52 protein-coding genes and 3 tRNA genes (2 of these 55 cut by a window edge) are annotated in these 57671 nt (G+C 37.2%); 35 read left to right on the forward strand and 20 right to left on the reverse strand.

Annotation, left to right across the window (positions count from 1 at the left end):
* The 4 genes in view from E0Y80_RS05220 to E0Y80_RS05235 are tightly spaced (at most 32 nt apart) and all read right to left on the reverse strand, a layout consistent with a single transcriptional unit that may run on beyond the window.
* Positions 1-318, reverse strand: partial view of a ribonuclease Z gene (locus E0Y80_RS05220; protein ID WP_156306610.1) — the start only. 594 nt of this gene lie to the left of the window's left edge; only the first 318 of its 912 coding nucleotides appear in the window; it begins with the start codon at positions 316-318; its stop codon lies off the left edge, out of view.
* A 4-nt stretch (positions 319-322) separates the two neighbouring features.
* Complete coding sequence (locus E0Y80_RS05225; RefSeq protein WP_156306362.1) at positions 323-700, reverse strand: STAS domain-containing protein; 378 nt, start codon at positions 698-700, stop codon at positions 323-325.
* A gap of 23 nt (positions 701-723) precedes the next feature.
* On the reverse strand, positions 724-1668 hold the full coding sequence (locus tag E0Y80_RS05230; protein ID WP_156306364.1) for a phosphoribosylaminoimidazolesuccinocarboxamide synthase: 945 nt from the start codon (positions 1666-1668) through the stop codon (positions 724-726).
* A gap of 32 nt (positions 1669-1700) precedes the next feature.
* Positions 1701-2672 (reverse strand): PhoH family protein, encoded by a 972-nt coding sequence (locus E0Y80_RS05235; RefSeq protein WP_156306366.1) that lies wholly within the window; start codon positions 2670-2672, stop codon positions 1701-1703.
* A 254-nt stretch (positions 2673-2926) separates the two neighbouring features.
* Here E0Y80_RS05235 and E0Y80_RS05240 point away from each other — a divergent pair, with 254 nt between their 5' ends.
* On the forward strand, positions 2927-3715 hold the full coding sequence (locus E0Y80_RS05240; protein WP_156306368.1) for an SAM hydrolase/SAM-dependent halogenase family protein: 789 nt from the start codon (positions 2927-2929) through the stop codon (positions 3713-3715).
* A 409-nt stretch (positions 3716-4124) separates the two neighbouring features.
* On the opposite strand, the gene E0Y80_RS05245 is transcribed toward E0Y80_RS05240, so the two are convergent.
* Positions 4125-4757, reverse strand: a complete 633-nt coding sequence (locus E0Y80_RS05245) for a hypothetical protein (protein ID WP_156306369.1) — start codon at positions 4755-4757, stop codon at positions 4125-4127.
* 6 nt (positions 4758-4763) lie between these two features.
* On the reverse strand, positions 4764-6077 hold the full coding sequence (locus E0Y80_RS05250; protein WP_156306372.1) for an LVIVD repeat-containing protein: 1314 nt from the start codon (positions 6075-6077) through the stop codon (positions 4764-4766).
* Between the two features lie 206 nt (positions 6078-6283).
* Here E0Y80_RS05250 and E0Y80_RS05255 point away from each other — a divergent pair, with 206 nt between their 5' ends.
* From E0Y80_RS05255 to E0Y80_RS05335, 17 genes are all read left to right on the forward strand, one after another.
* Entirely contained in the window at positions 6284-6835 is a 552-nt protein-coding gene (locus tag E0Y80_RS05255) for a hypothetical protein (protein ID WP_156306374.1), read from the forward strand.
* Positions 6836-6893: 58 nt separating this feature from the next.
* The gene (locus E0Y80_RS05260; RefSeq protein ID WP_156306376.1) at positions 6894-8729 is read left to right on the forward strand and encodes an ABC transporter ATP-binding protein; all 1836 of its coding nucleotides are present in this window, start codon (positions 6894-6896) and stop codon (positions 8727-8729) included.
* A 97-nt stretch (positions 8730-8826) separates the two neighbouring features.
* On the forward strand, positions 8827-9204 hold the full coding sequence (locus tag E0Y80_RS05265) for a YtxH domain-containing protein (RefSeq protein WP_156306378.1): 378 nt from the start codon (positions 8827-8829) through the stop codon (positions 9202-9204).
* 50 nt (positions 9205-9254) lie between these two features.
* Entirely contained in the window at positions 9255-9914 is a 660-nt protein-coding gene (locus E0Y80_RS05270; RefSeq protein ID WP_156306380.1) for a heme exporter protein CcmB, read from the forward strand.
* Positions 9871-10590 (forward strand): cytochrome c biogenesis protein, encoded by a 720-nt coding sequence (ccsA, locus tag E0Y80_RS05275; RefSeq protein WP_231595932.1) that lies wholly within the window; start codon positions 9871-9873, stop codon positions 10588-10590. The genes E0Y80_RS05270 and ccsA overlap by 44 nt, the downstream gene beginning before the upstream one ends.
* Position 10591: 1 nt before the next feature.
* The gene (locus E0Y80_RS05280) at positions 10592-10795 is read left to right on the forward strand and encodes a CcmD family protein (protein ID WP_156306384.1); all 204 of its coding nucleotides are present in this window, start codon (positions 10592-10594) and stop codon (positions 10793-10795) included.
* Between the two features lie 13 nt (positions 10796-10808).
* On the forward strand, positions 10809-11792 hold the full coding sequence (locus E0Y80_RS05285; protein ID WP_156306386.1) for a DUF6427 family protein: 984 nt from the start codon (positions 10809-10811) through the stop codon (positions 11790-11792).
* Between the two features lie 175 nt (positions 11793-11967).
* Positions 11968-13311 carry a BamG family beta-barrel-assembly machinery protein gene (locus E0Y80_RS05290; protein ID WP_156306388.1) on the forward strand — a complete coding sequence of 448 codons (1344 nt, stop codon included), beginning with the start codon at positions 11968-11970 and terminating at the stop codon, positions 13309-13311.
* A 3-nt stretch (positions 13312-13314) separates the two neighbouring features.
* On the forward strand, positions 13315-13914 hold the full coding sequence (gene lptC, locus E0Y80_RS05295) for an LPS export ABC transporter periplasmic protein LptC (RefSeq protein WP_156306390.1): 600 nt from the start codon (positions 13315-13317) through the stop codon (positions 13912-13914).
* A gap of 150 nt (positions 13915-14064) precedes the next feature.
* On the forward strand, positions 14065-16164 hold the full coding sequence (locus E0Y80_RS05300) for a peptidylprolyl isomerase (RefSeq protein ID WP_156306391.1): 2100 nt from the start codon (positions 14065-14067) through the stop codon (positions 16162-16164).
* 65 nt (positions 16165-16229) lie between these two features.
* Positions 16230-16745: a DUF2480 family protein gene (locus tag E0Y80_RS05305; protein WP_156306393.1), complete on the forward strand. Its 516-nt coding sequence runs from the start codon at positions 16230-16232 to the stop codon at positions 16743-16745.
* Between the two features lie 30 nt (positions 16746-16775).
* Positions 16776-17567: a DUF3108 domain-containing protein gene (locus tag E0Y80_RS05310; RefSeq protein WP_156306395.1), complete on the forward strand. Its 792-nt coding sequence runs from the start codon at positions 16776-16778 to the stop codon at positions 17565-17567.
* 1 nt (position 17568) lies between these two features.
* Positions 17569-18135, forward strand: a complete 567-nt coding sequence (locus E0Y80_RS05315; protein WP_156306397.1) for a DUF3109 family protein — start codon at positions 17569-17571, stop codon at positions 18133-18135.
* Positions 18136-18188: 53 nt separating this feature from the next.
* Positions 18189-19163 (forward strand): polyprenyl synthetase family protein, encoded by a 975-nt coding sequence (locus E0Y80_RS05320; protein ID WP_156306399.1) that lies wholly within the window; start codon positions 18189-18191, stop codon positions 19161-19163.
* A gap of 3 nt (positions 19164-19166) precedes the next feature.
* Entirely contained in the window at positions 19167-20222 is a 1056-nt protein-coding gene (locus E0Y80_RS05325) for a TerC family protein (protein WP_156306401.1), read from the forward strand.
* Positions 20223-20360: 138 nt separating this feature from the next.
* On the forward strand, positions 20361-21542 hold the full coding sequence (locus tag E0Y80_RS05330) for a C1 family peptidase (protein ID WP_156306403.1): 1182 nt from the start codon (positions 20361-20363) through the stop codon (positions 21540-21542).
* A 104-nt stretch (positions 21543-21646) separates the two neighbouring features.
* Positions 21647-22885: a thioredoxin family protein gene (locus E0Y80_RS05335; protein WP_231595934.1), complete on the forward strand. Its 1239-nt coding sequence runs from the start codon at positions 21647-21649 to the stop codon at positions 22883-22885.
* A 64-nt stretch (positions 22886-22949) separates the two neighbouring features.
* On the opposite strand, the gene E0Y80_RS05340 is transcribed toward E0Y80_RS05335, so the two are convergent.
* A complete protein-coding gene (locus E0Y80_RS05340; RefSeq protein ID WP_156306406.1) occupies positions 22950-25091 on the reverse strand; it encodes a prolyl oligopeptidase family serine peptidase in 2142 nt (713 codons plus the stop codon).
* Between the two features lie 284 nt (positions 25092-25375).
* On the opposite strand from E0Y80_RS05340, the gene E0Y80_RS05345 reads away from it, so the two are divergent.
* Genes E0Y80_RS05345 through E0Y80_RS05360 form a run of 4 tightly spaced genes read left to right on the forward strand, consistent with a single transcriptional unit; the run spans position 25376 to position 31852 of the window.
* Positions 25376-28510 (forward strand): SusC/RagA family TonB-linked outer membrane protein, encoded by a 3135-nt coding sequence (locus E0Y80_RS05345; RefSeq protein WP_156306408.1) that lies wholly within the window; start codon positions 25376-25378, stop codon positions 28508-28510.
* Positions 28511-28520: 10 nt separating this feature from the next.
* A complete protein-coding gene (locus E0Y80_RS05350) occupies positions 28521-30134 on the forward strand; it encodes a RagB/SusD family nutrient uptake outer membrane protein (RefSeq protein ID WP_156306409.1) in 1614 nt (537 codons plus the stop codon).
* A 28-nt stretch (positions 30135-30162) separates the two neighbouring features.
* Entirely contained in the window at positions 30163-30843 is a 681-nt protein-coding gene (locus E0Y80_RS05355; RefSeq protein WP_156306411.1) for a hypothetical protein, read from the forward strand.
* Positions 30844-30862: 19 nt separating this feature from the next.
* Positions 30863-31852, forward strand: a complete 990-nt coding sequence (locus E0Y80_RS05360) for a DUF5007 domain-containing protein (protein WP_156306412.1) — start codon at positions 30863-30865, stop codon at positions 31850-31852.
* Between the two features lie 58 nt (positions 31853-31910).
* Here the strand turns inward: E0Y80_RS05360 and E0Y80_RS05365 are convergent, their stop codons facing one another.
* Positions 31911-33284, reverse strand: a complete 1374-nt coding sequence (locus tag E0Y80_RS05365) for a DUF6055 domain-containing protein (RefSeq protein ID WP_156306414.1) — start codon at positions 33282-33284, stop codon at positions 31911-31913.
* A 133-nt stretch (positions 33285-33417) separates the two neighbouring features.
* On the opposite strand from E0Y80_RS05365, the gene E0Y80_RS05370 reads away from it, so the two are divergent.
* From E0Y80_RS05370 to E0Y80_RS05400, 7 genes are all read left to right on the forward strand, one after another.
* A complete protein-coding gene (locus E0Y80_RS05370; protein ID WP_156306416.1) occupies positions 33418-34176 on the forward strand; it encodes a UDP-2,3-diacylglucosamine diphosphatase in 759 nt (252 codons plus the stop codon).
* Positions 34155-34718, forward strand: a complete 564-nt coding sequence (locus tag E0Y80_RS05375; protein ID WP_156306418.1) for a Crp/Fnr family transcriptional regulator — start codon at positions 34155-34157, stop codon at positions 34716-34718. Before E0Y80_RS05370 ends, E0Y80_RS05375 begins: the two co-directional genes overlap by 22 nt.
* A gap of 65 nt (positions 34719-34783) precedes the next feature.
* Positions 34784-35113 carry a DMT family transporter gene (locus E0Y80_RS05380; RefSeq protein ID WP_156306420.1) on the forward strand — a complete coding sequence of 110 codons (330 nt, stop codon included), beginning with the start codon at positions 34784-34786 and terminating at the stop codon, positions 35111-35113.
* 87 nt (positions 35114-35200) lie between these two features.
* Entirely contained in the window at positions 35201-36274 is a 1074-nt protein-coding gene (gene prfA, locus E0Y80_RS05385; protein WP_156306422.1) for a peptide chain release factor 1, read from the forward strand.
* 72 nt (positions 36275-36346) lie between these two features.
* Positions 36347-36420, forward strand: a tRNA-Asp gene (locus E0Y80_RS05390).
* A 56-nt stretch (positions 36421-36476) separates the two neighbouring features.
* Positions 36477-36550: transfer RNA gene (locus E0Y80_RS05395), tRNA-Asp, on the forward strand.
* 54 nt (positions 36551-36604) lie between these two features.
* Positions 36605-36681, forward strand: a tRNA-Asp gene (locus tag E0Y80_RS05400).
* Positions 36682-36741: 60 nt separating this feature from the next.
* On the opposite strand, the gene E0Y80_RS05405 is transcribed toward E0Y80_RS05400, so the two are convergent.
* A complete protein-coding gene (locus E0Y80_RS05405) occupies positions 36742-36969 on the reverse strand; it encodes a (4Fe-4S)-binding protein (protein ID WP_156306424.1) in 228 nt (75 codons plus the stop codon).
* A 183-nt stretch (positions 36970-37152) separates the two neighbouring features.
* Here E0Y80_RS05405 and E0Y80_RS05410 point away from each other — a divergent pair, with 183 nt between their 5' ends.
* The 3 genes from E0Y80_RS05410 to E0Y80_RS05420 all read left to right on the forward strand — a co-directional run bounded on the left by E0Y80_RS05410 (position 37153) and on the right by E0Y80_RS05420 (position 39372).
* The gene (locus E0Y80_RS05410; RefSeq protein WP_156306426.1) at positions 37153-37512 is read left to right on the forward strand and encodes a DUF4870 domain-containing protein; all 360 of its coding nucleotides are present in this window, start codon (positions 37153-37155) and stop codon (positions 37510-37512) included.
* 190 nt (positions 37513-37702) lie between these two features.
* Positions 37703-38293, forward strand: coding sequence for an RNA polymerase sigma factor (locus E0Y80_RS05415; RefSeq protein WP_156306427.1), 591 nt, complete (start codon positions 37703-37705; stop codon positions 38291-38293).
* A 5-nt stretch (positions 38294-38298) separates the two neighbouring features.
* On the forward strand, positions 38299-39372 hold the full coding sequence (locus tag E0Y80_RS05420; RefSeq protein ID WP_231595936.1) for a S1C family serine protease: 1074 nt from the start codon (positions 38299-38301) through the stop codon (positions 39370-39372).
* Positions 39373-39763: 391 nt separating this feature from the next.
* Here E0Y80_RS05420 and E0Y80_RS05425 read toward each other — a convergent pair whose 3' ends face one another.
* Positions 39764-40399: a peroxiredoxin gene (locus E0Y80_RS05425; RefSeq protein WP_156306431.1), complete on the reverse strand. Its 636-nt coding sequence runs from the start codon at positions 40397-40399 to the stop codon at positions 39764-39766.
* A 261-nt stretch (positions 40400-40660) separates the two neighbouring features.
* Here E0Y80_RS05425 and E0Y80_RS05430 point away from each other — a divergent pair, with 261 nt between their 5' ends.
* A complete protein-coding gene (locus E0Y80_RS05430) occupies positions 40661-41797 on the forward strand; it encodes an acyl-CoA dehydrogenase (protein WP_156306433.1) in 1137 nt (378 codons plus the stop codon).
* Between the two features lie 82 nt (positions 41798-41879).
* Here E0Y80_RS05430 and E0Y80_RS05435 read toward each other — a convergent pair whose 3' ends face one another.
* The 10 genes from E0Y80_RS05435 to E0Y80_RS05480 form a co-directional block, all read right to left on the reverse strand.
* Complete coding sequence (locus E0Y80_RS05435; RefSeq protein WP_156306435.1) at positions 41880-43325, reverse strand: RagB/SusD family nutrient uptake outer membrane protein; 1446 nt, start codon at positions 43323-43325, stop codon at positions 41880-41882.
* A gap of 13 nt (positions 43326-43338) precedes the next feature.
* Entirely contained in the window at positions 43339-46461 is a 3123-nt protein-coding gene (locus tag E0Y80_RS05440; protein ID WP_156306437.1) for a SusC/RagA family TonB-linked outer membrane protein, read from the reverse strand.
* A gap of 351 nt (positions 46462-46812) precedes the next feature.
* Positions 46813-47196 (reverse strand): hypothetical protein, encoded by a 384-nt coding sequence (locus tag E0Y80_RS05445; protein WP_156306439.1) that lies wholly within the window; start codon positions 47194-47196, stop codon positions 46813-46815.
* Positions 47197-47198: 2 nt separating this feature from the next.
* Positions 47199-48449 (reverse strand): glutamate-5-semialdehyde dehydrogenase, encoded by a 1251-nt coding sequence (locus E0Y80_RS05450; protein ID WP_156306441.1) that lies wholly within the window; start codon positions 48447-48449, stop codon positions 47199-47201.
* A 10-nt stretch (positions 48450-48459) separates the two neighbouring features.
* A complete protein-coding gene (gene proB / locus E0Y80_RS05455; RefSeq protein WP_156306444.1) occupies positions 48460-49491 on the reverse strand; it encodes a glutamate 5-kinase in 1032 nt (343 codons plus the stop codon).
* A gap of 381 nt (positions 49492-49872) precedes the next feature.
* Entirely contained in the window at positions 49873-50637 is a 765-nt protein-coding gene (locus tag E0Y80_RS05460) for an exodeoxyribonuclease III (RefSeq protein ID WP_156306446.1), read from the reverse strand.
* Position 50638: 1 nt separating this feature from the next.
* Positions 50639-51400, reverse strand: a complete 762-nt coding sequence (locus E0Y80_RS05465; protein WP_156306448.1) for a peptidylprolyl isomerase — start codon at positions 51398-51400, stop codon at positions 50639-50641.
* 3 nt (positions 51401-51403) lie between these two features.
* Positions 51404-51751: a hypothetical protein gene (locus E0Y80_RS05470; RefSeq protein WP_156306450.1), complete on the reverse strand. Its 348-nt coding sequence runs from the start codon at positions 51749-51751 to the stop codon at positions 51404-51406.
* 6 nt (positions 51752-51757) lie between these two features.
* Complete coding sequence (locus E0Y80_RS05475) at positions 51758-52198, reverse strand: low molecular weight protein-tyrosine-phosphatase (RefSeq protein WP_156306452.1); 441 nt, start codon at positions 52196-52198, stop codon at positions 51758-51760.
* A 122-nt stretch (positions 52199-52320) separates the two neighbouring features.
* Positions 52321-53865: a Do family serine endopeptidase gene (locus E0Y80_RS05480; RefSeq protein WP_156306454.1), complete on the reverse strand. Its 1545-nt coding sequence runs from the start codon at positions 53863-53865 to the stop codon at positions 52321-52323.
* 192 nt (positions 53866-54057) lie between these two features.
* On the opposite strand from E0Y80_RS05480, the gene dapF reads away from it, so the two are divergent.
* Together dapF and E0Y80_RS05490 are read left to right on the forward strand one after the other, a co-directional pair.
* A complete protein-coding gene (gene dapF, locus E0Y80_RS05485) occupies positions 54058-54846 on the forward strand; it encodes a diaminopimelate epimerase (RefSeq protein ID WP_156306456.1) in 789 nt (262 codons plus the stop codon).
* A 77-nt stretch (positions 54847-54923) separates the two neighbouring features.
* On the forward strand, positions 54924-57671 hold the 5' portion of the coding sequence (locus E0Y80_RS05490; RefSeq protein ID WP_156306458.1) for a DEAD/DEAH box helicase. Its footprint extends 135 nt past the window's final position; the window shows 2748 of its 2883 coding nt (coding positions 1-2748); the start codon lies at positions 54924-54926; its stop codon lies beyond the right edge, outside the window.

Below are 57671 nucleotides of genomic sequence, written 5' to 3' on the forward strand. Positions count from 1 at the left end.
TGAATATTTAAAATGTAGTTCTAAAATTTCCTTTAATGGTTCTGGACCGTAAATATGCAGATCCGCCTTTCTACCGACCAGATGCATGGAAGATACCAGTCCTACTAATCCCAAGTAATGATCCCCATGCAAATGACTGATAAAAATATGGTCTATACGATTACTTTTGATCCCGTATTTGGAAAGTTGCATTTGAGTCCCTTCCCCACAATCGATCAAAAATAATTGTTCATTATAATTCACTACTTGAGATGTGGGATGCCGTTCGAACATTGGAGTGGCCGAACTATTCCCCAGAATTAATACCTCAAACCGCAACATATTACTGCTGTTCTTCCTTAAGATCCAAACGAATCTCATTGCCAAAAATCAAATCTTTGGCCTTTTCGATATTTGGAGTAATAATAAAGTATTTATCTAAGCCTAATGAATTAATAAAATTTAAAACATCTTCATTTAGATTAGTTAAAATGAATAAGCCTCCTGAAGATTTACAAAGACGACGTGCCAATAAACCTGTACGGATACCGGCTTCATCTGTAGCTATCACATTATTCAAATCCAAGACTATATTACGTTGTCCACCAGTATTGCGGAGCATAAATTCGCCTTTCAAACTTGCGGCAGTCTCTCCGTCCAATCTCTCCCGAAGAGGTTCTATCACTACATATCTATCGTACTTATCTACCGTAAATTTCATAATTTAAATGTGTGTTAATTGTTTTATAGATTATCTAAAGCTTTTTCAACATTCTGCTCAACCCTTGCTAGCACATCACCCCCCTCAGCATACAAAAACTTCTCTCCAGTGATATGCTCAAAAAGTTCAATATAACGTTCAGAAATCGATTTTACAATTTCATCAGTCATTTCAGGTACTTTTTGGCCATCTTTACCCTGAAATCCATTCTCAATTAGCCATTGTCTCACGAATTCCTTCGACAATTGTTTTTGAGGCTCTCCATTTGCTTGACGTTCAGCATATCCCTCCGCGTAAAAATAACGGGATGAATCAGGTGTATGGATCTCATCTATCAAGTAGATCACTCCATCTTTCTTTCCAAACTCATATTTTGTATCTACCAGAATCAACCCTCTTTCTGCTGCGATCTCCGTTCCTCTCTGATACAATGCATGGGCATATTTTTCCAATTGTGAATAATCTTCCTCAGATACGATTCCTCTTGCGATAATGTCAGCCCTAGAAATATCTTCATCATGTCCAACATCTGCTTTCGTAGAAGGGGTGATAATCGGCACCGGCAATTTATCATTTTCTTTTAATCCTTCAGGCAATTCAACTCCGCACAATTCACGACCACCATCCCGATAGGTTCTCCATAGATGTCCTGAAACATATCCACGGATGACCATCTCAACCTTGAAGGGTTCACATTTTTTACCAATTGTAACATTTGGGTCCGGCACGGATGCCACCCAATTCGGAAGAATATCAGCTGTAGCCTTAAGAAATTTGGATGCAATCTGGTTTAAAACCTGTCCTTTGTAAGGAATCGCCTTAGGCAATACCACATCAAACGCTGAGATGCGATCGGATGCAACCATCACCAAATAGTCTTCACCAATACTATATACATCTCTTACTTTTCCTCTATAGAATGCTGTCTGTCCTTTGAAATTAAAATTTGTTTCTTTTATTGTATTCATTGTGTGTGCGTCTAAACGCGTTAATTTTCTTTTTAAATATCGCCGTAAGCTTCTAAAATACGTTTTACCAATTTATGGCGAACCACATCAGAACCGCTTAAGTAAATCATATCGATGCCTTCGATGCCATCCAATATTTTCACAGCATTGACTAATCCTGACTGGGTCTTTTTTGGTAAATCGACCTGGGTCATATCGCCCGTAACGATAAATTTTGCTGTAGGCCCCATACGCGTTAAAAACATTTTCAACTGCATATCAGTCGCATTTTGAGCTTCATCCAAAATAACAAAACAGTTATCAAGTGTTCTACCACGCATAAATGCCAATGGTGCAACTTCTATTGTTCGGTTTTCAAGATATCCTTTCAGTTTCTCCGCTGGAATCATATCGTCCAACGCATCGTAGAGTGGACGTAAATATGGATCAACTTTTTCTTTTAAATCCCCAGGAAGGAAACCTAAATTCTCGCCCGCTTCAACGGCTGGCCTGGTCAGTATAATTCGCTTGATTTCTTTATTTCTCAATGCTCGAACCGCTAAGGCAACCGCGGTATAGGTTTTACCGGTACCAGCGGGACCAATTGCAAACAAGATATCATTTTTATTAATGCTGTCGACCATCCGTCTTTGATTAGGCGTACGTGCTCGAACAATAATCCCATTTGGCCCATATACTATTGGTTCGCCCTTAAAGGCTCCAGTCTTCTGTTCAGAATCATCTTTCTCTGCCAGTACTGATTTCACTGTCGTAACAGCACCTAACAAACTCTCTAATTCCAATAAGGATAGTGTCTGAAATTGATTGATGTGTGCAAGAATATCATCAAAAACCTGTTGAAATCTTGTTCTTTCACCTTCTTCACCCAAAACTTTCAAGGTACTGCCCCGAGCCACCAGACGTAACTTCGGAAATGCTTTCTTAATAAACTCAAAATTCTCATTTTGAGCTCCCCATAATGTCACCAAATTGACAACATCTAAATTGATTTCTAATTCGCTCAAATTACTTCGGTATTAATTTCCTGAATAAATCACGTCATGTCCAATTGGCGTGTAATTAAAGATATCAAAAAAACAAAAACATTATGCCTTTTCTGCTATTCTTGAATCAAAAATACAAACTAATTGAGCAGAAATAAAAGCAATTGCAAGTATTAATTCATAATAGATTTAGCAATCGGTTTACTTTTTCTATTTTTGTAATTCGCTTATTAAAATAACAGGAAATTTTTTTAGCTTCAGGCTTGCTGAACAATATGGGAGTAATTACGTTAACTACAGATTTAGGTCACCGCGATTTTTATCAAGCTGCACTCAAGGGCAGTATCATTTCGAAGTTGCCGAATGTCAGATTGGTTGACATTTCTCATGACATCCCTTCCTTTAGCATTCAGCATGCAGCTTTTGTTATTAACAACGCATATCCTTATTTTCCAAAGAATACCGTACATCTAATTGGTGTGGATACAGTTTTCCAAGAAGACTCAAGGTACCTTGCCATGTCTTATAAAGGTCAATTTTTTGTTGGCGCTGACAATGGCATATTCAGCATCATAACCGGGGAAGACAAGCCTACTGAAATGGTTGAAATCAACATCATGCAGGACCTTAGGTACTTACACTTTCCATTAGCTGATATTCTGACCAAAGCCGCCTGCCACATCGCAAATGGAGGCAAACTTAAAGACATCGGCATGCCTATCGACAATGCTGTACAGAAGGTAACATTTCAACCTATTTATAATCAAAACAGCATTAAAGGCCATGTTACATTTATAGATTCTTTTGGAAATGTAATCAGTAACATTAGCAAGGACCTTTTCAATCAAGTTCAACAAGGTCGTGATTTCATCCTTCGATTTAAAAGAAACGAAACAATCAACAATTTAAGCTGGCATTATAACGAAGTTTCAGAAGGTGAAAAATTATGTCTTTTTGGTATCAGTAACTTTTTGGAGATTGCTATTAACAAAGGACATGCAAGTCAGCTTTTAGGTCTTTATCAAGACGAAACAATCCTGGTCGAATTCCTCGACAAAAAATAACAAATCCACTTCTAACTAAGAATGTTCCACGTTTTTTTTTTAAAATGTAACTTCTTATGCTACAATCATTAGGCTGGGAATAACATAAATCCTGGCCCAGTCTATTTTTGGATATCCCCCTTGGCTTTCGTTCTAGTCTTGCTCGTGTTTTAGTCGTGTCTCGTCCGCATCTTGGCAGGACATTGTCCACAGCTCGTCCGCTTGTGAGCGGACGAGCTCCGGATAAGTTTTGGACAAGCTGTGGATGAGACACGAGCGAAACACGAGCAAAACCCGACTCACACTCAACTTTGATATAACAAAAATTCAAATGAAAATAAAAGGATAAAAAAGCCTTTATGTATAAAAAAAGGGCGACAAGTACACTTGCCACCCTACCCATTAAATGGTTATTAGGAATTACTTAATTTTAAAAGCCAAAACCAACTTTTATAGTCAGTCGATGGAGATCTTCTTTCACGGAAGACGTATAATCAGTTCTATTCAGCGGATAATAATCATAATTTAAATTATAATCATAATATGGCATAGGCATTTCAAACTTATTCTCAGTTTTGACATTTAAATACTGATAGCCTAAGGTTACGGAAAGAAAGGTAGAGTTTTCTGCCATTTTGAATCTGAGGCCAACCTCCGGGTTAATTCGGATGCCACCGTTAAGTTTCGTTTCTAGGTTAGGATTCAATTTTTCCTTTGGGGTTGAGTCCCAAACAAAACCATATCCCGCATCTAATCCTGCAATAAATCTGGTTGTTGCAGGCGCGCCGAATGTAAATCTCGCTCCTAAAGAAACGGGTATTACGGAATAGTTACTGAAATTGCTGACTAAATAGCGATCATAGCCTGTTGTTCCACCGATGGCAAAATCAGGATTTAGTAAATAACCATTAAATGTTTGGGCAGTGAATCCAGATTCTTTCATGTTCAATGAATAAGCTAGAACCCCAAATTCTGTATGGTTGATATATCGACGAAATTGTGCCGAAGCTTCTTGTATACCGGTTAAAATAAAGACAAGAAGGCAAAGGGTGTAAATCTTCATAGGTCTTTATTTTTTATCGTTAATGCTGATGCAGCTTAACTGTTTCAAGTTTGCTTTGTTGGAATAGTCAAATTGGCATATCGACTGCGGGCCTAGAACAATTAATGACTTTGGTCCGGCAATGATATCACGGCTCTTTAGGTCATCTAGGTATTGGATTTGATTGTCTTTGATATTGAGTACATCTTTGACATTAAAACTTTTTAGTCCAAAGTCACCTTCACTCAGGTATAGGAAATCACCACTTAATGCAAGTCCATGCGGATGAGCCATATCGTACACTTTGACCTGTTTTGGTTTTTTAAGGTCCTTAATATCCACCACTTCCAAAACATTTTGTGAACCTCCACATACCGTACCAGTGCGTAAAGTTACGAAGGCATAATTATCATTGACAACGACAGGATCGCAAGCCAGTACATGGTTATATGTTGCAATTTCCACAGGTTTGGTAGGTACACTGATATCTAAAATATGCATTCCGTTATTGGCTCCTACAAACAGAGAATTTTTGTAAGGGAATAAAGTTTCTATACCAAATCCAAGTTTAACCTCATTGACATATTTTGGGGATTTAGGGTTCTGTAGTGTAAAATTTTTGACCCTATCTTGAAAGATGGAGTATAAATAATTCGAAGAAATTGCGAATCTCGCTAAAGATCCTGCTATTCCGATCTGGTTACCTGATCCGGAGTTATTCGATCCTGAACCAGAATTATTGTAGCTTCCAGTCGATGAATCATAGTAAACGAGATCCTTTTGATCCGGATAATAAGTCTCTTCATATGTTGAATTGACGATAGTATCCTTGTAAGCAATAATACTGACAGGATCGTTATCGGTTATGACATCTCGGTTTCCGGTTTGTGATTTATAGGTAACTGAGAAAACGTCTTTTTGTCGATCTATAAGAACAGGTTTATTAATATCAGAGATATCGAAAGTTAATAAATCGACTATATTATCGGCGTAAAGGTGGTCATTTTGAATACCTAGATCAAAGTTTCCCAAGATCGGCAGGAAACCGATGGCTTTAGGGTCTGCAGGATTTGTGTTGTTGTAAATATGAATTCCTTTATTTGGCTCATTGACAAATAAATAATCTTTATACAGGTAAATCTTTCCGGTAGATTCAAAAGGTTTTGGTTCAACGATTGTAAATGTAGAGGACCTGACATCTCCCATGGTGAGATAAATAGGGACTTTAGTCTCATATGTTTCATCAACATGAAATTTGTCACAGCCGGAGAAAGTAAAAAATAGCAGCAGAGGCACAAATAAACCAAGCCGATTCAAAAAGCGATGGATAGCATTTTTCATAAAATAAGATTAATAGTTATTTGGTATTTAATTTAGATACGTAAACAATTAATAATACGCTACAAATCAGAAGTAAAATTTCTCGATTTTGTGAAAAATATCAGATAAAAAGGAGCGCCGATAGTCTATAGTTTAAAAAAAAGGCAGTAAAATTGCTTGTAAAGTATGCTTAACAGGCGAGCTATAAGATTTCACTCAAAAAGAAAATGAAAAAGAATCTCATAATAATTTTAATACTTATATCGATTACTCAGGTCCTTTTTGCTCAGGACAGTACAGCAGTCAAGGCGGATTCCCTGACATTTGAATCCCAAAGGGAACGGGTCAATCATTTATTAGATGAGCGGAGTCGAAGATTTGGTGAATATGACCAATCCTTGGAAAAGAAGACGGGTGTCTTTGGATTATTTAAGACGAAGGGTGATATGCAAAAATCGATAGATATCCTTCGGCAGGTAGTATTAAACGACAACAATATATTTTTGGAAACCCGAAAGTTATTGGATTTGAAGGATGCGCAGAGTGAACGCTATCAGCGTTTAGCTGCTGAATATGACGCTCAGGTATCTGCATATATGAAGACGATTACGAAGCTTCAGAATGAAAATGACAAACTTCGGGGGGATCTAGGCAATATGGAGACATCTGATCGAGGGAGTGGGATTATGCTCTATTTGGCTGGAATTCTCATTATTACGTTAATAATAGTATTGATTTACCAATACCGCAGGCATAAACCCAAAAAATTGACGGAATAGTGATAAGAAGACCTATTTATATTGGTACTTTTGCTCGAGAAGAGAAATAAAATAGTAAATGGCCAGACCGAGATTGAATAGTGGTGATACCCATTCGGAGGATTTACCTAAACCGAAGTTAAGCAAGGATATACTTAGAAAAGCTTTAATGATATTTTCATATATCAAGCCTTTCAAATGGAAATTTATTATTGGGATGCTGTTTTTAATCCTATCGAGTTTATCGATGTTGACCTTTCCAGCCTTACTGGGAGCGATGATCGATGCAGCTCAAGGAAAACAAACGTATACATGGCTACCAGCAAGTGTTACGTATATCGGGGGCATTTCTCTAATTATTCTATCTTTTCAATCCATTATTTCTTTTTTTAGGATCCGCTTGTTTGTTGAGATTGCTGAAAAATCATTAGCCAATATTCGAAAAGACACTTACCATAGGCTTATTACCTTACCGATAGAATTTTTTGCCAACCGCAGAGTTGGGGAATTAAACAGTAGACTTTCTTCCGATCTATCACAAATTCAAGATACGATGACGACTACATTGGCAGAAATGCTACGTCAGGCAATCAGCTTAAGTTTAGGTGTTGTATTATTGGTCTTAGTATCGCCGAAATTAGCACTCATGAACTTGTGTATATTACCGGTTATTATTGTTGTTGCTATAATTTTTGGACGGTTTATCCGAAATCTTTCACGGGAATCCCAAGATAAGCTAGCAGAGTCGAACTCAGTAGTTCAAGAAACCTTATTAGGCATCAGCAATGTAAAAGCTTTTGTCAATGAATATTTTGAGTCTAAGAGATATTCAGAAAAACTAAACCAATCGGTAGCCTTAGCTGTAAAAGGGGCAACCTATCGAGGTATTTTTGCGTCCTTTATCATTTTTGCCATCTTTGGCGCTGTAATCGTTGTGATTTGGTATGGAGCGTCTTTGGTTTCATTACAAGAGATTTCTGTTGGTGATTTAACGACTTACATTCTCTATTCGATGTTTGTTGCGGGATCCATGGGAAGTTTCCCAGAGCTTTACGCCAGCATTCAGAGGGCCCTAGGAGCAAGTGAGCGGGTACTTGAGATCTTAAATGAACCGAAAGAAGATATTCAAGTAAATGAGGAAGATAAAGACATTAAAGTAGAACTACATGGCGATATAGAATTTGAAAATGTATCATTTAATTATCCGACACGACCAGATCTTACGATATTGAAGGATGTCTCCTTTCATGTTAAGTCGGGCAAGAAGTTAGCCATAGTTGGTCCGAGTGGGACTGGAAAATCCACGATTGCATCCTTGATCTTACAGTTCTATCAACCCACTAGCGGTACCGTACGCTACGATGGTATTCCAGCAAACAAATTAGCATTGACGGACATTAGAAATCAAGTTGCGGTAGTTCCACAAGATGTACTTTTATTTGGGGGTACGATCCGGGAGAATATCAGTTATGGAAATCTAGAAGCAGAAGCCGATGCTATCATCACAGCTGCGAAAAGAGCAAATGCACATAATTTCATTATGGATTTTCCGGAGGGCTATGACACGGTTGTAGGAGAGCGTGGCGTTAAGCTTTCAGGAGGCCAACGACAACGGATTGCCATTGCCAGGGCATTATTAAAAGATCCATCAATCTTAATATTAGACGAAGCGACCTCATCGTTGGATTCAGAATCTGAGCGTATGGTCCAACAGGCATTGGTTGAATTGATGCGCAATCGTACTTCGATCATTATAGCGCATCGATTGTCTACAATAAAGGATGCGGACATGATTATCGTATTAGAAGACGGTATTATTTCAGACATGGGTACCCATCAAGAATTGATGGAAAAAGGTGGCGGTTTGTACCAACATCTCTACACATTACAGTCCTTACAAGTCGTTGAAAGTTAATTTTTGTTAATTTATAAAGATTGAAAACATTTTGGCTTACACCTTGTTTAATATCAACAGAACATATAAGACTAAATAGGATAAAAAATATAGAATCATGGAAAAAAATAGAAATGGATTAGTGGCATTTGCCCTACTTGGATTAGCCGTTGGTACAGCAGCATATTATTTATTAGGAACAGAAGATGGGAAAAAGCAATTAGACCGTGCGAATGATGGTATTAAGAGTTTAACAAAATCCATTAAGGACCTATCGAAGAAAGAGGCAAAAAGAGCATCAAAATTAGCTAAATCGGCAAAGGAAGATTTAGAGAATTTGAAAGATCGCGCAAAGAATGCTGGGCGTGATGTATTAGATAAAGCATCTTCAAAAGCAAATGAATGGGCAAATAAGGCATCAGATGCGGCACACAGCTTAGGAAATAAAGCAGAAGAAGTTGCTGACAAGGCAAAATCAGAAATTAAAAACGCTTAATTTAAGACCAACAATACGATGCTCGATAGATTGATGTATCTTTGCAGAACATGAATCTTTTAGCACAAGTAAAAACATTAATATATAAAGATGTTGTTTTAGAATGGCGATCAAAATATGCCATCAACAGTATCTTACTTTATGTGGTATCCACAGTATTTGTATGCTATCAGTCATTCAAATCTGTGGATACTATTGTTTGGAACACCTTGTTCTGGATTATTTTATTGTTTGCGGCAATCAATGCGATGAGCAGGAGTTTCGTTCAAGAAACGGGTCATCGTCATTTATATTATTATTCTATTGTGAGTCCAAAGGCCATTATTTTGGCAAAAATCATCTACAATTCGGTATTGATGGTTTTATTATCGACTACAGCCTTTATCATCTACAACTTAATATTTAAGAGCCAGGCGGAGAATTTAGGGATTTATTGTTTGGCGATTTTTTTAGGGAGCATCAGTTTCGCGACGGTTTTTACGATGGTTGCTGCAATAAGCGCGAAAGCGGGCAATAACAGTACGATCATGGCAATCTTGAGTTTTCCAGTTATTATTCCGTTATTAATCGTATTAATCAAGTTATCACAAAACGCGGTAAATGGCAGTTCAATAGGAGATAATTGGGCAGATATCGCTGTTTTATTGGCAATTAATATCGTCACGATTGCTATTTCTTTGCTGTTATTTCCTTACCTTTGGCGAGATTGATTTTTTTGTTCTTATGAGAAAACGTTGGTGGAAAATTTTGGCAGTTGTCATGGTCGCGAGTACCATTATAGGCGGACTGCTTGGCCCCGTTCCCGTACTACCTATTCTAAATGAAACTATCCGTAATGTATATTTCCACGTACCTATGTGGTTTACGATGATGGTTTTATATTTGATATCCTTGATTTACAGTATCAAATATTTAAATTCTGGAAAAAGGGAATATGATTTTATGGCTGTAGAAGCTGTGAATACGGGCATTATCTTTTGTGCCTGCGGTTTAATGACCGGGATGTTATGGGCAAACATAACATGGGGAACGCCATGGACCAATGATCCACAACTCAATGGGGCAGCCATTGCGACCTTGATGTATTTGGCGTATTTAGTATTAAGAAATGCCTTAGAAGAGGAGCAAAAACGAGCTAAGATCTCTGCGATTTACAACATTTTTGCCTTTCCGATCATGATTGTCTTAATCTATATCCTACCGAAGATGAACGATTCATTGCATCCAGGAAGCGGGGGTAATTCTACCTTTGGCGACTTGGACATGGATAATTATATGCGTCCAGTATTTTACACGGCAGTTATTGGTTGGATTTTGATTGGGTGCTGGATTGCCAGTTTAAGGTATCGTATTCGTTTAATAGAAGATAAAAGAAATAGTTTTTAAGATGAGAAATTTCCTATTCACAATTTTAGCCTTAATGATAGGGTTATCTGCAAATGCACAAGAGAAGGTACAAATGGCCGATGGACTTCGTGCGGAAGGAAAGATATATATCGTTGTAGCAGTTATGTTGGTTATCTTTCTTGCGGTTGCCATCTATTTGTTTACTATTGATCAAAAGGTAAAGAAACTGGAAAAAGATAAATAAGGATACCCTTTCTATGCTAATTAACCAACATCGATCACTTTCAGGATTAAATGTCTTTCTAGTTATTTTTGTTGGCACTATCTTATGTTTGGGGGCCTATTTACATTTACCTGAACAGCTCACGCCGGTATTATTTGAGCCTGGATTAGACCGATTGGTAGGGTTGGAATTAGGGCCTAGCTTTTCACCTTCTGCCAATGTTATGATTACCTTGGCCCTCACTTTAGTTCAAGCCTTTGCACTAAATAAAGTAGTCAATCATTACAATTTATTAGGGAAGCCGAGTTTTTTGACCTCCTTAATGTTTATGACCTTGGTAAGTCTTTTCATTCCATTTTTAGTTCTATCCCCTACCCTAATCTGTAATTTTATTACAATTTGGATGCTTCAGAAGCTTTTTAATATCTACAAGCATGTAGATATAAAAGGGATTATGTTCGACCTTGGTTTACTAGTCGCGGTAGGAAGTTTAATATATTTTCCTTTTATCGTGATGTTGCTCTTGATTTGGTCAAGCTTGGTCATATTCAGAGCATTTTATTGGCGAGAATGGGTCACGCCATTACTAGGAGTTTTAACGGTTTATTTTTTATTAGCAGTTGCATATTTCTGGTTGGAAAGGATGGATGAATTCTATCAGATTTTTCTACCATTTACCTACGCCTTTCCTACAAAATTAAACATGGATGTTCATGATTATTTTGTGTTAATTCCAGTTCTGATCGCTATAGGTGGGTTTTTATTTATTTTGAAGGACAATTTTTTTAAGAGTGTTGTTCAGATAAGGAAGAGCTTTCAGCTGTTATTTATTATGATCATCTTAATTTTTGCTTCCTTCTATCTAAATCAAGATCGATCGATAAACCATTTTTTATTGGCAGTACCGGCAATTTCGATTTACTTGGCCTATTTTTTCACACATGCCAAAGTAAAATGGTTTTACGAGACCTTATATATAGTTATTTTACTGACGATTATTTATTTTCAATTTTTCTAAGCGATTGTATAATAGGTGTTTAACCTTTTTTAACAACTTAAAAGCGTAGGATATTTAAAAAATAGATAGTTTTGTAGCAAAAATTCAGGTAATACAGCCATCATAAAAAGATTTATACACATCAAAAAGTCAAGTCAATAATTTGAATAAAGATGATGTTAAAGATCTAATTAAAATGTTAGAACAGTTGAAACTATTTTACTCTAATACGTCCCTACTTATTTTATTAGGAATAAGTTCATTCATACTTTCGAGTACGCAGACTTATGCACAATCGTCGACCTCACATTCGCCCTATTCGCAATTTGGTTTAGGCCAAATGCGTGAGGATCAATTGCCTCAAACCCGCGCTATGGGAGGTATAACGACAGCAGTAAGATTTCAGGGGGGCTTACCTGTTTTAAATATTTCCAATCCGGCTACATATTCAGGATTTAACAGAACTATTTTGGATGCGGGACTATATGGCAATGTCACTCAATTAGAAAAAAATTCAACAGCGGATAACACCGCGGATTTTGCATTCAGCCATTTTGCCTTTGGATTTACCTTAAACAAGAATAATGGTCCAAAATTAGGTGGTATTTCCTTTGGGTTGATGCCCTATTCGGATGTAGGTTATAGTACATCTGCTAGTAGGGAAATCTCCAACACACCATATCAAACAAGATTAGTTGGAGAGGGCGGCATAAACAAAGCTTATGTCGGATATGGTGTATCACCATTTAAGAATTTCAGTATCGGAGCTAACGTAGGATTTCTATTTGGAAACTTATATGACAAATCACTTATTGATTTCCCGACGAACTACGGTTTTTACAATACGGCAAAAACGGATACTAGAAGAGTAACGGGAGTGACATATGATTATGGAGCACAATATTTTCTTCCTTTAGGGAACAGAAAGAATCTGACGATAGGATATTCGGGATCATTAGACAATTCAGTACGTAGTAAGGTAACGTCAATGGTTACACGTACACAAACAGGGTCCGGGAATATTACGGAACAAGTTCCAATTGATACATCATCTATGGATGTGTTATCAAACCGCAAGATTAACCTACCATTGAAGCACAATGTTGGATTTACTTTTAGCAAGGGAGTGAATTGGATGGTTGGAGCAGATTTTAAATATGCTGATTGGTCAAAATACCAGGTACGTACTGGTGAAGAACCCTTAGGCAAGAATATTGGATTTGCATTAGGTGGACAAATCAAACCTGATCCAACATCATTAAATTATCTAAAAGTAATAGATTACAGATTAGGATTTAGGTATAACAAAACTCATATGACGGTAAACCAACAACGTATTAACGACATGGCGGTTACCGTTGGTTTAGGTTTACCATTACCAGAGACAGGATTTGGGAGAACATTTTCAAATGTTAACATTTCGGCAGAGTTCGGCCAACAAGGAACAATAAAGAGCAACTTAGTTCGTGAACGATATATCAATATTAATTTAGGCTTCACGATTAATGATGCTTGGTTTATCAGGAGAAGTTACGATTAAGAAATGCGAATTTCAGAGTTAAAGATATCGAGAATATTGCCCCTAACAATTGTTTTGCTAGGGGCAATCTTGTCAATTGCCTGTGAAAATGACACGAAAGACATTGATCGCTTGGCAAATATCAAGCAAGAGGAGGCAGTTGACATATCAAAGGATGTTACGGTTATCTATAGCGATTCAGCGAAGGTAAAAGCGGAGTTAAAGGCTCCGGAGATGCGTGTTTACCATGACAGTACGGGTAATTATGAGTTCAAGAAGGGGGTTCAGATCATCTTTTTTGATGATGAAGCTAAGGAGATGCAACGAGTTACGTCGGAATATGCTCTTCAGAAAAAGCTTGAAGGATTAACAGAGTTTCGTAAAAATGTAGTGATTACCAAAGTGGACGGTACGATTATAAAGACTGAAGAGTTGATTTATGATGAAAAGAACAAGAAGTACTTTGGTAGCCAGCCTATTACGGCAGAATATAATGATGGTAGGACCTCAGCACAGGGAACATCTTTTACTGCGGATGCCGATTTCAACGACATACGTTTCATGAATGGTACAGCGATTCATATTCCATCTGCAGACTCTCAATTACCATCATTTGGGAACTAACAGAAATTGAAGGAATTGGAATAAAAAAAATAGAGAAGTGGTAAATAGAAATTTTTACACTATTTTTTTATAAAAGTTGTATCTTGCGCCTTGTTTTTAAGAAAAAGCAAAAGAATAAAAAATATTAGCATTAAATTATAGAATATCGTTATGGGATTAATGACCTCTTTGCGAAACCGTGCGGGCTTAGTCATTTTCGTGATTGGTTTGGCAATTGTTGCATTTTTATTGGGAGATGCCATTAATGTAGGGACACCATTTTGGCAAAGAAGCCAAAATGAGGTTGGAAGCATCAATGGAGAAGGAATAGATTACCAGCAATTCAATACGCAGGTAGATCAAGCGAATCAAATGTACCAACAGCAAATGGGAGGCGCAGTTTCTCCACAAATGCGTGGATTCGCAGTTCAACAAGTATGGAATCAATTTTTAACACAAAACTTATTAACTCAAGAGATTGATAATATAGGTCTTCAAGTTGGTAAGGAAGAATTAAACAGCTTATTATTTGGGAACAATCCATCTCCACAAATTATCCAAGCGTTTACTAATCCACAAACTGGTCAATTCGACAAGAACTATTTAGCAGGAGTTATTGAACAGGCGAAAACAAACCCTGAGATGAATGCACAATGGGAAGGTTTATTAGCAAGTGTAAAAAATGAGCGTTTGAATCAAAAATACACGAACCTGATCAATAATAGTATTTACACAACATCTCTTGAAGCAGAATATGATTATAATTCACGTAATAAATTAGCGAACTTCAAATATGTGATGTTGGATTATGCATCCGTTAAAGATTCAGAAATCAAATTAACAGATGCTGATTACAAAGAGTATTACGATAAGAACAAGAATGCATTCAAAAATCCTGAGGAGATTCGTACGTTAGAGTATGTATTATTCGATGCGAAACCAAATTCAGCAGATACAGCATTGGTATTAGGAGCGATTCAAAAGTTAAAGACTGAATTACAAGCGTCGACAAATGATTCAAGCTTTGTTACGATCAATTCAGAAAACAAATATCCAGTTAGGTATTATACAAAAGGTCAGTTAAGTCCTGCCTTAGATTCAGTAGCGTTCAAAACTGCTGCGGGAACAGTTGTAGGTCCATTCTTAACTCAGAATGTATATGAAATTGCGAAGGTAATTTCTGTTAAGAACAGTCCTGATTCAGTAAATGCAAGTCATATCTTAATCAATCCAGCAACAGAAGGTGGTGTTGACAAGGCAATGGCAAAAGCGGACTCGATTAAAAATCTTATTCAAGGAGGAGCTAGTTTTGCGGCATTAGCAGTAGAATTCAGTGCCGATCCTAATAGCAAGAACAATTCAGGAGAATTAGGCACAGTAACCCGTGGAATGATTCCTGAGCTAGAAGAGACCTTATTCGAGAGTGCTGCTGGGGATGTTAAAGTTGTATCAACGAACTTTGGTGTACATGTTATCAAAATCAATAGACAGATTGGTAATTCACCGATTGCTAAATTAGCAATCGTTGATAAGAGCATCAACTCTGGTAAAGAGACGACGGATGCGTCCTATTCAAAAGCAAATCAGTTTTTCACTGCCGCTAACAAGGATAATTTTAATGATATTGCCAAACAACAGAACGTAGAGGTTTTAAAGAATGACCGTACAGTTGCCATGGACAATATGCTTGGAGGCGTTGAGGTACCGAGGGAATTAGTTCGTTGGGCATTTGAAGCGAAGAATGGTGATGTTAGCGATAAAGTTTACGAGACTACCGATAACTTTATTGTAGCACGTGTTACAAATATTCAACCAAAAGGCGTTCAACCATTAGAATCGGTTAAGACATTAATTGAGCCCGTTGTTAAGAACTTGGTAAAATCAAGAATGTTGAAAGAGAAGATGAACAATGCATTATCTGGTGCAGGTAATATTGACCAAGTTGCACAAAAATTAGGCAAGAATGTTCAAACCGTTGACAACGTAGTTTTAGCAAACCCTGTTATACCTGGAATCGCTGTAGAAAATGCAGTTGTAGGAACGGTATTTGGATTGCAACCGAATAAACCATCAAAATCAATTGAAGGCAAACAAGGCGTATATGCTGTTCAGGTCCTTGGATTTGTAAATCCAAAAGCATTAGCGGGAGAAGAACTAACAGCAACACAAAAGCAAATTACAGACGCAAAATCTCAGCGTTCTTGGGGCACGATTTTAAAGGCTCTTCAAGACAATGCTAAGATTATTGACAATCGCATTAAATTCTATTAATATAGAATTCGTTAAATTTGTAGCTGGATAACAATAGTTATCCAGCTTTTTTTATTTTTATAGAAATGGATATACAAGAGAACATTATAAACAAGGTAGCACAGAGTGGATTGCTGACGATAGATTTGGCTGAATATGCTCCAAAAGCCTCAATTGAAGTTTACGATATCAAGGAGAACTTGTTTCATGGTTTGATATTGAAAGAAAAGGATTTCAGAGAATTTATTAAAACACATGATTGGTCACAATATAAAGACAAGCACATAGGAATTATTTGTTCAGCAGACGCTATTGTTCCTACTTGGGCTTACATGTTATTGTCGACAAAAATGGCCGAACATGCTTTATCCATTCATTTTGGGGATGAAGAATATGTTCGCAAAATATTATTTGACCATGCATTATCCACTTTAGATTACACTAGATTCCAGGATGAGCGCATTGTGGTGAAAGGATGTGGGGATATCCCAGTTCCAGAGTCTGCATTTGTTACCTTTACGACACAGTTAAGTAAAGTGGCAAAAAGCGTAATGTATGGAGAACCTTGCTCCACTGTACCTGTATTCAAGCGAAAATCTTAAACTATCCGATATATTTGCTGTCCAATCCGTATGAAAAGAATAATTTCATTTATCATTTTAGGCTTATTGTTGACTAGTTCAGCAATATCACAGACTCTACCGTATTTAAAAGATCCGACGTTCAAAGCTGGTGAGGTTTTGAAATATAAGTTAAGGTATGGAATTATTTCCGCAGCAACTGGAACACTTTCAGTTCAGAATTCGAAATATAGTTTTGGTATTAATGATGCGATTCATTTATCGGCATTTGGACAGACCTCTGGTGCATTTTCAAAGTTCTATACGGTGAAGAATCAATATGATTCCTATATCGATCAGTCGAACTTCTTACCAATTCTGTATACGGAGAACATTCGAGAGAATAACTATCGTCGGGTTGAATATGCGACCTTTGACCATAAGACGAAAAAAGTGAATGGTAAGAAAGGAGTATTTACGAGTCCCACCCAACAGACCTTTGATTTGGTTTCGGCGTATTATTTTTCGAGGAATTTAGATTTTACTGGTTTAAAATCAGGAGATAAGTTCAAGATCACGTATTTTCTAAATGATGAGGTTGCGCAATTGGGTGTCGAGTATATAGGAGTTGAAAAAGTAAAATCAGTACTTGGGGAATTGGAATGTATCAAGTTAAGTCCGGAAATATCTCCGGGAAGAATTTTTAAAAAGAGCAGTCGTTTGTATCTTTGGGTCACCAATGATGGAAATCGTATCCCGGTGAAAGCCCAGGTAGAAATCTTAATTGGTTCGGTGACGATGGATTTGGTGAGTGCAGAAGGATTAAAATACCCATTAGGCAAACGAGTTAGTTATTCAAAATAAAATGATAGAAGTAGGAAATGTCCTTGTTCATGAGGATATCATCAACAATGACTTTGTGTGTAATCTGAGCAAATGCAAGGGAGTTTGCTGTATCGAGGGAGATGCAGGGGCACCATTGACTGAGGCAGAGACGAAGATATTAGCAGAAATCTATCCGAAGGTTAAGCCCTATCTTACGGAGGCAGGCATAAAAGCCATAGAAGAGCAGGGCACATCAGTTGTAGATTCCGATGGTGACCTGACGACAACCTGTGTTGGTGGCAATAAAGAGTGTGCCTACGTAACATGGGAGAATGGAATTACGAAATGTGGCATTGAAAAGGCCTATGAAATGGGAGATGTACAATGGAAAAAACCGATTTCCTGTCATCTATACCCTATCCGTGCAACGCATTATCCAGAATTTGATGTATTGCACTATGACCGTTGGTATATTTGCAAAGATGCATGTAGTTTCGGTCAAGAACTTAAAATCCCAGTTTATAAGTTCTTAAAAGACCCGTTGATTCGAGAGTATGGTGAAGAATGGTATCAACAGCTTGAAAATACCTTAGCTTCTGAAGCATAATTTTAGTATTTTTATTGCGATTCAGTCTGAACTGAAGGTCTTATACCCGATACATGTTAACATTAGACGAAATACAACTTCCTATAAAAGAACATCTCAAACGCTTTGAAAAAACCTTCAAGGCATCGATGCAGAGTTCAGCTCCATTATTAGATCGTATTACACGTTATATAATTAAGCAAAAGGGAAAACAGATGCGACCAATGTTTGTTTTCTTTTCAGCTGGCGTTTCTGGAGGCATCACGGAATCGACTTACCATGGTGCGTCTTTAGTAGAGCTGTTGCATACGGCATCCTTGGTACATGACGATGTGGTAGATAATGCGAATGAACGCAGGGGATTTTTTTCGATTAATGCGTTATGGAAAAATAAAGTTGCGGTTTTAGTTGGAGATTTTCTACTTTCAAAAGGCTTATTGCTATCGGTTAAGCATAATGAATACGATTTGTTGCGATTGGCATCAGAGGCCGTTGAGCAGATGAGTGAAGGGGAATTATTGCAAATAGAAAAGGCGAGACATTTAGATATACAAGAATCGATCTATTATGATATAATCCGCAAGAAAACGGCTAGTTTGATTGCGTCTTGCTGTGCAATTGGGGCATCTTCCGCAGGAGCAGATTCGGATACAGTTGAGAAGTTGCGTTTGTTTGGTGAGAAAGTCGGAATAGCATTCCAGATAAAGGATGATCTATTTGATTTTGGTCTTGATGATGTTGGCAAGCCTGTCGGGAACGATATAAAAGAAAAGAAAATGACTCTTCCTCTAATTTATGCGTTATCGATAGTTGATAAGGGGCAGAAAAGAAAGATCATAAGTTTGGTTAAAAACCACAATGAAGATTCACAGAAGGTTGCGGAAGTGATCAATTTCGTTAAGATAAACGGAGGATTAGATTATGCGACGGAACAAATGATGAAATATCAACAGGAAGCTTTTGATATTTTAGAAACTATCCCGAATGGCGGGGAGTATAAAAAAGGATTAGAACAATTAGTACGTTACACCACAGAAAGAAAAAAATAAAACATGAGCCACGAAGCACTTTTTATGATCGGATTTATAATATTTATAATTCTGATGTTAGCGATAGATTTAGGTCTATTTTCTAAAAGTGACAAACCAGTATCTTTAAAAGTTGCAGCCATCATGAGTGCTATATGGGTAGCATTCGCATTATTATTTGCTCTATTGCTCTATTATTGGGGTAATGAGTTACATGATGTGCACGACATGGCGAGGCTCAAGGAAGTTGTAGCAAAGCATTTCCACAATATTACGATTAATGAGAATGATCTTGCAGCAAGCTTACAGCTATACAATAAAAACTTAACCATTGAATATTTAACAGGTTATGTAGTAGAATACGCCTTATCTGTAGATAATATCTTTGTCATGGTACTCTTATTCAGTTCATTTGGTATACCAGAGAAATACTACCATAAAGTATTGGTTTGGGGAATCTTAGGAGCTATTATCATGCGTTGTATATTTATCTTCGTTGGAGCCGCATTGATTACCAAATTCGGATGGATTTTGTATGTTTTTGGAGCGTTCCTAGTGTATACCGGATTCAACATGTACATCAACCGTAATAAGGAAGAAGAAGTAGATCCAGAAAATCATCCGGTGGTAAAGTTTGCTTCCAAGCATTTTAAGGTTACTCACAAACTTGACCAAGGAAGGTTCTTCCATATCGAGAATGGCGTTAAATATATGACTCCATTGTTTTTAGTATTATTAGTCATCGAATTCACAGATTTAATTTTTGCTGTAGACTCGATTCCTGCGATATTCTCCATTACAAAAGACCCATATATCGTATTTTTCTCTAACATCTTTGCGATCTTAGGTTTAAGGTCAATGTTCTTCTTATTGATTAATATTATCCATAAATTCCATTATCTTAAAGTAGGTTTGGCATTTTTATTAATCTTTATTGGATTAAAAATGCTATTGCATAACTATTTAAAAGATTGGGGATTTACGACGACTCATTCCTTAATAGTTATTGTCGGGATTCTAGCATTAAGTATCATTGCCTCTTTGGCCTTTCCAAAGAAGCCAGATTTTGACAAAACATAACCATAAAGCAGAGGCCTCGAAAAGGCCTCTTTTTTTTGCATATTCACAACAATTGTGCTAATATTTTTACATAATGTCCCCATGTAGGGGATAATAAATTAATAAATTCGTGCACAATAAAATAAATTAACAAATCATATGAATTGGAGTAAATCTATTCTAATTGCAGCGGCATTTTTTGCGGCTACACAAGTTCAAGCACAAGACAATCTTATAAATTCCTTAAAAGGAAATGCGAGTGACAACAGCAAAGAGGGGTTTAAATTTACGGAAGTTATCAATTTGGGTAAGACTTCGATCAAAGATCAAGGCTCATCGGGAACCTGTTGGTCATATTCGGGGAATTCGTTTTTAGAATCAGAAATGATCAGAATGGGTAAAGCTCCAGTAGAGATATCACAAATTTATACGGCAAGAAATACCTATGTTGAGAAGGCGAAGAATTTTGTTCGTCTCCATGGCAAGCAAGCGCAGGGAGATGGAGGACAACTTCACGACGTATTAACCATCTTCAGAAAATATGGAGCAGTTCCATACGAGGTTTATACAGGATTACCAGAAGGACAAACGAGAAATAATTTCAGTGAGATGAGTCCGATATTGCAATCCATTACTGAAAGTGTTGCAGACAGCAAGAAACCTACAAAGAATTGGTTAAAAGCCTTTACTGGTGCTATGGATTCATATTTAGGAGAGGTTCCAGTATCCTTCCAATACAAAGGGAAGACCTACACTCCAAGGACATTTGCTGATCAGGTAATTGGGATCAATCCTGATGACTATGTTGGGATCTCATCATTTGAAGAACATGCCTACTACAAACCCTTCGTTTTATTGATTCCGGACAACTGGTCATTTGAGAGTTTTTATAATGTAAAGATCAATGATCTTACGGACATTATTGATCATGCTTTAGAAAAAGGATTCACAGTAGCATGGGCCACTGACGTATCGGAGAAAAGTTTCAGCTGGAAAAATGGGGTAGCTTTTGTACCTGAAAAACCTATTGAAAAAATGAGCAAGGAGGAGGCAGATCAGTTATTCAATGGTCCGAAGCCAGAGGCAAAAATTACAGCAGATGAAAGACAAGAAGCCTTTGACAATTATGAGACTACAGATGACCACGGCATGCACATTGTTGGGATTGTAAAAGACCAAACAGGCAAGGAATATTATATTGTTAAGAATTCTTGGGGTGTATCAAATGATTACCAAGGTTATATGTATGCCACAAAGGAATTTGTTCGTTATAAAACAATCTCTTTAATGCTACATAAAAAAGCACTTGAGAAAAATATGCAGAAGCAACTAGGAATTTAATTTTAGTTAAATACATGAAAAGTCCCGATTAAAAAAATCGGGACTTTTTCATTTAAATAATTAACTTAGTAATAACAGAAACGTAAAGTAAATAAACACTGATTATGAAAAAGTTAATTTTATTATTATTCACGATTCCTTTCTTAGCATTTTCGCAAGAAAAGGGTATATCCTTTGAGCATGGTACGACCTGGGCAAAGGTTAAGGAAAAAGCTAAAAAAGAGAATAAGCATATTTTCGTTGACGCATTTACTACCTGGTGTGGACCATGTAAATGGATGGCGGCCAATGTATTTCCTCAAGAGAAGGTAGGAACCTTCTTTAATGAGAATTTTGTGAATTTAAAGATTCAGATGGATGAGACAGCTTCTGACAACGACGATGTTAAATCATGGCGAGAAGAGGCAAAACGCTTCGCAAAGGATTATAAAGTAGCGGCCTACCCTACCTTTTTGATTTTTAATCCAGATGGAGAATTAGTACATCGCATTGTTGGTGGAGGTGAAGCAGACCAATTTATTGCTTTAGCAAAAGAGGGATTGGATCCGAACACTCAATATGAAACATTGGTGAATAAATTCAACGCAAATCCTGGCGATAAGGCTATTGCGAAGGCAACCGCTGCGGCAGCAGTAAAAGCATACGATCGCGACCTTACCGCAAAAGCTGTTGAGGCCTTAATTAACAATTCTACAGCAGATGAGTTGATGGCAGAAGATATGCTTGGATTAATCACGAAGAATATTGGGAAACCAGGTTCAAAGGCATTCAATACGGTATTAGACAATAAGGCAAAAGTTGATGCTAAATTGGGATCAGGAAAAGCCGATCAAATATTAGCTGCAGCAATCATCAATAATGAGATTGCGCCTGTTGTTATGAAATCTGAAGGAGACGTTTTGGATCAGACTATTGCAGAAGTTAGCAAGAAATATCCGAATGTTGATATGACAAGCACAGTTGCTAGTTTCAAGCCTAATTATTATGCAAGAAAGAAAAATTGGCCGGCATTTAGGGATGCAGTACAGGCCTATATTAATATTGATCCATCTAAGGTAAATGCAAGTCAGTTAAATTCGTTTGCATGGGCAATTTTTGAGAATTGCGATGACCCATCTTGTGTAGAGTCTGCATTAGCATGGAGCAAACAATCATTGGAACAACAGAATGATCCAGCATTAATGGACACTTATGCAAACTTGCTGCATAAATTTGGAAAGACCAAGGAAGCAATCGAATGGCAAGAAAAAGCAATCGCAAGTGTTGATGAATCAAGCAAAGCTGAATATCAAGCTACATTGGAAAAGATGAAAAAAGGTGAACCTACTTGGGTTAAAGAATAAGAAGTCCAGGTTAGAATTTAAATAAAAAATAGGTTCGGAGTTTTCCGAACCTATTTTTATTATATTATTCTTTATAGCCTTGCTTCATATTTTGGAACATGAAAGACCATTTATCAGTTTGTTCAGCAATGACCATTGCTGTTGATTTACCGGCGCCATGACCAGCTTTTGTATCAATGCGGATTAATACGGGATTTGTACCTTTATTATATTCCTGTAAACGAGCAGCAAATTTGAAAGAATGTGCCGGAACCACACGGTCATCATGGTCAGCAGTTGACACCATAGTAGCCGGATAGTCCGTTCCTGGCTTTAATGCATGGTAAGGCGAGTACTTTAATAAGTAATTAAACATCTCGGCGCTGTCATCAGCAGTACCGTAGTCAAATGCCCATCCTGCACCGGCCGTAAATTTATGATAGCGTAACATATCCAATACCCCTACGGCCGGAAATGCCACTTTATACAATTCTGGTCTTTGGGTCATGCATGCTCCAACTAATAAACCTCCATTTGAACCTCCTGAAATAGCTAATTTTTCTGAAGAAGTATATTTTTCTGAAATCAGATATTCAGCAGCGGCGATAAAGTCATCAAATACATTTTGTTTTTTCAATTTAGTCCCAGCAAGGTGCCAGTTTTCACCATATTCGCCACCACCGCGTAGATTTGCAACAGCATAAACACCTCCCTGCTCCAATAAGATTACATTACTTACACTAAAAGAAGGCGTTAAAGAAATATTGAAACCCCCATAACCGTATAACATCGTTGGATTGGTTCCGTCTAATTTTATACCTTTTTTATAGGTTATAATCATTGGGACCTTAGTTCCATCTTTGGATGTATAAAATACCTGCTTAGATTCATATTTAGTTGGGTCAAACTGTACCTCCGGTTTTTTATACACTTCAGATTTTCCAGAGGCTATATCATATTTATAAATCGTTCCAGGATTCACATAGTTGGTAAATGCATAATACAATTCTTTATCATCTTTTTTTGCCCCAAATCCACCTGCAGAACCAACACCTGGCAATTCAATTTCGTGCTCGAACTTACCATTTCGATCATATTGCTTCACTAAGGAAGTAGCATCCTTTAAATAGTTAGCAAAGATCTTTCCGCCACCTAAAGAAGGGCTCAATACCTGTTCAGTTTCTGCAATTAGATTTTTCCAGTTATCTGGCGTTGGTTTATCAATATTTGTCTCCACGACACGACCATTTGGAGCATTTAATTCGGTAAAAATTAATAGTCTATCGCCATCGTTATCCAAGATGTAGTGATTTTTTTCCATATTATCTACCACAGTCACAAAAGGAGATTCAGGTTTAGAAAGATCTTTAATATATAGTTCATTACCTGAAGTCGAGTTAGAAGCCGTTACGACCAAAAATCTTTCATCTTCGGTCAATCCTGCACCTACATACCTTCTAGGCATTTGAGGACCACCAAATATTAATTCATCGGTGTTTTGGGGTGTATTTAGTTTATGGAAGAATAATTTGTGCTGATCCGTCATGGCAGACAAAGCAGAACCTTCTTTCGGTTTATCATAAGAGCTATAATAAATTCCATCGTTTCCTCGCCAAGACATTCCGCTGAACTTCACATTTTGAAGCGTATCCCCTACGATAGATTTATCCTCAGCATTTAGAATGATCACTTTCGTCCAATCAGAACCGCCCTCGGATATTTGGTAGGCAACTAAGGAACCGTCTTTACTAAAAGAAACGCCAGCCAATGAAGTTGTACCGTCACTGGAAAGTTTGTTAGGATCTAAGAATACTTCATCTTTTCCATCGACAGTTTTCTTACGGTAAAGTACGCTTTGATTCTGCAACCCATCATTTTTATAGAAATAAATATATTTTCCTTCTTTAAAAGGAGCTGATACTTTTTCGTAATTCCAAAGATGCTCTAATCTTTTTCGGATGTTTTCTCTAAAAGGTATTTGAGAAAGATAGTCTTCAGTAACCTCATTTTCAGCTTTTACCCAATTTTTAGTTTCTTGAGAGAGGTCATCTTCTAACCATCTGTAAGGATCTTCAACGTCAGTTCCGAAGAAATTGTCTTTTTGATTGATTTTTTGAGATTGGGGATAAGTTTTCACACGAATATCGGATTTAGATTCAATTACTTTTTCCTGTTGGCATGCGGTTAAGCTCAATGTGAGCACAGCAAGGCTTACATATTTCATCATATTATATTACAATTAGTCTATGACAAAACTAAAGAAATAATTTGCTCTAAAAAACCTAATAAGCAGTTAAAAATAATTTACAATTACATTATTTCCCTCTATTTATAATTGATTATTTACATAATAATCAAAGATTATCAAAAACAGCAATTTTGATGTTAATTTTTGGTTCATCTTGGTTAAAATCCTGCCATCTACATATTATTCCTGAAGTTAAATTTGGATAATTATTAGCACTAAAAAAACCAAAATTTCAAAAACTAGTTACACCTAAATTAACCAACATGAAGACAATCATCATGCTATTGGTTTCTGTGGTGGTTTCAATTCAAGTATTTGGCCAACAGTTACGGGGAAAAGTTGTGGATCAAGACAACAAACCGATCGTTGGTGCATCTATCAGGAATTTGAGTACCAGTATCGCCACCCAAACCAACCAACAGGGGGAATTTACCATCAATGGTGAACTCCAACAGAGGATAGAAGCCTCCTCGATCGGATACGAGCGTAAACAAGTGGTCGTAACCCAGCCTAATATTACCATTATTCTGGTAGAGACTTCCAGCACCTTAGAAGAAGCTGTAGTAATTGGTTACCAAACGGTTACCCGGAAGAAGGCTACTGCAGCAATTTCCAGCATTTCGGGGAAAGATCTAGAGAATTTGCCAGCTGCGAGTTTCGACATGTTGCTTCAGGGTCGTCTAGCTGGGGTAAATGTTCAGAATTTCACGGGGGCACCAGGGGCATCCCCTACACTATCCGTCCGCGGTTCATCAGCGGTTAGTACCCAATATTCTGGAGATGATTATTACAATGTGATAAGTAGTCCATTGTATGTAATCGATGGAGTACCGCAACCAACGGAGCAATTCGTAGGACCAAACACTGGAACAGGAACAAATTATTTAGCGGGATTAAATCCAAACGACATTGAATCGATAGATGTTCTTCGGGATGCATCAGCAGCAGCGATTTACGGCTCTCGAGCTGCCAACGGTGTTGTCATGATTACGACTAAGAAAGGCCGTAGCGGCGAGCCAAGAGTGATGATAACGGGATATTCAGGCTTAACACAAAGACCAGAACTTAGAGAAGTTACCTTAGGCACTTTAGAACGCAGGCAGAAGTATGAGGTTTTAAAACGTCAACTCAGCATGAATGATTTTCGTTATTTACCTAAATTATTAACTGACTCCTTAAATCCGGCATTTAATGGCAATACGGATTGGCAAGATTTATTTTATCAGCAGGGAAAGGTAAACAATGGCAATCTATCCTTATCTGGAGGAGGCAATTCAACCACTTACCGCTTCAGTGGAGATTACTTTAATGAGCAGGGTATCATCAAGGCGACAGGCTTTCAGCGATATTCTGGGCGATTAAACCTATCTACAAAAGCAGTTGGGGACCGATTAACCATTAATCCAATCGTTGCCTATTCATACAATGCTAGAAATCGTGGAAATGGAGATAACGTTAGTCCAATAGCCTTAAGTTCAGGAGGGATGCCGAGCTCGCTCATCAATCTATCTCCGAAAATGGAAGAGTTCCTATTGGGTCAATATGATTCCAATTTGGATATAAACAAGAATACCAACTTGAATACGAATTTAAATTTAAGTTTTGTCATTCTACCGGGATTAACATTCACCTCTCAATCTGCTTACATTGTCAATGATGCAAAAAGGGATTATAATAGACCAAGCCAGTTAAATGGCGGAGCAGGAAACTATTCTTATTCTACCACCTATGGCGATTCTCAATTAAGGATTTCAAACATCCTGAGCTATAACAAACAATTTGGCAAGCATAGCTTAAATGCACTAATCGGTCAAGAGGCGGAAAAAAACAAGATAGAATTAGTATCTGCTTCGGGAAGTTTAGGAGTATCAGATCAAATACAGGTTGTTAATGGCTTTTTACAGAATAATATTGGAGCCTATTCCGATTTACAGAAGTATTCTTTATTATCCTATTTGAGTCGAGTATCGTATGATTATGACAGTAAATATTTGTTTTCGGGAGCGATTCGTGCAGACGGTTCCTCAAGATTCGGGGAGAACAATAAATGGGGATATTTCCCCTCTGCATCCGTAGGATGGATCTTGACTGAAGAAAACTTTCTAAAAGATCATGAGTGGTTAACCTTGCTTAAAATCAGGGGTAGTTATGGTCTGACTGGTGCACTTCCACAAAGCAACTATCTTCAGTACAACTTATATAATGTTAACTCAGGAGGATTTGCTGGCAGTTCAGGTTCATCATCTTATAATGGTCAGGTTGTTATTATGCCAAATTTCGTGAGCGGAGTAGCTCAGAAAAACCTTAGCTGGCAGAAAAATAGACAGTGGAACTTGGGGATGGATATCGAACTATTACGCGGTCGTTTTTCCATGATGATCGATATGTTCAATAAAGAGAGCTATGATGGGCTTTTTGATGTTGAATTGCCGTTGACTACAGGATATGATTTTGCAAAGACAAACTCTGTCGGCATCCGTAATGCTGGAGTTGACATACAATTTGCAGCCGATGTTTTGCCAAGAGAGTCAGCTATTAAATGGCGTTCCAACTTTAACATTTCCTATATAAAAAACCGGATCATGAATTTACCGAACGGAGACAGAGATTTAATCCTTGGTGGTGATCGATTCGACAAATCACATATTTTATCTGTAGGTAGTCCTATCAATGCTTTTTATCTGTACAAAACATTAGGCGTCTTCAGTACGATGGATGATATTCCGGTCAATCCGAATACAGGGGATCGATATGGGAACTCAAATGGACTATTTAATCCAGGAGATTTTTATTTTCAAGATTTAGATGGGGACTATTACATTGACATTTTCAACAGTGGAATTAACCCAGATAAACTTCCAATGGGTGATCCAAACTTTAAATGGGTCGGTGGCTGGAACAACGTTTTGTCTTACAAGAATTTCTCATTGACCTTCCAGTTCAATTATGGATTTGACCGCGATGTATTGAATCTATTTGAATCCGATCAATTTTCAAACTCAACATCTGGGGATGCAGCCAGTAACTTTGTATACTATTCAACTCCAAACCTAGATAAATTGAATATGTGGAGACAACCGGGTGATGTGGCAGAATATGCAAAATATGATTTAGGAACATATAGATATTATTATACATCTGCGCAGTCCTTCTTTTTAGAAAGCGGATCATACATTCGTTGGAAGAACTTTATCGTATCCTACAATCTACCATCAGACCTTTTGAAATCATGGAAAATTTCTAATCTGCGGGTATTTGGAATCATGGACAATGTCTTGATGTGGCAGAAATCGAAGAAATTACCAGATGCTGAAGCTGTTAATCCATATGGAGAATATAATGGTGCGGGCTATCCGATTCCACGTAAATATACCATTGGTCTAGAATTAACCTTATAACGCAATCAACATGAAAAGAATAATCAAAAGGATAGTAATGTGCAATGTTGCAATTGCTTTATTACTAAGTTCTTCGTGTAAGGATTTCCTAACCGAAGAACCTGTTAACTCAACTTATTCCGAGGCATTTTGGAAAAGTTCTCGAGATTTAAGCAGTGCTTTAGCAGGCAATTATGCTTTAATACGAGATGTTTTAAACTCAGGAAACTGGAATCCCAGCCCGCGCTACTATATGTACGGTGATGCTGTTGCCAGGCACTATTTCACGATGCAATACACTGGAGATGGTCTTGAAGGCATTCAAAATGGGGACTACACTTTTCAATATAATATTGAGAACTTCGGCGATTGGCGAAAGTTTTATAAAGCCATTTCGATGAGCAATATTATTTTAAATAGGGTTCCCAAGGTAGATGTTTCATTATTAAGTGATGTTGCAAACCCTGAGAAATTTAAAAATGAAATTTTGGGTGAAGCCTATTTTCTAAGAGCATTTGCCTACTTCAACATGGTCCGTGTATGGGGTGATGTTCCATTAGTGACTGTTGAATATGAAGATCCGATTTCAGAAGAAGAACTTCCTCGGAGTCCAAAGGCAGAAGTTATGAAACAGATTGAAGCTGATTGTCAGCAAGCAATCTCCTTATTAGATTGGAATTACACGAGCCAGAATGATGCAAAAGTGACTGCAAATAAGGGCTCGGCACAGGCATTACTTGCACATTTATATTTGTGGAGAGCAACTACAACGAATGTAACAGTTGACCAGCCAATCATGGCAGATATTGACAAGGCAGAGACAGCTATTAATTCCATTATTTCAAGTGGCATGTACAGCCTAACAGATACTTCAAACTATTATTCGACATTTGAAGGAAAGTCAAGAGAAGGAATTTTTGAGATTGCGATCAATGATGAACTAAGAGAGGGTACGAACATGCATATTGCCAATATGTTTTTGAGAACATCTCATATTGCCTATTATGGGACAAACTCAAGATGTTATGTCAATGCAGATTACCTATCGAATCATTTTTACAAGACAGTCTTAAAATGGGACTGGTATTGGAATTCCACAATAGGAGAATGGGAATGGAGAGAGGGAGAGTCAAGAGGCATAGATGACCAAGATGTACGCTATCGGAAAAACTTTACTGATCTGGAAACAGATAGACCAACCTGTATTAAGTATAGCGACGTAAGCTATAGAAATGCTGCACAAAAGCAAGATGCATATATCAGTAATAACATTATTGTATTCCGTCTTTCAGACATGATGTTATTGAAAGCTGAAATTGCATTATATAGGGGTCAAACTAAAACAGCGATAGATGTTATCAATTCATTCAGAAAAAGAAATGGTGCAGATATTTCCGCTCAATTGCCACAAACATTGACAAATGATGAAGCATTTTATGAGTATGCCTTAGAACGGGGAAAAGAGATGTATTTAGAAGGACACTTGATGTTTGATTTGATTCGTACTCGTCAATACAAAAATTTTGTAGGATGGTTATCAGAATCTCGCTTTAAGCAAGAGGGATTTTATTGGCCAGTGAATCCTGCTTTATTCAAAAATAACAGCAAGTTAACTCAAACCAGTTATTGGAGAGGAAAAATTTAAGAGCAGATTAACTTAAGAAATTAAAATCATGAAAAATACAATATACATCCTCCTGCTATTAATTCTTGCGAGCTCCTGTAAAAAGGTAGATTACAAAAATGATGGTGGAGTAAGTGATCCCCATGTGAATAAAACTACCTATGATTTTTTAAAGGAACATGGCAGTTTTGACTCCTTAGTAAGGGTAATAGATCACGCAGGTATCAAGGACATTATTAATTCAAAAATAACTTTATTTGTTACGAGCGACTATGGCATCAGGGAATATGTAAGTGCGAAAAAGCAGGAGAAGATCGTTGAAGTCGGGGATGAAAACATTTCATTCTCAATTACCGATATTCCAAAAAAAGAACTTCGAGATTCCATGATGATTTATGTTTATGACGGGCTCATAAATAGAGAGAATTTATCAACAGAGAACAAATTCTTCACATCCAAATTTGGAGCAATTCCTAATGTGAGGTTTAATATTAAACTAAGAAGAACAAGGGATTTTGGCAATTATGTAGAATATGTGGATTACTTAAACTTCACGAAGGTGAATAAGACTGTTGATGCGGATGAGCCGGACTACAATGCAATCCCTGAAGCAGATTTGGACCGATCATTTGATTGCCAGACCTCTGGAATCATTACGACTACGGGAATAGTTCATGTTCTAGACAACAACCATCGACTAATGTTTAATCGTGGCAAAATGGCCCAATAACCTTTAAAATAAAATCGTTATGAAAAATAAAATCAATTCTATCGTAATAGGTTTGGGTCTTTTGACAATAGTTGTTGGATGTTCCAAAATTGAGAATGGATTTCAAAGTGACAATATTAGATACAAGTCGAATGTTATTATTGCGAAACGTGGGATGTCCTTAACGATGTCCGACCGTATCAATGCAGATGGGTCTACCCCGCCCTATAAATTTGAGATGCAGAATCTCCGAGATGCAGAAACAGGAGGTCCAGCCCCGAAAGAATTTACCACGGATTATGAAATTTTGGTTTTCAAACAGGGCATGGTTTTCAATGCGGAGACTGACACTACTGTTGCCCTTTTAGACCAAAAGCGTGAACTTGTTAAAAAACCTCCAATGGAATTCAATCCGGTTAGCGGTCAATTAATATTTAATCGGGCATCTGCAAATTTACCATTGGGCAAATATGCATTTGACGTGAATTTCACAAATTCTCGGGGCTCAAAATTGTTTGAGAATTTAGCGAGCATTGAAATTGTTGATCCTACGATTGAGGACATGTTTGAGGTTACCTATCAAGCAGCAACAGGCTCGAGTGCATCGGAAGTATTTACCACTACAACGGCTCCTCAAGTTAACTGTAAGAAGATTTCCAATGAAGGGGCACGTGTCATTCTAAAGATAATAGATAAAACGGGTAAGCCATTCAATCCAAAAGCAGGTGAAATTGTAAAGCGTGGTGATCGGCCTATGTTTGAATCTCATGTTAAATTCAACCCTGTTATTACAACAGATACGGCTATGATCTGTGATTTTGAGGTCGCGCCTTTTCCATTAGCAAAATTAATCGATAAGGCAGGAACAGACTGGGGCTATTTAAACTATTACCGTATACCCATGCGTTTTGCATCAGTTGATGGATTACCAAATAATAATGTGAATCCAGTATTTGGATTTAGGGTAAAAATGGAAGGAACCTATATCGTTGAGGTTCGACTTCCGAGTGTAACAAGAGTTGTTAGATAATATAGTTAATAATAAAGCGGTTTGGACAGCAAGGAAATATGAGTACTTGTTGTTCAAACTATTTTTGGGCAACAGGAACCAAGACTGCACCTTTTAATTTTATTTCATACGGCCATTGTTCATCAGTTTCATCTTTTCCATCAATTAGATGCGGTAAATGATCCTTTGGTGCGCCCATAACCAATAACCATAGGTGTTCTGTATCCTTTGGAACCTTGAATGAAATACTTCCTTTTTCCTTATTATTCATAGGTCCATATATTCTTTTACCTGATTTCGATACAGCCACAAAGCCATAATGCCAGCCAGCATTTTCAGGGTTTATTATATTGAATTCATTGCTTAAATCTATTCTTCCAGTAAAATTCAGTTTTACTTTTGACTGGGTTGGTTTTAGCTCAATAGCATTAAAACCATAATTCTGAGGGCTATTATTTTTTTGGATTCTATAATATCCATTCTTTAAGGTATCAAGTTTTGTATAATTTAAATTGGCATATTTGGCAGAAACCTTCTCAATTCTTGAAAAATCCCAGGTTATCATTTTCTGATAAGCTTCAAACATTTCTTTGTTGAAACTTTCCTGCGAGAGGTGATTCAGTCGCTTATAGGTCATTACAGGATCTTCACCCATCAAGCTTTCACGCCACATTTTACCAATAAAATCAATTCCATGTAGGGAAGACCAATATTCGAGGACAAAAGGTGCATGATACATATTTGTTTCATGCATAAATGCAAAATGAGTTTTATTCAAAAAGGCCTTAAGATGATAGTTTTCAAATTCAATCCAATTTGGATATGCCTGCCACAACATGTACTGCGAGGTCATTTCAAAGATTGAATTCCCTCGACTTCCTGGTACTGGTTTCGAATAAGCCCAATTACCGTCGCATTTAGCAAGATATTGAAAGCAATGTCCCATTTCGTGAGCAATGGCACCATATGGTTGTTTACTTATTCGAATTGCTGGAGTCCATATCACACCTATTTTCTCCTCAGCCCCACCTCCATAAGCTGTTCCATCTTCTTCAGAAAAGACATAAATCAGCAACTTATATTTATCCGTTAAGGATTTTCCTTTTTCTACGAACTTCAAGTCATTTACATAGAATTGGTATATCCTTTCGCATTCTGCTAGGATTTCTTTTGGATTGAATCTTTTGGAAACATCAGTATATTGAGAGGGATCTTTTCCATATTCCTTTGCCCAAAAAATCACGATATTATCAGATTCTAACTTTCTATCATTGCTATATTCACTATCTGAATTATTATAATCATTATTTTTAGGAACTTTCCATATTTCAGTAGGCAACAGTACTTCTTTTAGTGCTAAAGAATTTGAATCCTGAGCAAAGCTTGGAGAAGCATGCAATGCCAATCCTAAGAGCAGGGCTGAAAATAATTGGGTTGATCTTCTTTTCATCATTCGATTTTAAGGAAGTAAAATTTAGCGATAATTATTTGGTCGTTAGGCGCAGATTTTATCCAATTGCATTCGATAATTAACAAATGAGCCGGCATCTTGATTTTCCGTAATTATAATGGTAGTTTTGATTCGAATGAGCCCAGGCAATAAAATATATTTTGCATCAGATTTCCACTTAGGTTCTTATCCTTCGGATCAATCCAAGGATAGGGAAAAGAATATTATTTCGTGGTTAGATTTTATAAAAAAGGACGCATCAGAATTGTATTTGGTTGGGGATATTTTTGACTTCTGGTTTGAATACAGCACCGTAGTTCCCAAAGGATATATTCGTTTTTTAGGGAAATTAGCTGAATTAGCTGATTTGGGGATTAAAATAACTCTTTTTAAGGGCAACCATGATATGTGGATGTTCGGTTATTTAAAAGAGGAATTGAAGGCTGAAATTATTTCGAACGAGAAGGAAATCACCCTAAATGGTAAAACATTCTATATTCATCACGGCGATGGTTTGGGACCGGGAGATGCCAAGTATAAATTTCTTAAGAAGATATTCAGAAGCCCATTATGTCAATGGTTGTTCGCAAGGTTACACCCGAATTTAGGGATAGGAATAGCACAAAGGTGGTCCAAGCACAGCCGAATCTCCAACAATAGTGAGGAAAAGTTTTTAGGTGAAGAAAATGAATGGCTAATCGTCTATGCAAAGGAGATCTTAGAAAACAGACATTATGATTATTTCATTTTTGGCCACCGCCATTTACCCTATGAAATAGCTTTAAAAAATAATAGCCGGATCGTAAATTTAGGTGAGTGGATAAATTACCATACATTCGCTGTTTGGGATGGTGAAGATTTAAAACTTGAGAAATGGAATTCAAAGATATCGTAGATTCCATTCACCCATTGAATGAGGAACAATTTTCTCTCTTGGAGGGGATTTGTGAGGAGATTGAAGTTCCTAAAAATCAAAATATCATTCATGCTGAAAAAATGAGTCCTTATTTATATTTCCAAAAGGAAGGAATCTGTAGGATTTATTACCATAAGATAGAGCGTGAAATTATCCTAGGATTCACATTTCCTGGCGAGGTTCTCATCTCATTGAATAGTTATATCCACGGAAAACCAGGATACGAAAGCATTCAAACTCTTGAAAAATCAAAGCTTTATCGAATCTCGACGGAAAAGCTTCAGGAGCTTTATAAAAGCCATACCTCTATCAGTAATTGGGGTCGGAGATTGGCTGAGAAAGAGGCATTAAAAATTGAAGAGCGCTTGATGTTACGGCTTTTCAAGTCTTCTTCAGAAAGTTATGAGGAGCTATTGAAGAAAGCTCCGAATATTACAAATCGCATCAAATTAGGTTATATTGCATCTTATCTAGGAATATCCCAAGTTACATTGAGTAGAATTCGGGGAATAAAAAAATAATTTTTTAACATTTGTAAAAGGTTTTTGTTTAAATAAGCAGGAGCTTTGCATTTTTATTTTTCGCAATGAATTGGATATTATTAATAATCGGTGGTTTATTTGAGGTTGCATTTACCTATTGTATTGGTAGGGCCAAAGATGCAGAAGGTACAGAGATGTATTTATGGTATTTAGGTTTTCTGATTAGTGTATCGATAAGTATGGGATTATTGATTAAAGCTACTGCTACACTACCATTAGGAACAGCATATGCTGTTTGGACAGGAATTGGCGCTGTAGGGACGGTTTTAATGGGAATATTCTTCTTTAAAGAACCGGCAGATTTCTGGCGTATCTTCTTTATTCTCACATTAATTGGATCAATTGTAGGATTAAAAGCAGTTTCTTCGCATTAGTATAATTAAAAGCGCTTAAAAATCTTTATTTTTGTCGATTAATTACAGGGATTAGTTTTTAGGATCGCTGTAAACAAGAAGAAATTTATGTTAGAGAAACTACAAGCAATAAAGGAACGCTGGGAAGAGGTTGAAAAAGAACTGAGCAATCCAGATACCATCAACGACATGAAACGATTTGCAAAATTGAACAAGGAATATAAAGACTTGGGCAAGATTGTAGAACAATACCATATTTACAAAAATATGGTTAGTAACATGGAAACCAACAAAGATATCCTTGCCAATGAGAAAGATCAGGAGTTAAGAGAGATGGCGAAGGAGGAAATGGATCTTTTATATACACAGAAGGAAGAGAAGGAGGAGGAGATTCGTTTGATGTTAATTCCGAAGGATCCTGAGGATGCCAAGAATGCCATCCTTGAGATACGTGGGGGTTCTGGTGGAGATGAGGCTGCATTATTTGCGGGCGACTTATACCGTATGTATACCCGTTACTTTGAGACCAAGGGATGGAGGAATGAAGTAATGGATGTTACAGAAGGTACTTCAGGAGGCTACAAGGAGGTAATTTTGAAGGTTATCGGGGATGATGTATATGGTCAATTGAAATATGAATCAGGAGTTCACCGGGTTCAGCGAGTTCCAGATACCGAAACACAAGGGCGGGTTCATACTTCAGCGGCATCTGTTGCGGTATTGCCAGAAGCTGAGGAAGTTGACGTAGAAATAAACCCAGGGGATATCGAGATGCAAACTTCGAGGTCCGGTGGTGCAGGAGGTCAGAACGTGAACAAGGTAGAGACTAAGGTACAATTGACGCATAAGCCATCAGGCATTGTTGTTGTTTGTCAGGTTGAAAGATCTCAATTAGCAAACCGTGAGTTGGCAATGGAGATGTTGCGTAATAAGCTATACGAATTAGAAGTACAGAAGAAGCACGGAGATATTGCGGCAAAACGTAAAACAATGGTTTCAACGGGAGACCGTTCTGCGAAAATCCGCACCTACAATTACCCACAAGGTCGTGTGACAGAGCACCGTATTGGATTGACGATGTACAACCTACCGTCGATTATGGATGGTGATATTCAGGAGATTATAGATGCATTGCAGTTTGCTGAGAATGCAGAAAAGATGAAAGAAGGCGCTGTAGAGTAAGATTTTTCAAAAAATTATTAGCAGATATAGAAATAAACACTATATTTGCACACCTTCTAAAAAGAAGGAAAAGGTCTGGTAGTTCAGCTGGTTAGAATACATGCCTGTCACGCATGGGGTCGCGGGTTCGAGTCCCGTCCAGACCGCAAGAAAAAAGTAGAAGCTTAGCTTCAAGTGTTCTTTTTAATTTTATAAGATTTTAGGTCTGGTAGTTCAGCTGGTTAGAATACATGCCTGTCACGCATGGGGTCGCGGGTTCGAGTCCCGTCCAGACCGCTAAAATTAAAATAGAAGCATCGCTTCAATTTGTTCTTTTTAAGTTTATTTTTTGGTCTGGTAGTTCAGCTGGTTAGAATACATGCCTGTCACGCATGGGGTCGCGGGTTCGAGTCCCGTCCAGACCGCCAAAAAATACGAAAGGTATCATTTTATGATACCTTTTTTCGTTTCTGCTATTTATACAGTTCTTATTTCTGATGTAATTCATATTGCAAGGCCCCCGAAGGACAACGATCGATTTGATCTATCAATTCTTGGGTTGATGCAAACTCAGGCTTAATCCATGGCCTACCCGCTGGATCATAAACCTGAGGCAATGTATTTACGCATACTGCTGAATGTATGCATTTCTTAGGTCTCCATAACACTGTTATCTCACCATTCGGATGATCGTATCGAATTATTTTCTCTTCCATAATATCACATTTATTTAAAGAAACAATTTAACATAAGTTTTTGTTTACTAGCGAGCATATTGAAATTTAAAAATGAAAATAATTACCAAAAGAAAGCATTAATTACTTGAAATGAATGAAAAACTAATAATTGAAATTTGGATTTTTTATTTTATTTTTAATATAAATTCTAACCTTAACATTATGGAAAACCCTCAGTCACCTATTGAAAGCGGCGGAAACAACGTCGTCAATGATGGTAAAAATATTGCCATAATTGCGTATCTCACCATCATTGGTCTTATTATTGCCTTTGTATTGAACAATGAAAAACGGAATGATTATGCGACGTTTCATATTCGTCAATCATTAGGAATATTTTTAACGTTTTTTATTGGCGGAATAATTCGTTATATTCCTTTTATTGGATGGATATTATCTATTGTTATTTTACTTTTGGTTGTTGTCTTATGGATCGTAGGCATTATAAATGCGGCAAATGGAAATAAAAAACCGGTTCCATTACTGGGAGAATATTATAACAATCTATTTGCGGGATTATAATTTATACGAATTAAAATATGTATAAAGACACCCTCCTAATGGATGGTGTCTTTTGTTTTAAAAATATTTCAATAGATTATAAATGGGATTGATATTCCATAAAAAATCTCTTACGTTTGGAGTCGAAATTGTAAATAAGAATTAAATTAAAAATTCTTGGGTTACTATTTGAAAATTAGGGTATTAATAAGTGAGTAAAATAAGACAAATATTACCAAAAACCCGTGAGGATAAGGAATTACTGGATGGTTTGCGACAAGGAGACAACAGCGTAATATCTTATATATACAAAACCTGCTATCCTTCAGTCTCTCATCTCATCACCGGGAACAAAGGCACAGAGGATGAAGCAAAGGACATTTTCCAAGAAGCGGTTATGGTATTATATGACAAGGTTACTCATGAGAACTTTGAATTAAGCAGTAAGTTAAGTACTTTCTTATATGCCGTTTGTAGGAGATTGTGGTTAAAGCAGCTGAATAAGCGACAAAATTCAATGGGCACTTCGGATTCTGAAGGAATGGAGATTGCGGATGTTGAAAGTGATATCCAGATCCATATCGAGAAGGAAAACGAATTTGCAAAAATGGATTCCGCCATGAATCAGCTGGGTGAGCCCTGTCAAACGATTTTGAGGGATTTCTACATCAAGAATAAGTCGATGAACGAAATTTGCGAGAAATTTGGATATACGAATGCAGACAATGCAAAGACTCAGAAATATAAATGTTTACAAAGATTGAAGAAGCTTTTCTTTGATCAAAAATCTGATTATCAATAGTTGACATGAGACAGCATGAATTTTTAGAATTAGCAGACCGCTACCTCACTGGCCAAATGAGTCCCCAAGAAAGGGAGGAGTTCGAATTATTGTGCAATCAAGATGAGCAATTAAATTCTCTATATGTATCCCATGTTGATTTCATTGAGACAATGAGACGTCATGAGGCACGTGCAGAATTCAAAAATCAATTGTCAGAGACAGTAAAAGAACAAGCATCGGAAGCTATCATTATACGTATGTGGAAGAAATTAAAGATCAATGCTGTTGCAGCTGCAGCAGTGGCGGTATTTTCATCTTTAGCTACGTTATATGCCACTGGATACTTCTCTACATTGCGTAGAGCTAACTCAGACTATAGCGCCCTTAAAAGAGAGATTAATAACGTTAAACGCAACGTTAATGCTCACCAGAATGCTATAAAAAACATCAATAAAGAAAATACGACTGCTCAAGCGCCATTGCAATATGGAGCTACGGGATTTATGCTAACAAAAGATGGCTATGTTGTGACGAATTTTCACGTTGTTAGTGGTGCCGACTCCATTCATTTGCAAAATAATAAAGGCAATACTTTTAAAGCTTCTATTATCTATGTGGATTCAGAGAAGGATTTGGCCATATTACATATCTCAGATTCAAGCTTTACAGCTCAATCTGCGAATATTCCCTATACCTTCAAAAGGCAAAACATTGACTTAGGTGAAGGAATTTATACCATTGGATATCCTAGAGATGAAGCCGTATATGGAGAAGGTTATTTAAGTTCTTCTACCGGATATAGCGGTGACACCACAGCTTACCAGATTTCGGTTCCTGTTAACCCAGGGAACAGTGGTGGTCCAGTATTGGATAAGAGTGGTAATATCATTGGTATTATTTCCGGAAAACAAAAGGGATTAGATGGAGCAGCATTTGCGATCAAAACAAAAGCATTGATTGAAACTTTAAACAGAATTCCTGAAGAATCCTTAAAAGGCAATATTGTCCTTAATAATAAAAACAGCCTATCAAATTTACCTCGGACCGAGCAGATTAAAAAGTTACAAGACTATATCTACATGGTTAAGGTTTATTAAAAATAAATTGGACTTTTGTATAAATCGAGCTGAAGCATTAAGTTTCAGCTCTTTTTTTTGTTCAAGAAATTCAACTGCGATTATATCTCTTTGATATTAAATAACTTATTGTGTATATTTAATAAAAACAAAAAGAACATGCGGACCTTTTGGACCTACTTTTTTATTTTTCTTGGCTTAGTTATCTTTATTCAAGCAGTTCAACTCTTAACTTCAAACAGCACTTTTGTATTGGACTTTGGTGTAATCATTAAACAACTATTATTGGTCATCATTATAGCGTTGATCACGTCGTATATTGTTCCCAGGAAAAAGAAAAATCCGTTTAAAGAAAAAGCCAACTAATTTCTCAGCTGGCCTTTATATATTCTATTAAATGATTTCTGAAGAATTATTTATTAGGTTGGGGTGTTGTTCTTAAATAAGGCTTAATTTCCTTAAATCCTTTAGGGAATTTTGCAGGAATATCCTCAGTTTTGATAGCTGGCACAACGATAACATCTTCCCCATCTTTCCAATCTGCCGGAGTAGCAACCTGATATTGATCAGTTAATTGCAATGAATCAATTACACGCAGGATCTCATTAAAATTTCTTCCCGTTGATGCTGGATAAGTCAATGACAATTTAACTTTTTTATCCGGACCGATAACAAATACGGAACGTACTGTAGCTGTTGCAGAAGCATTCGGATGAATCATATCATATAATTCAGCAACATGCCTGTCTTCATCTGCAATGATTGGAAAATTGACTTCTGTATTTTGCGTTTCGTTGATATCTTTTACCCAATTATTATGGTCTTCCACTGAATCTACACTTAATGCTAACACCTTAACATTACGCTTATCAAACTCAGATTTCAGCTGGGCTGTACGGCCTAATTCAGTTGTACAAACTGGTGTGTAATCTGAGGGGTGTGAATATAATACCGCCCATTTACCATTTATATAATCGTAGAAATCAATCTCTCCTACTGTTGTATTTGCTTTAAAGTTTGGTGCTTCATCACCTAATCTTAAACTCATATCTCAATTGTTTATAATGAACTAATTTAATTTACTCTACCAATATAGTAGATTTTAACGGGATTTACAAAAGCAACGAATAAAAAGATAAATTCTTACAATGCTTTTACTGTTCTCCAAAGCGTAACTATATAACATTCAAGGAAGAAGAATGGTTTCTAGAATTTTAAAAAACATCTATTTAAATAAATTTATTTATTTTTTATTATGCATGCATAATATTAATTATCTATATTTGGTAAAACCATATAAACGAAAGCGATGAATTTCGAACTATCAGAAGAGCATAAAATGATTCGGGATGCTGCGCGGGAATTTGCACAGGAATTGAAACCTGGCGTAATTGAGCGCGATGAAGCTGCAAAATTTCCGACAGAGTTTGTAAAGAAAATGGGCGAATTGGGCTTCATGGGAATCATGACTCCCGAGAAATATGGTGGAGCAGGGATGGACACGCTGGCTTATGTGCTGGCATTGGAAGAAATTGCGAAGATTGACGCATCGGCAGCTGTAATTATGTCTGCACACAATTCATTGGTATTATATGGCCTGAACGAATTCGGATCTGAAGAGCAGAAAGAGAAATTCTTAATACCATTAGCTTCAGGAGAGAAATTAGGCGCATTTGCCCTTTCCGAGCCCGAGGCAGGTTCTGATGCTTCATCTCAACATACCACAGCGGAAGATAAAGGGGAATACTACCTTTTGAATGGCACCAAAAACTGGATTACAAATGGAGGTAATGCGGATATCTATATCGTTATTGCTCAAACTGATCCTGCAAAAGGCCATCGTGGAATCAACGCGTTAATAGTTGAAAAGGGTACTCCAGGCTTTAGTATTGGTCCTAAGGAGAACAAATTAGGAATACGAAGTTCAGATACGCATTCATTAATGTTTTCTGATGTTAAGGTTTCGAAAGAAAATAGAATTGGAGAAGATGGTTTTGGGTTCAAGTTCGCGATGAAGACATTGGATGGAGGCCGGATAGGGATTGCGGCACAGGCATTAGGGATTGCAGCGGGGGCCTATGATCTTGCATTAGCTTATTCTAAGGAGCGTAAGACTTTTGGAAAGCCTATTTCGAACCACCAGGCCATTCAATTTAAATTAGCAGACATGGAGGTTGATATTGAAGCTGCAAGGTTATTGACGTATAAAGCTGCCTGGACAAAGGACCAAGGGCTTCCTTATGGAAAAGAAGCGGCAATGGCCAAACTAAATGCATCAGAAGTTGCGATGAAGCATACCGTTGAGGCGGTCCAGATTCATGGAGGCTATGGATACGTGAAGGAATACCATGTTGAGCGTTTGATGCGTGACGCAAAAATCACCCAGATTTATGAAGGCACATCAGAAATTCAAAGGTTGGTGATTGCCAGAGAAATTTTAAAATAGCAAGGTTTAATTAATAATAGTAGTGACTAAGACAAAGAAAGCCGGGCAGTGCCCGGCTTCTTTATTTTTATGGAAGGATATATTAGTTATAGCCTTCGTTTTGTTGAATCAATGGATTCGCTAATTTCTCAGCATTTGGAATAGGTAATAAGAACCTAAAGTCATTAGCTGGAAGAGTAGCTGCAGTAGGTGTAGGAGCATCAGTTGCTAACCTTTGTACAGGCAAACCTCTTCTTTTTAAATCCCAGAAACGGTGACCTTCAAGAGATAACTCCTTAAATCTTTCTTGTAGGATTTGTGTAATCGCTTGATCTTTCGACGCTAAAGTAACATTGGTATACCCTGTGATACGAGCTGCACGTAAAGCATTTAAGTCAGATTCTGCACTGTTTGCTCCTGAAATTGCATTGTCTTCAGCACGAGCTTCAGCACGGATCAAATACATCTCTGCAGTTCTGAAGACCTTGATATCATTTACGTTTTCGTCTGTGGTTCCATAACCTGTACCATGATATTTGTTTACAATTTTTGAAGGTTTACCAGCCACAGGTTGTAAAAGAGGCTCATCTATGTAATAGCTTGCAAAACGAACATCATTTGTTTGATCATAAGCATTCCATAATTTATCAGAAGGCATCCAAGTAATTAAAGGAGCCTGCAAAACACCGGCAGCATTCTTAGTAAAAACACCTCTAAAGAAAGATCCAAATCTTCCAGTAGCAGCAGTTCTTTTTAATTTAAATGCCTGTTCGGCAGAATTGGCGTCCGTCCAAATTCCTGGGAATTCTTCTTTTGTAGCCAATGGAAATGCATTAATATATTCGGTAGAATAAGTAATCGCATCTTTCCAATTTTTCATGTAAAGTGCTACCCTTGCATGTAAAGCAACTACAGCAAGTTTATTGGCTCTGAATTTATCCGTTGAATTAGTCAACAATGTTTTAGCTTCAGCAATATCAGCCAACATCTTTTGGAAATAGGTGTCCATTTTCTCTCTTTCTTTAGCTTCAAGAGAAGGTTCGGTCATATAAATCATACCAAGACCTGCAGGATCATAGTTCTTACAGTAATACCTGAACAATTCAAAGTGTGAAAATGCTCTTAGGAACAAAGCTTCACCGCGAACCTGCTTTCTTAAATCTTCATCTGCAGGAGTTGAAGCTGTAGCATCAGGCAATGCTTTGAAGATACGGTTTGTTCTATCGATTACTCTGTAATATTGGTCAATAGCCATATAGCTATCACGAATTCCAATATCATCTGGTGAATATCTCCACTCGTGGAGCGTATTGGCTAAATAGGAGTCTCCTGATTTTACTTCATCCGAGAAAATAGCATTCATCTGGATACCCATTTCCGTTCCGAAAGCGGCATATGCCCCAATTAATAAAGACTCGTTATTTTTAACGGTTTTTAAAGCGACATCCCCTCCAAGGAAATCAGTTTCTTTAATGTCCAATAAATTGGAACAAGAAGAAAATGATACGACAGAGGCAAGTGCTAATATTTTGAAAAAATTAAGTTTCATGATCTAAGTAATATTAAAATTTGAAATCAATACCGAATACAAACATTTTAGGATTTGGATATTCCACCAAACTAATGTTGTTATCATCTTCAGGATCTGTACCAGACCAAGGACTCCAAACAGCTAAGTTGTAACCATTGAAGTAAACACTTGCATTCTTAAGAATTGTTTTGCCACCGTAATTGATTGTTGGAATTTGGTAAGCAACAACAAGGTTTCTTAATCTTAAGAATTTAGCATTCTGCAAGTCAGCATTTGTAAAGTTCTTAGCGTATAATGGAGATGGGTAGAATTTCTCATCGCCTGGTTTTTCCCATTGATTATCTAATAATTCTCTAGATTGGTTAACCGCACCGATATAACCACGAGTACCATCTGTAATCCAGTTACGTACGTTGTTACTACGAACTACATCAAATTGGTAAGAGAACAATCCGCTAACAGTGAATCTTTTGTATCTGAAATCGATTGTAGCACCACCGAAATGTTTTGGTTTAAAAGTACCAAATGTTGCAAAACGGCCAGCATCAGCTGTAGAGTTCACAATTGTTTCCCCATCTTGAGCATAATATTTTGGCATACCAGTTTCAGGGTCAGCACCTAAATAATTGTAAGTATAGTGTGTACCGTAAGGTAAACCTTCTTTAATCAAGAAAGTTCCTGTTTCATATTCTGATACTAATCCTAAATCATCGATGTTATTGATGTTTATAGAGTGATTTAAACCTAATGTTAATAACATATCGTTGTTTTTGATCACGTCTACATTCACCATACCTTCGATACCTTTGTTTGACATCTGACCAGCATTGATAGCCATATTGTCAAAACCAGTTGTATTACTTAAAGGCTGGCTAACAAATAAATCCTTCGTTACGTTTTTATAAACATCGAATGTAAATCTTGCTCTGTTTTTCCAAACTGCGAAATCAATACCAATGTTAGCTTTTGACACAGTTTCAATGGCAAGATTAGCATTTCCTGGAGTTGAAGGCGAAATACCTGCAATAGTCGAACCTGCATATGAAGAAGTTCCGAATGCCGGGATTTGAGAAGAAAGATAGTTAGGCACATTGAATCCATAAACGCCATAAGAATTCACAGAAATACTACCAATGTTAGGGTTAGAACCGTATGAAGCTCTTAATCTTAATTCATCGAAGATAGTTTGATCTTCCATGAAAGCTTCTTTCATTGCATTCCAAGAAGCACCCACTGACCAAGTTGTAATCTCACGGTTTTTCAAGTTAACAATACGAGAAGTACCGTCCGTACGGAGATTTGCATTTAACACATATCTTTCATCATATTCATAATTAACAGTACCGAAATAAGAACGGATACCGTAACCAGATCTAGCACTTGAAGCATTCTGAGCCATTGTAGGCGCACCATTTGTAGGAAGCGGACTAGCTCCTTGACCTGTCCATGGCAATGAAGGATTTAAATTATATAAAATAAATCCCATCCCTTTATTATAAACACGGATACCTTCGAAGAAAGCACCTACATTTAATTTATGAATATCATTGAAGGTCTTATCATAGTTCAAGGAAGTTGTATTAATTAATTGAGCATTAATTAAAGATGCTTCTCTAACAAAACCACTTTGAAATGTTTGAACGGAACCACGGTAAGAATCTGGGTTGACATAATATTCATATAGGTTGTTATCTGCATCTAAACCTGTCACATTGCGTAATGTTAAATCGTCAGTGATCTTGAATGAAAGATTTAATCCTGTATTGATTTTCCAAGTCTTTTCACCCCAACGAGAATTTTCTGCAGTTTCCAACAAGTTTGCAAGAGTTTTCAAATTCAGGTTGGAGCCACCACCTCCTGAGTTCAAAGATCCATCTGGTAGATATGGATTATCATATGGTCTTGCACGATAAATCATTTGGAAAGGGTTCAACGTACTGTTTCCATAAGAATCACCAATTGCTTTATTTGCTATTGCATAAGCAAGGTTAGAGTTCCAAGTCGCATTGAACCTACCTTTATTGTATCCAAGGTTAAAACGTCCAGTATAACGATTATAATCAGAAGTTTTGTCAATACCTTGTTGATCATAGTAGCCTAAGCTTGTAAAGTAGGTAACACTCTCACTACCACCTCTTAAGTTCAATTCATAGTTTTGAGAAATACCATTACGGAACAAAATATCTTTGATATTGGTATTGATATTTCTTACGCTATCTAATTTTCTATCATATTCAGCCAATTTATCAGCAGACAATCCTGCATTTGCAGGGTTTTTGCGGCTGTAATACCATCCTGGAACATTTGAAAAGTTAGCATTCGGACTCTTCGTAATTAAACCAACTCTTTCTTCATAAGCTAATAACTCAGAAGTGCTCATTAGGTTCAGGCGATCAAAGTTTGGAGGGGTCGTGATACCTAATTGAGAACGCACAGTAATTTCTGATGTTCCTATTTTACCTTGCTTGGTAGTAATAACGATTACACCGACACCACCTCTAGCACCATATAAAGCTGCAGCAGATGCATCTTTTAAGATGGTGATATTTTCGATGTCGTTCGCGTTGATAGTTTGTACCGTTTCACTTGTTGTTGGAATACCATCTACGATATAAAGCGGTTGAGCAAATGCCCCTTGAATAGATTGCGTACCACGGATCTGAACGTTGGCGGCAGCACCAGGCTGACCACTACCTGAATTTGCTAACATTCCCGGTACACGACCTTGGAAGTTCTGTGTCATATTCGCAACGGGCTTATTTTCAACCTCTTTATTGCTCATAACAGTTGCGGAACCAACGAATTCAGTTTTTTTCAAATTTCCGTACCCCGTAACAACCACTTCATCAAGTGCCGCTTCATCAGAAACTAAAGCAACATTAATCACGGTATTACCGTCAATTTTCACGGTTTGACTTACATAGCCAACATTTGAAAATCTTAAGGAAGCATTTTGGGGAGCATTGATGGAATAATTTCCACTTCCATCAGTTTGTGTGGAGATCGATGCCCCTACAACTGAAACGGTTGCACCACTTAGTGGATTTCCGCCTTCTTGTGCAGATACATTACCTCTCACTAATCTATTTTGCGCATTTACCAATCCAACAGATAAAGTAAACAGCAAAATCAAGCTGAGTAATTTTTCTTTCATAATCAATTGTTTGTGTTTGTTAAATAATTGTTTCGTTATCAGGACAAGTGGCTAGCTTATCCATATATAATCATCATAATTGTCGCAATTATATAACAAAAATTTAACACTAAATACACATTATTAATTTTTTTTAACTTTTTTAATGTAGATAGGTCAATTTTTATACAAACAATAGGAAGTATAAGAAAATGTTTAAACTCTTAAGGATTAATATTGTAACAAAGTTTAGAAAATGAAAGAAACTTTATGTTTTTTTTGACATATAAATAGATATATAATCATTTTTTCAATTAATTTTGACATACATTGACATTAAAACAAAAAAACCTCTTAAAAAAGAGGTTTTTGTTATAATTTCTTATCAATCTTTGACAGAAATTCAAAATCTTCAAATGAGAAGGCTCCGGTTTTTTTCATATTCCATTCCAATAAGAATTTAGCTTTGGACAGGAGCTGCTTATCCTCGCTCATCAATCCGTCATACAGCAGTAACTGCGCCAATGGCCTCACCTGTTCTATCTGCAATTCTTTTGCAAACCCTTCAAGCTCAACCTCATCCGCTTCTTTAAAAAATGACCTTTCTTTTTGAAAGAAATCTTTATAGCCTTTTTCACAGTCAAATACCTCCTGCTCTTTATCAAAAGCATCATAGCGTTCGACCAATAGTCTAAGATACTTTCCCATTTCATTTATCCAATTGAGGATCGTATCTTTTTCAAACCTAATTCCCATAGTTATCTAATTTGTCCTTCACCGGTAACAAACCATTTTTCAGTCACTAATTTTTCAAGTGCAAATGGCCCTCTGGCATGAAGTTTCTGTGTTGATATTCCAATTTCCGCGCCAAGACCAAATTCACCTCCGTCCGTAAACCTTGTCGAAGCATTTGAATAGACCGCAGCCGCATCAACAGACTCCATAAAGTTCTTAATATTTTCAGAATCCTTGGAAATGATGCACTCCGAATGCTTGGAAGAATGATGAGCAATATGATCCAATGCCTCCTCTATTCCATTGACAACCTTCATTGAACAAATAAAATCCAAAAACTCTCTTCCAAAGTCCTCCTCATTTGCCTTTTCCAATAAAGGATACTTTATTTCATTCCATTTTATAAAACTTTTAGCATCTGCAAGTACCTCCACATCGGCTTCCGAAAAATAGGGCGCCAGTTTTTCCACAAAAGGTCCCAGCACTTCTTCGTCAATTAATATACTGTCCAATGCATTACATACGGATGGCCTTGAAATCTTCGCATTAGCCACAACTTTTGCCGCAAGATCGATATCTGCAGTTTTATCCACATAAGTATGACAGACCCCCGCCCCCGTTTCAATAACTGGAACTTTCGCATTTTCCCTAACAAAATCAATTAATCCTTGGGAACCTCGTGGAATAATAATATCCACATACTTTACAGCATGAAGGAGTTCCGTCACCAACTCTCTTTCCGTCGGCAACAATTGAACAATATTAGGATCAGCCCCATTTTCCGTTAATGCATCACGAATTATTTGCACTAAGATGGAATTACTATACCAAGCATCCGATCCTCCCCTTAATAGACAAACATTTCCGGACTGAATACATAAAACAGCTACGTCAATAGTAACATTCGGTCTGGATTCATAAATCACAGCTACCACCCCTAACGCAACGGACTTTTTCTCAATTAACAATCCGTTTGGCAAGGATTTACTACTCAATAATTTTCCAGTTGGTTCTTCTAATTCAGAGACAGATTGAATACTTGCTGCCAAATCTTTTATTCTTAATTCGGTCAGTTTCAAACGGTCGTATTTAGAGTCACCTGGATCCATTCTATCCAAATCCCTTTTGTTTTCCATTATAATCAATTCGGTTTGCTGCAATAATTTTTCAGCAATTGAGTTTAATATTTGGGATTTTTGAGAAATATCGAGCTTAGATATCGACCGTTTTGCTTTTCTACTATTTACCAGTTGAGTTAGTATCGTCTTTTCCATGTATTTTCATTTATAATAGCACAATATCATCGGCATGAGCAATTTCGATATTTTTCTTTTCGGATTTGGACTTCAGCGAAACCGAATCAATCTTTGACTTCGCAACAGCATGGATGATGTTGTCTTCATCAGCGATTTGAAAGACTTCACCAATTTCAAAATCTTGTACAATTTTGTTTACACCAACAGCCAATAAACTTTTTCTTTTATTCAAAGCTGCTATGGCCCCTTTATCCACCTGCACCAAACCAGTGATTAAACTTCCGCTCGCCAACCATTTATTTCTTGAAGAAACCTTTTTCACCTGTGCATGACACACCGTTCCTGTTTCACCCTTCACCGCCTTTAAAATACCGTCAGCTGTCTTCATGGAGAAAATAACAGCTTTAATTCCCATTTGACTAGCTAACCTAGCAAAGTTCAATTTTGAAATCATCCCGCCTAATCCAACGGATGATTTCTCATCCTTAGCCAATGCCAATGCATTTTTATCGATAACCTTTAATTCAGGAATAACATTCCCATTTTCATCTAAAACCCCAGGTACCGAGGTGCTAAATAATATTTGTTCGGCTCCAAAACCCACGGCAATTAATGTCGCCAATTCATCGTTGTCTGAAAATTTCAATTCTTTATTACTGACAACATCATTTTCATTCGCTATTGGAATAACATTATTTTTCCATAACGTTTCATAGGTACTTTTCAATTGAAGGAATTGACTGCGGTTCGAAAAATGATGCCTCTCGCAAAGACTTTGCGCCAATGCAATTTTAAAAGGTTTAAAATAGGTCCCGTAAGTTCTCACTAGTAATGGGTTCCCGATTGCGGCTGCAGCCTTCTTTTGGGCAAGCGTTCCAGTGTATTTGGGAATATATTTTTTACCTGCAGCAACTGCTCCTGATGATACAATAACGATATTATAGAGGGGCTGTAGCTGAGCAGACTGTCTCGCAATCTCTAGAACAATTCTTTCATCAATTTCTCCATCTGTAGTAATTGCTGCAGATCCAAATTTAATGACGAGTATAGGTTTTTTCATTTTAAGGAATAATCAAAATATTGATAAAATCATTGATGATTTAACAACAATACTTAAAGTTAGCTATAATATTGTAATTAAATGTGCGGTTTTGAAGGGGAATTATCCTATGGAAGTTCTGCTGGATAAAAACCTTTATTCTTGCTCCATGGGTCGAAGCACTCTTAATTGAATAAGGATAGTGGAAATCATTAGGGATATTGGTGTCAGAAATATTGACCATTTTATTTCCCCTAAAATGTAATCTGAATAAATTTGATAGACAGAAATGGCCAACAGAATGTAGCCAATAATCAGAAAAAACAATGCTATCTTTTTATTCATCTATTAAAGATATGAATAAAACCAAAAAAAGTAGACTAAATAAGTCTACTTTTTTTGCTATCCCAGGATTAATTCAACTGGACAATGATCAGAATGCATTGCCTGGGGAATTATTCTGGATGATTGTATGCTATCTTTTAGACCGTTTGAAACCATATTGTAATCAATACGCCAACCTAAATTCTTTCCTCTTGCTCCGGCACGGTAGGACCACCATGTATAGTTGTGAGGTTCTGGATTTAGATGTCTGAATGAATCTATATACCCGGAATTAATGAAACTTTCCATCCATTCACGTTCCGCTGGAAGAAAGCCTGAACTATTGGCATTCGATTTTGGATTATGAATGTCAATTGCTCTGTGGCAAATATTAAAGTCACCACATACAACAAGGTTAGGCTTTTCTTTCAACAAATCATTACTGTATAATTGAAAATCATCCAAGAATTTATATTTAAAATCTTGCCTAATATCTCCAGTCGTACCAGACGGAAAATAGACACTCATAACCGAAGCTTTATCAAAATCTGCACGGATCACTCTTCCTTCAAAATCGTAGTCTTCATGGCCACAACCATACTCAATATGGTTCGGTGTAATCCTTGTGAATATAGCCGTTCCACTGTACCCTTTTTTCTGAGCAGGATACCAATAATGTTCATACCCCATTTCTTCCAATAGAACAATTTCCGGCACCTGATCAGGATTAGCTTTAATCTCCTGTATGCAAATTACATCGGGACTTTCAGCCTTGAACCAATCCAGCCAACCTTTTTTTAGAGCCGCTCGTATCCCATTGACATTATAAGTGATAATTTTCATGTTATGGTAATTTATAGTTCTTAGATTTCAAGGAATCAAAAAGCTTCGTGAATATTCCTTTTTTAGGAGGTAAACCTTGCAATTTACGCTCAAAATCCAAAGCTTCTCTTCTATCCAGCAATTTCATTGCAAATCTTTCATCATTATATGGACGATCATTGTCATCCGTTTTTACTCCAGCGATATTATCTACAAGATCAATTCCTTCAACCAATTCTCCAAAAACAGTATAATCTCCATCCAAATGGGGAGCCCCACCAATGGTTGAATAGGTTTCTCTTTGCAATGGAGTCAGCTTTTTACCTTTCAATCTAAATCTTTCCAAAGAATCAAGGGCAGCTTCGCTAAAAACACGACCTTGAACTAAGTAGAATTGAGATGCTGAAGATTCTTTGGCAGGGTTATTATCCCTTGCTGCCCCTAAAGCTCCCTTTTTATGTATGATACCTTCTTGGATTTCTGCCGGCACCTTATAGTCCGGTCCACCATTTCCAAGCTTTTGCCTACTCGCAGCATATCTTGAATCAGGATCTCCTCCTTGGATCATAAAATTATGTATGACCCGATGGAACAACAAAGAATCAAAATAACGTTCATTAACTAGCTTAACAAAATTATCCCTATGCTTCCTCGTTTCATTGTAAAGCTTGATAACCCCATTGCCTTTATTGGTCTTTATTTCAACATAATAATTTTTCGGAGTCTGTGCGTACACAAAGCTCAAGCCCATTACAAAGGCAAATAACAATAAGTATCTTCTCATATATTAAATGAAATTTAATTCTTCAAAATAATCAATTATCAAGGACTTGATAATGAGTTCTTGTTCCATAAGTGTATAATTCGGAATAGGCTTTACAATTTTCCAATGCGGCCAACCCTGTTCGTCCAACCCCTCTAATTCATAAAACCCCAAACTGCTAAACAGCCTACAGGTTGCAATATGCATTAATTCTTCTTTTTCTCGTTTAGAAAACTCCTTTGGCCCTTTCCCTAATTCCTGTACTCCAATCAGAAAAAGCATGACTTTAATATCTGGAATATCCATATCAAAGTTGTCAGCAACTGCCTCTTGTAATACTTTCCACTTTTTATTTATCTCTGCGGCTTGCATATCGTTCTACTTTTCGGTCCACTCCTCAATCAATTGTTTACAGCGTGCTTCGATCAGGTCATAAACCGGCACAAACATATTGGAATCGTAATAAGGATCAGGGACTATATCATCGTTTAAAAATAAAGAAACTTTATTCTTTTCTTTCATATCTGATGCCATAGAAATAACATCTTTATAGTTTTGATGGTCCATCACTAAGATACGATCATACTCAGAAAAGAAGGAGCGGTGAAATAATTGAGCACGTTGATGAGAAATATCAATTCCTCTATCAAGGGCAACTTGAACAGATCTTTTATCAGGGGCATGTCCTACATGCCAATCCCCCGTTCCAGCAGAATCTATTTCCCAATCCAAACCTTTCGCAGAAACCATATGTTCCATGATGCCATGAGCCAATGGAGACCTACAGATATTCCCCAAACACACCATTAATATTTTCATGGTTTCAAATATAACATTTATACACGATAGACATCAGAAGAAAGACATTATCTCATGTCGGTTCAGGAAATAAAAAGAGAGGGGCCGAAAAATTTCCGACCCCTCTCTTTTTATTTTTTGAATTAATATTTCAATGGAACATTGAACTGTACTGTACTTCCTTTTTCAGGAACTCCGGTAATACGAACAATATCTCTACGCGTACTACCTAATGCTGATTCTACGTCATCAACACTGTTAACAGGTTTTCCATTAATTTCAGTAATAACTAATCCTCTTTCCACTCCGAAGTATTCAAAAACACCACCTCTGTGAACTTGAGAAACCACTACTCCTGAGTTAATTCCCAAATCTTTCTTACGAGCATCAGTTGCCGGCACGAAGCTAGCCCCTAATTTATTGAAGATTTCAGTCGCTGAAGCACTTGATTTTTCGTCAGCTTCTTTCGGTTTAGTTTCTTCGCCTTTCAAGGTTAATGAAACGTCTTTTTCTTTTCCTTCACGCTTATAAGTGATTTTCACCTTATCCCCAGGGCGTAATCTAGCCACATACTCTTGTAGATCCGGTGTTCCATAAATGGTTCTGCCTTCAACTTTTGTCAAGATATCACCTGGTTTAATTCCAGCAGCTTCTGCAGCTCCACCTTTTAACACATCACGAACATAAAGACCATTTACATCTTCAATTCCTTTTTCAGCTCGCAATGCATCATTGATCTCTGTGAAAGTTACACCAACGTATCCACGCTTAACACTACCAAACTCTTTAAAGTCATCAACAATTTTCTTTGCAAGGTTGATTGGAATAGCAAATCCATATCCTGCATAAGTTCCAGTTGGCGATGCAATCGCTGAGTTTATCCCAATCAGTTCACCACGTGCATTTACCAATGCCCCACCAGAGTTACCTCTATTGATTACCGCATCAGTTTGTAAGAATGACTCTACTGCATTACTGATCATCTGCTCTTGCTGGCCCATATTTCCATATCCACGACCTTGTGTAGGTTCGTCCAGAATACCAATTCTACGACCTTTTGCACTAATGATACCCGCTGTAACGGTAGACTGCAATCCTAGTGGGTATCCTACTGCTAACACCCACTCACCAATCTGAACATTATCCGAGTTGCCCAATTTTACAATTGGCAAATTGGTTGCATTCACTTTGATCAATGCCAAATCGAAATTAGGGTCTCTACCGATAACCTTTGCTTCATACTTACGTTTATCGGTTAAAACGACCTCGATTTTATCAGCTTCTTCTACAACGTGGTTGTTAGTAACGATATAACCATCAGGAGAGATAATCACTCCTGAACCTGATGCTGTTTGAGGACGTGCTTGACCACGTTGTTGTGGTACTCCAAAAAACTCCTCGAACATATCAAATGGTGAACCGCCACCTCCATCACCACGGGAGCTTCGGCTAGCCATCGTCACTTGAATGTGAACCACCCCAGGAGATACTGCCGCAGCAGCTTGGGTAAAGTCCGGATTACCTGTTGAAGATAAAATCTCCTCTCCAGGATTGTTTGCATAATATACTTTTTGACGTTCTTCAAACGTCATGTTGTCCATCTGTTTGTTTTCAAAGAGCTTAAACCCTCCCACTGCTATGGCTCCTCCAACGATGGCTGCTAATAATGTTGCTCCTATCTTTTTCATATATATAAATAATCTATCTATTTTTAATTCATATTTGCTAAGTCAAATGTAATACCATTCAAATGGCTCAAAAGAGTTTTGTCAGTTAAATAATGTTAACAAATGGTCGCATTGTCAATCATTTAACATGATTTAACAAAATCTCGATTTATTGTAACAAGAATATTAAATTTACAGCAGAAACTCAACAAAATGTCTAAAGAAATTCAATTCTATAAATATCAAGGTGCCGGCAATGACTTTATCTTAATTGATAACAGAAATGCTTCCTTTGATGCCAATAACCAGCATTTAATCCAGAATCTATGCGATAGAAGATTTGGAATTGGAGCTGATGGACTCATGCTCCTTCAAAATACAAATAATTATGATTTCCAAATGATTTACTTCAATGCAGATGGAAAAGAAGGCACTATGTGTGGCAATGGGGGCCGTTGTCTAGTCGCGTTTGCTAGAGATTTGGGAGTTATAGAAAATGAAACTGTCTTTTTGGCAGTAGATGGTAGGCATGATGCTACTATTCAGGAAAATACGGTCAATCTTGGCATGATTGACGTTTCAGAGTATCATATGGATGCTGATGCATATGTCTTAAATACAGGCTCTCCCCATTTCGTACAATTTGTTGAAGACCTAACTCATAAAAATGTTTATCAAGACGGCTATGCCATTCGAAATAATGATACTTACGGAGAAAAAGGAATTAACGTCAATTTCATTGAAAAAGAAGGGGAAGGATATTTCGTACGAACTTTCGAACGGGGAGTAGAAGATGAGACCTATGCCTGTGGCACAGGAGCGGTTGCTTCAGCAATGAGTGTAGCCCTTCAATCTGCTAAAGATGGAGACTTTCAAATTCCTATCCGGGTTATTGGAGGTCAATTAATGATTTCATTCCATAAAACCGGAAATCAATTCAGCAATGTTTACCTTTCTGGACCAGCAATCCAAGTATTTCAAGGAAAAATCAATATTTCATAATAATTTAACCTCCTTAATTTTGGAGAAAAAGACCTAATACACGTATATTAGTAGCTTTTTCTAGCAGAATCTATAGGATGCAGCAGGTCGAGACAATAACTTCATATCGTTTGGTTTATTCTTTAGGGAAACATCCCTACTTAGGATACCTTATTGAACCGCATATTGTACATCTTAATAATAATGGATCCTATTCTCTTTCCTATAAAAGAGTTTTTAGCAATACGGTAAATGAGTTTTCAGATGTTTTAGATGAAATAGACTACGAACTAATACGTCTTTGTGATGAAATAGAACAAACACAGCTCATAAAACGCTTTCATAAGAAAGCAGTAAGACCAGCTGATTATTTCGCCAAGATATTTGATCAAAAAATTTATGATCATATACGTCCGAAAATTGAATCCAGATTACTCAATATCCTCAACCATATCGGCGACAAACCATTGTTTTTGATGAGCAAGGATGGCTATCCTGCGGAACAAGAACTAAAAATCGCTGAACAACCTACCAGTATTTTATTCCATTTCCGAAGAAACGAATCCGAAACAAGATACTTCCCAACATTGAAATACGATGGCCACCGCATGGAATTTATGTTTAAAAATGCTGAGGTCATCATCAATCAACAAGCTTGGTTATTATTGGAAAATGTGCTGTATCACTTCGATGAGGAACTTGAAGGCAAAAAACTTACACCATTTCTGAATAAGCGATATATTTCAATTCCACGTAATACAGAAAAGAAATATTTCGAAACTTTTGTTACTTCATTGATTGAAAAGCATCATGTTTACGCGGAAGGTCTTGAAATCATTAACTATAGAGAACAGGCAATTCCCCAACTTAGAATAGTCTACAGTCCTGAGCAGGAAGCTCAATTGCAACTTTTCTTTCAATATGGGGAGTATTGTTTTCCTGCCGGAGCCCAGCACCCTGTCACCGTACGCTATGTCTATGACAAGGAGAAACAGGCGCATCAATTCTTTAGAATCCGGAGATCCCTTCAGTGGGAAGAAAATAAGGCAAAAACCTTAGAGGATTTTGGTTTAGAAAAAGCAGATGCATTATTTGGATCATATCATCCAAAGATTAACCTGAATGGCTACAGAACCTCTAGCGTAGAATGGATCAATGAACACATCTCAGAACTTACAGAATCCGGCTTTCATATTACCCAAACTCAGAATGATAAAAAATTCCTGATCGGAAAAACAAGCATTAGCATTGAAATAAGTGAGAAAAACGATTGGTTTGACATCAGTGCAATTGTTCGATTTGGGGAATATGAAATCCCATTTATAAATCTGAGACAGCATATTTTAAATCGAAACCAAGAGTTTGAACTACCAAATGGTGAAATTGCAATCATTCCCCAAGAATGGTTTTCTCAATATGAGCATTTATTTCAGTTTTCTTCCCAAAAAGAGGGAATACGCTTGAACAGAGCGCATATTGGATTACTGAATGACATCACTGAGCACAACCAAGTGAGCATGCAAAGAAAACTCAACAAGCTGGGTGAGTTTGACGAAATCACAGACATCAGTGTCCCAAAAGGCTTTAAAGGATCTTTAAGACCTTATCAAAAAGCCGGGTATAACTGGTTTCATTTCCTTCAAGAATATAGATTCGGCGGATTATTGGCCGATGATATGGGCCTTGGAAAAACAGTTCAAACCCTCGCATTACTTCAACATCAAAAAGAAAGCACAAAAGGGACTGATCAGCCAAAGACCTCTTTACTAATTGTTCCAACTTCCCTTATCTTCAATTGGCAGAAAGAAGCTGAGAAATTCACACCCAAACTTCGTGTATTGCTTCATACCGGAACATACAGAAGCAAAGACAACTTTGCATTCAGCCACTTTGACCTAGTAATAACGACCTATGGTGTTGCCAGGATTGACGAAGAACTGTTGTCGGGATTCTATTTCAACTACATTATACTTGATGAAAGCCAGAACATCAAAAACCCGAGATCGAAATCTTTTTCTGCAATCAAGCACATAAAAGGGAAGAATAAACTTGCATTGAGCGGAACCCCAGTTGAAAACTCTGTAGCAGACATTTGGTCACAGATGTCTTTTGTGAACCCGGGATTATTGGGCAACTACACCTATTTCCAAAAAGAATTTGTCCAGGCGATTGAAAAAAAGAAAGATGAAGAAAAAGCCCGCCGTTTACAAGCTATCATAAAACCCTTTGTCTTACGCAGAACAAAATCCCAAGTCGCAACTGAATTACCGCCCAAATCAGAACAAATCTTCTATTGCAGCATGACTGAGGAGCAGTCGGAATATTATGAAACAGTAAAATCTGAATATAGAAATGCTTTATTAGATGGGGCTTTTTCTGGAAAAGCTACTCAGATTGCGCTACTTCAGGGACTCACAAAACTAAGGCAACTTGCGAATCATCCCTCGATGATCGATAGTCAATATACAGATGGATCCGGAAAATTTGATGCTGCCATTGAAACCATGCATTCCATTTTAAAAGAAGGAAACAAAGTTTTAATCTTCTCTCAATTTGTAAGGCATCTTCAAATCTTTAAGGACTATTTTGAAAAAAATAAAATTAGCTATTCTTACCTTGATGGCGCAACAACGGATAGAGATTCTGCTGTACGAAATTTCAAAGAAAACGATCAGACCAAAGTATTCTTGATTTCAATAAAAGCAGGGGGTGTTGGATTGAACCTTACCGAAGCAGACTATGTATTCATTCTTGACCCTTGGTGGAATCCTGCCGTTGAACAACAAGCAATTGACCGTAGTCACCGTATCGGACAAACAAAAAATGTATTTATCTACAAATTCATT

Source organism: Sphingobacterium endophyticum (assembly GCF_009733535.1).
Lineage (GTDB): Bacteria > Bacteroidota > Bacteroidia > Sphingobacteriales > Sphingobacteriaceae > Sphingobacterium > Sphingobacterium endophyticum.

Coding starts and splice junctions, on each gene's coding strand:
- E0Y80_RS05445 (WP_156306439.1), bottom strand. CDS start 47,196: ATGGGAATTAGGTTTGAAAAAGATACGATCCTCAATTGGATAAATGAA.
- E0Y80_RS05435 (WP_156306435.1), bottom strand. CDS start 43,325: ATGAAACTTAATTTTTTCAAAATATTAGCACTTGCCTCTGTCGTATCA.
- E0Y80_RS05430 (WP_156306433.1), top strand. CDS start 40,661: ATGAATTTCGAACTATCAGAAGAGCATAAAATGATTCGGGATGCTGCG.
- dapF (WP_156306456.1), top strand. CDS start 54,058: ATGTCTAAAGAAATTCAATTCTATAAATATCAAGGTGCCGGCAATGAC.
- E0Y80_RS05315 (WP_156306397.1), top strand. CDS start 17,569: ATGATAGAAGTAGGAAATGTCCTTGTTCATGAGGATATCATCAACAAT.
- E0Y80_RS05360 (WP_156306412.1), top strand. CDS start 30,863: ATGAAAAATAAAATCAATTCTATCGTAATAGGTTTGGGTCTTTTGACA.
- E0Y80_RS05340 (WP_156306406.1), bottom strand. CDS start 25,091: ATGATGAAATATGTAAGCCTTGCTGTGCTCACATTGAGCTTAACCGCA.
- E0Y80_RS05460 (WP_156306446.1), bottom strand. CDS start 50,637: ATGAAAATTATCACTTATAATGTCAATGGGATACGAGCGGCTCTAAAA.
- E0Y80_RS05290 (WP_156306388.1), top strand. CDS start 11,968: ATGTTAGAACAGTTGAAACTATTTTACTCTAATACGTCCCTACTTATT.
- E0Y80_RS05370 (WP_156306416.1), top strand. CDS start 33,418: ATGAGCCCAGGCAATAAAATATATTTTGCATCAGATTTCCACTTAGGT.
- E0Y80_RS05470 (WP_156306450.1), bottom strand. CDS start 51,751: ATGCAAGCCGCAGAGATAAATAAAAAGTGGAAAGTATTACAAGAGGCA.
- E0Y80_RS05270 (WP_156306380.1), top strand. CDS start 9,255: ATGAATCTTTTAGCACAAGTAAAAACATTAATATATAAAGATGTTGTT.
- E0Y80_RS05330 (WP_156306403.1), top strand. CDS start 20,361: ATGAATTGGAGTAAATCTATTCTAATTGCAGCGGCATTTTTTGCGGCT.
- E0Y80_RS05300 (WP_156306391.1), top strand. CDS start 14,065: ATGGGATTAATGACCTCTTTGCGAAACCGTGCGGGCTTAGTCATTTTC.
- E0Y80_RS05380 (WP_156306420.1), top strand. CDS start 34,784: ATGAATTGGATATTATTAATAATCGGTGGTTTATTTGAGGTTGCATTT.
- E0Y80_RS05420 (WP_231595936.1), top strand. CDS start 38,299: ATGAGACAGCATGAATTTTTAGAATTAGCAGACCGCTACCTCACTGGC.
- E0Y80_RS05240 (WP_156306368.1), top strand. CDS start 2,927: ATGGGAGTAATTACGTTAACTACAGATTTAGGTCACCGCGATTTTTAT.
- E0Y80_RS05245 (WP_156306369.1), bottom strand. CDS start 4,757: ATGAAGATTTACACCCTTTGCCTTCTTGTCTTTATTTTAACCGGTATA.
- E0Y80_RS05425 (WP_156306431.1), bottom strand. CDS start 40,399: ATGAGTTTAAGATTAGGTGATGAAGCACCAAACTTTAAAGCAAATACA.
- E0Y80_RS05440 (WP_156306437.1), bottom strand. CDS start 46,461: ATGAAAGAAAAATTACTCAGCTTGATTTTGCTGTTTACTTTATCTGTT.
- E0Y80_RS05450 (WP_156306441.1), bottom strand. CDS start 48,449: ATGGAAAAGACGATACTAACTCAACTGGTAAATAGTAGAAAAGCAAAA.
- E0Y80_RS05375 (WP_156306418.1), top strand. CDS start 34,155: ATGGAATTCAAAGATATCGTAGATTCCATTCACCCATTGAATGAGGAA.
- E0Y80_RS05325 (WP_156306401.1), top strand. CDS start 19,167: ATGAGCCACGAAGCACTTTTTATGATCGGATTTATAATATTTATAATT.
- E0Y80_RS05475 (WP_156306452.1), bottom strand. CDS start 52,198: ATGAAAATATTAATGGTGTGTTTGGGGAATATCTGTAGGTCTCCATTG.
- E0Y80_RS05345 (WP_156306408.1), top strand. CDS start 25,376: ATGAAGACAATCATCATGCTATTGGTTTCTGTGGTGGTTTCAATTCAA.
- proB (WP_156306444.1), bottom strand. CDS start 49,491: ATGAAAAAACCTATACTCGTCATTAAATTTGGATCTGCAGCAATTACT.
- E0Y80_RS05465 (WP_156306448.1), bottom strand. CDS start 51,400: ATGAGAAGATACTTATTGTTATTTGCCTTTGTAATGGGCTTGAGCTTT.
- E0Y80_RS05480 (WP_156306454.1), bottom strand. CDS start 53,865: ATGAAAAAGATAGGAGCAACATTATTAGCAGCCATCGTTGGAGGAGCC.
- E0Y80_RS05250 (WP_156306372.1), bottom strand. CDS start 6,077: ATGAAAAATGCTATCCATCGCTTTTTGAATCGGCTTGGTTTATTTGTG.
- E0Y80_RS05355 (WP_156306411.1), top strand. CDS start 30,163: ATGAAAAATACAATATACATCCTCCTGCTATTAATTCTTGCGAGCTCC.
- E0Y80_RS05310 (WP_156306395.1), top strand. CDS start 16,776: ATGAAAAGAATAATTTCATTTATCATTTTAGGCTTATTGTTGACTAGT.
- prfA (WP_156306422.1), top strand. CDS start 35,201: ATGTTAGAGAAACTACAAGCAATAAAGGAACGCTGGGAAGAGGTTGAA.
- E0Y80_RS05255 (WP_156306374.1), top strand. CDS start 6,284: ATGAAAAAGAATCTCATAATAATTTTAATACTTATATCGATTACTCAG.
- E0Y80_RS05280 (WP_156306384.1), top strand. CDS start 10,592: ATGAGAAATTTCCTATTCACAATTTTAGCCTTAATGATAGGGTTATCT.
- E0Y80_RS05260 (WP_156306376.1), top strand. CDS start 6,894: ATGGCCAGACCGAGATTGAATAGTGGTGATACCCATTCGGAGGATTTA.
- E0Y80_RS05320 (WP_156306399.1), top strand. CDS start 18,189: ATGTTAACATTAGACGAAATACAACTTCCTATAAAAGAACATCTCAAA.
- E0Y80_RS05285 (WP_156306386.1), top strand. CDS start 10,809: ATGCTAATTAACCAACATCGATCACTTTCAGGATTAAATGTCTTTCTA.
- E0Y80_RS05365 (WP_156306414.1), bottom strand. CDS start 33,284: ATGATGAAAAGAAGATCAACCCAATTATTTTCAGCCCTGCTCTTAGGA.
- E0Y80_RS05305 (WP_156306393.1), top strand. CDS start 16,230: ATGGATATACAAGAGAACATTATAAACAAGGTAGCACAGAGTGGATTG.
- E0Y80_RS05350 (WP_156306409.1), top strand. CDS start 28,521: ATGAAAAGAATAATCAAAAGGATAGTAATGTGCAATGTTGCAATTGCT.
- E0Y80_RS05225 (WP_156306362.1), bottom strand. CDS start 700: ATGAAATTTACGGTAGATAAGTACGATAGATATGTAGTGATAGAACCT.
- E0Y80_RS05265 (WP_156306378.1), top strand. CDS start 8,827: ATGGAAAAAAATAGAAATGGATTAGTGGCATTTGCCCTACTTGGATTA.
- lptC (WP_156306390.1), top strand. CDS start 13,315: ATGCGAATTTCAGAGTTAAAGATATCGAGAATATTGCCCCTAACAATT.
- E0Y80_RS05410 (WP_156306426.1), top strand. CDS start 37,153: ATGGAAAACCCTCAGTCACCTATTGAAAGCGGCGGAAACAACGTCGTC.
- E0Y80_RS05335 (WP_231595934.1), top strand. CDS start 21,647: ATGAAAAAGTTAATTTTATTATTATTCACGATTCCTTTCTTAGCATTT.
- E0Y80_RS05230 (WP_156306364.1), bottom strand. CDS start 1,668: ATGAATACAATAAAAGAAACAAATTTTAATTTCAAAGGACAGACAGCA.
- E0Y80_RS05405 (WP_156306424.1), bottom strand. CDS start 36,969: ATGGAAGAGAAAATAATTCGATACGATCATCCGAATGGTGAGATAACA.